General features: G+C 66.0%; 54 protein-coding genes and 1 tRNA gene (1 of these 55 running past the window's edge). 38 read left to right on the forward strand and 17 right to left on the reverse strand.

All coding sequences use genetic code 11. The annotated features are described in order from the left end of the window. From flhA to B3E91_RS02720, 15 genes are all read left to right on the forward strand, one after another. The coding region (gene flhA / locus B3E91_RS02650) for a flagellar biosynthesis protein FlhA (protein WP_287028248.1) at nt 1–2081 on the forward strand (2081 nt) is incomplete at its 5' end. A 12-nt stretch (nt 2082–2093) separates the two neighbouring features. Continuing rightward, entirely contained in the window at nt 2094–3419 is a 1326-nt protein-coding gene (gene flhF, locus B3E91_RS02655) for a flagellar biosynthesis protein FlhF (protein WP_287028249.1), read from the forward strand. Between the two features lie 53 nt (nt 3420–3472). Continuing rightward, nucleotides 3473–4306: a flagellar synthesis regulator FleN gene (gene fleN / locus B3E91_RS02660; RefSeq protein ID WP_090229545.1), complete on the forward strand. Its 834-nt coding sequence runs from the start codon at nt 3473–3475 to the stop codon at nt 4304–4306. Continuing rightward, on the forward strand, nt 4303–5052 hold the full coding sequence (fliA, locus tag B3E91_RS02665; RefSeq protein ID WP_273229290.1) for an RNA polymerase sigma factor FliA: 750 nt from the start codon (nt 4303–4305) through the stop codon (nt 5050–5052). Before fleN ends, fliA begins: the two co-directional genes overlap by 4 nt. Nucleotides 5053–5131: 79 nt before the next feature. Continuing rightward, nucleotides 5132–5506 (forward strand): chemotaxis response regulator CheY, encoded by a 375-nt coding sequence (locus B3E91_RS02670; RefSeq protein WP_175534363.1) that lies wholly within the window; start codon nt 5132–5134, stop codon nt 5504–5506. A 19-nt stretch (nt 5507–5525) separates the two neighbouring features. Then, on the forward strand, nt 5526–6320 hold the full coding sequence (locus B3E91_RS02675) for a protein phosphatase CheZ (RefSeq protein WP_090229536.1): 795 nt from the start codon (nt 5526–5528) through the stop codon (nt 6318–6320). Between the two features lie 181 nt (nt 6321–6501). Continuing rightward, a complete protein-coding gene (locus B3E91_RS02680; protein ID WP_287028250.1) occupies nt 6502–8751 on the forward strand; it encodes a chemotaxis protein CheA in 2250 nt (749 codons plus the stop codon). Nucleotides 8752–8790: 39 nt separating this feature from the next. Then, entirely contained in the window at nt 8791–9915 is a 1125-nt protein-coding gene (locus tag B3E91_RS02685) for a protein-glutamate methylesterase/protein-glutamine glutaminase (RefSeq protein WP_282338259.1), read from the forward strand. Continuing rightward, nucleotides 9915–10655, forward strand: coding sequence for a flagellar motor protein (locus tag B3E91_RS02690; RefSeq protein ID WP_090229528.1), 741 nt, complete (start codon nt 9915–9917; stop codon nt 10653–10655). The genes B3E91_RS02685 and B3E91_RS02690 overlap by 1 nt, the downstream gene beginning before the upstream one ends. A gap of 3 nt (nt 10656–10658) precedes the next feature. After that, nucleotides 10659–11597: a flagellar motor protein MotD gene (gene motD / locus B3E91_RS02695; RefSeq protein WP_090229526.1), complete on the forward strand. Its 939-nt coding sequence runs from the start codon at nt 10659–10661 to the stop codon at nt 11595–11597. Continuing rightward, a complete protein-coding gene (locus tag B3E91_RS02700; protein WP_090229523.1) occupies nt 11594–12382 on the forward strand; it encodes a ParA family protein in 789 nt (262 codons plus the stop codon). Before motD ends, B3E91_RS02700 begins: the two co-directional genes overlap by 4 nt. A gap of 93 nt (nt 12383–12475) precedes the next feature. Further along, nucleotides 12476–13366, forward strand: a complete 891-nt coding sequence (locus tag B3E91_RS02705) for a CheW domain-containing protein (RefSeq protein ID WP_287028251.1) — start codon at nt 12476–12478, stop codon at nt 13364–13366. Nucleotides 13367–13460: 94 nt separating this feature from the next. Beyond that, nucleotides 13461–13940, forward strand: coding sequence for a chemotaxis protein CheW (locus B3E91_RS02710; protein WP_090229518.1), 480 nt, complete (start codon nt 13461–13463; stop codon nt 13938–13940). Next, the gene (locus B3E91_RS02715; RefSeq protein ID WP_090229515.1) at nt 13940–14341 is read left to right on the forward strand and encodes a DUF2802 domain-containing protein; all 402 of its coding nucleotides are present in this window, start codon (nt 13940–13942) and stop codon (nt 14339–14341) included. Before B3E91_RS02710 ends, B3E91_RS02715 begins: the two co-directional genes overlap by 1 nt. Before the next feature lie 136 nt (nt 14342–14477). Further along, complete coding sequence (locus tag B3E91_RS02720) at nt 14478–14906, forward strand: rhodanese-like domain-containing protein (RefSeq protein ID WP_273229285.1); 429 nt, start codon at nt 14478–14480, stop codon at nt 14904–14906. Here the strand turns inward: B3E91_RS02720 and B3E91_RS02725 are convergent. Then, nucleotides 14896–15222 (reverse strand): EscU/YscU/HrcU family type III secretion system export apparatus switch protein, encoded by a 327-nt coding sequence (locus tag B3E91_RS02725; RefSeq protein ID WP_273229284.1) that lies wholly within the window; start codon nt 15220–15222, stop codon nt 14896–14898. The genes B3E91_RS02720 and B3E91_RS02725 overlap by 11 nt on opposite strands. A 10-nt stretch (nt 15223–15232) precedes the next feature. Continuing rightward, entirely contained in the window at nt 15233–16792 is a 1560-nt protein-coding gene (locus tag B3E91_RS02730; protein ID WP_287028252.1) for a flagellar hook-length control protein FliK, read from the reverse strand. A 210-nt stretch (nt 16793–17002) separates the two neighbouring features. On the opposite strand from B3E91_RS02730, the gene ccmA reads away from it, so the two are divergent. The 11 genes from ccmA to B3E91_RS02785 all read left to right on the forward strand — a co-directional run bounded on the left by ccmA (nt 17003) and on the right by B3E91_RS02785 (nt 24936). Continuing rightward, nucleotides 17003–17638, forward strand: a complete 636-nt coding sequence (gene ccmA / locus B3E91_RS02735; protein ID WP_282338412.1) for a cytochrome c biogenesis heme-transporting ATPase CcmA — start codon at nt 17003–17005, stop codon at nt 17636–17638. Next, on the forward strand, nt 17635–18306 hold the full coding sequence (gene ccmB / locus B3E91_RS02740) for a heme exporter protein CcmB (RefSeq protein WP_273229282.1): 672 nt from the start codon (nt 17635–17637) through the stop codon (nt 18304–18306). Before ccmA ends, ccmB begins: the two co-directional genes overlap by 4 nt. Before the next feature lie 72 nt (nt 18307–18378). Then, a complete protein-coding gene (locus B3E91_RS02745) occupies nt 18379–19134 on the forward strand; it encodes a heme ABC transporter permease (protein WP_287028253.1) in 756 nt (251 codons plus the stop codon). Next, nucleotides 19131–19307, forward strand: a complete 177-nt coding sequence (gene ccmD / locus B3E91_RS02750; protein WP_273229279.1) for a heme exporter protein CcmD — start codon at nt 19131–19133, stop codon at nt 19305–19307. Before B3E91_RS02745 ends, ccmD begins: the two co-directional genes overlap by 4 nt. After that, complete coding sequence (gene ccmE, locus B3E91_RS02755; protein WP_090229497.1) at nt 19304–19756, forward strand: cytochrome c maturation protein CcmE; 453 nt, start codon at nt 19304–19306, stop codon at nt 19754–19756. The genes ccmD and ccmE overlap by 4 nt, the downstream gene beginning before the upstream one ends. 14 nt (nt 19757–19770) lie before the next feature. Continuing rightward, nucleotides 19771–21741, forward strand: a complete 1971-nt coding sequence (locus tag B3E91_RS02760; RefSeq protein WP_287028297.1) for a heme lyase CcmF/NrfE family subunit — start codon at nt 19771–19773, stop codon at nt 21739–21741. After that, a complete protein-coding gene (locus B3E91_RS02765; protein WP_273229278.1) occupies nt 21738–22274 on the forward strand; it encodes a DsbE family thiol:disulfide interchange protein in 537 nt (178 codons plus the stop codon). The genes B3E91_RS02760 and B3E91_RS02765 overlap by 4 nt, the downstream gene beginning before the upstream one ends. Beyond that, nucleotides 22271–22759, forward strand: coding sequence for a cytochrome c-type biogenesis protein (locus B3E91_RS02770; RefSeq protein ID WP_273229277.1), 489 nt, complete (start codon nt 22271–22273; stop codon nt 22757–22759). Before B3E91_RS02765 ends, B3E91_RS02770 begins: the two co-directional genes overlap by 4 nt. Next, nucleotides 22756–23958: a c-type cytochrome biogenesis protein CcmI gene (gene ccmI / locus B3E91_RS02775; protein WP_287028255.1), complete on the forward strand. Its 1203-nt coding sequence runs from the start codon at nt 22756–22758 to the stop codon at nt 23956–23958. The genes B3E91_RS02770 and ccmI overlap by 4 nt, the downstream gene beginning before the upstream one ends. 31 nt (nt 23959–23989) lie before the next feature. After that, a complete protein-coding gene (locus tag B3E91_RS02780) occupies nt 23990–24418 on the forward strand; it encodes a hypothetical protein (protein ID WP_273229275.1) in 429 nt (142 codons plus the stop codon). A 95-nt stretch (nt 24419–24513) separates the two neighbouring features. Next, on the forward strand, nt 24514–24936 hold the full coding sequence (locus tag B3E91_RS02785) for a hypothetical protein (protein WP_287028256.1): 423 nt from the start codon (nt 24514–24516) through the stop codon (nt 24934–24936). 9 nt (nt 24937–24945) lie between these two features. Here the strand turns inward: B3E91_RS02785 and B3E91_RS02790 are convergent, their stop codons facing one another. Further along, a complete protein-coding gene (locus B3E91_RS02790; RefSeq protein ID WP_287028257.1) occupies nt 24946–25815 on the reverse strand; it encodes an ion transporter in 870 nt (289 codons plus the stop codon). Nucleotides 25816–25854: 39 nt separating this feature from the next. After that, nucleotides 25855–26496 (reverse strand): TetR/AcrR family transcriptional regulator, encoded by a 642-nt coding sequence (locus tag B3E91_RS02795; protein ID WP_287028258.1) that lies wholly within the window; start codon nt 26494–26496, stop codon nt 25855–25857. A gap of 201 nt (nt 26497–26697) precedes the next feature. Between B3E91_RS02795 and moaA the strand changes: the two genes are divergently transcribed. Next, on the forward strand, nt 26698–27693 hold the full coding sequence (gene moaA / locus B3E91_RS02800; RefSeq protein ID WP_287028259.1) for a GTP 3',8-cyclase MoaA: 996 nt from the start codon (nt 26698–26700) through the stop codon (nt 27691–27693). 69 nt (nt 27694–27762) lie between these two features. Here moaA and B3E91_RS02805 read toward each other — a convergent pair whose 3' ends face one another. Continuing rightward, entirely contained in the window at nt 27763–27990 is a 228-nt protein-coding gene (locus tag B3E91_RS02805) for a hypothetical protein (protein ID WP_090229479.1), read from the reverse strand. 656 nt (nt 27991–28646) lie between these two features. Next, nucleotides 28647–29096 (reverse strand): PA2169 family four-helix-bundle protein, encoded by a 450-nt coding sequence (locus tag B3E91_RS02810; protein WP_273229269.1) that lies wholly within the window; start codon nt 29094–29096, stop codon nt 28647–28649. 345 nt (nt 29097–29441) lie between these two features. On the opposite strand from B3E91_RS02810, the gene B3E91_RS02815 reads away from it, so the two are divergent. Further along, nucleotides 29442–29807, forward strand: coding sequence for a histone-like nucleoid-structuring protein, MvaT/MvaU family (locus tag B3E91_RS02815; RefSeq protein ID WP_282338281.1), 366 nt, complete (start codon nt 29442–29444; stop codon nt 29805–29807). Between the two features lie 65 nt (nt 29808–29872). Here B3E91_RS02815 and B3E91_RS02820 read toward each other — a convergent pair whose 3' ends face one another. The 4 genes from B3E91_RS02820 to mobA form a co-directional block, all read right to left on the reverse strand. After that, nucleotides 29873–30634: an ABC transporter permease gene (locus B3E91_RS02820; RefSeq protein ID WP_090229473.1), complete on the reverse strand. Its 762-nt coding sequence runs from the start codon at nt 30632–30634 to the stop codon at nt 29873–29875. Further along, a complete protein-coding gene (locus B3E91_RS02825; protein ID WP_273229266.1) occupies nt 30631–31557 on the reverse strand; it encodes an ABC transporter ATP-binding protein in 927 nt (308 codons plus the stop codon). Before B3E91_RS02825 ends, B3E91_RS02820 begins: the two co-directional genes overlap by 4 nt. Nucleotides 31558–31726: 169 nt before the next feature. Next, nucleotides 31727–31803: transfer RNA gene (locus tag B3E91_RS02830), tRNA-Pro, on the reverse strand. A gap of 79 nt (nt 31804–31882) precedes the next feature. Further along, entirely contained in the window at nt 31883–32488 is a 606-nt protein-coding gene (gene mobA / locus B3E91_RS02835; RefSeq protein WP_287028262.1) for a molybdenum cofactor guanylyltransferase MobA, read from the reverse strand. 67 nt (nt 32489–32555) lie between these two features. Between mobA and moaB the strand changes: the two genes are divergently transcribed. Continuing rightward, nucleotides 32556–33095 carry a molybdenum cofactor biosynthesis protein B gene (gene moaB / locus B3E91_RS02840; protein WP_273229264.1) on the forward strand — a complete coding sequence of 180 codons (540 nt, stop codon included), beginning with the start codon at nt 32556–32558 and terminating at the stop codon, nt 33093–33095. Further along, on the forward strand, nt 33092–34306 hold the full coding sequence (glp, locus tag B3E91_RS02845; protein ID WP_287028263.1) for a gephyrin-like molybdotransferase Glp: 1215 nt from the start codon (nt 33092–33094) through the stop codon (nt 34304–34306). The genes moaB and glp overlap by 4 nt, the downstream gene beginning before the upstream one ends. Here the strand turns inward: glp and B3E91_RS02850 are convergent. After that, the gene (locus B3E91_RS02850; RefSeq protein ID WP_287028264.1) at nt 34303–35352 is read right to left on the reverse strand and encodes an AraC family transcriptional regulator; all 1050 of its coding nucleotides are present in this window, start codon (nt 35350–35352) and stop codon (nt 34303–34305) included. The genes glp and B3E91_RS02850 overlap by 4 nt on opposite strands. Before the next feature lie 130 nt (nt 35353–35482). On the opposite strand from B3E91_RS02850, the gene B3E91_RS02855 reads away from it, so the two are divergent. From B3E91_RS02855 to yegS, 4 genes are all read left to right on the forward strand, one after another. Then, nucleotides 35483–37078, forward strand: a complete 1596-nt coding sequence (locus B3E91_RS02855; RefSeq protein WP_287028265.1) for an FAD-binding oxidoreductase — start codon at nt 35483–35485, stop codon at nt 37076–37078. Beyond that, entirely contained in the window at nt 37075–38679 is a 1605-nt protein-coding gene (locus B3E91_RS02860; protein ID WP_287028266.1) for a glycerol-3-phosphate dehydrogenase/oxidase, read from the forward strand. The genes B3E91_RS02855 and B3E91_RS02860 overlap by 4 nt, the downstream gene beginning before the upstream one ends. Continuing rightward, entirely contained in the window at nt 38676–40235 is a 1560-nt protein-coding gene (locus B3E91_RS02865) for an FGGY-family carbohydrate kinase (RefSeq protein ID WP_287028267.1), read from the forward strand. The genes B3E91_RS02860 and B3E91_RS02865 overlap by 4 nt, the downstream gene beginning before the upstream one ends. 213 nt (nt 40236–40448) lie before the next feature. Beyond that, complete coding sequence (yegS, locus tag B3E91_RS02870; protein WP_287028268.1) at nt 40449–41384, forward strand: lipid kinase YegS; 936 nt, start codon at nt 40449–40451, stop codon at nt 41382–41384. Here yegS and B3E91_RS02875 read toward each other — a convergent pair whose 3' ends face one another. The 6 genes from B3E91_RS02875 to B3E91_RS02900 all read right to left on the reverse strand — a co-directional run bounded on the left by B3E91_RS02875 (nt 41385) and on the right by B3E91_RS02900 (nt 50209). Then, complete coding sequence (locus B3E91_RS02875; RefSeq protein WP_287028269.1) at nt 41385–42029, reverse strand: response regulator; 645 nt, start codon at nt 42027–42029, stop codon at nt 41385–41387. 289 nt (nt 42030–42318) lie between these two features. Further along, nucleotides 42319–43443 carry a glycine cleavage system aminomethyltransferase GcvT gene (gene gcvT, locus B3E91_RS02880; RefSeq protein ID WP_287028270.1) on the reverse strand — a complete coding sequence of 375 codons (1125 nt, stop codon included), beginning with the start codon at nt 43441–43443 and terminating at the stop codon, nt 42319–42321. A gap of 193 nt (nt 43444–43636) precedes the next feature. Further along, a complete protein-coding gene (locus tag B3E91_RS02885; RefSeq protein ID WP_287028271.1) occupies nt 43637–45013 on the reverse strand; it encodes an L-serine ammonia-lyase in 1377 nt (458 codons plus the stop codon). A 133-nt stretch (nt 45014–45146) separates the two neighbouring features. Then, on the reverse strand, nt 45147–47993 hold the full coding sequence (gene gcvP / locus B3E91_RS02890) for an aminomethyl-transferring glycine dehydrogenase (protein ID WP_287028272.1): 2847 nt from the start codon (nt 47991–47993) through the stop codon (nt 45147–45149). Nucleotides 47994–47996: 3 nt separating this feature from the next. Further along, complete coding sequence (gene gcvH, locus B3E91_RS02895) at nt 47997–48380, reverse strand: glycine cleavage system protein GcvH (RefSeq protein ID WP_090229438.1); 384 nt, start codon at nt 48378–48380, stop codon at nt 47997–47999. Nucleotides 48381–48673: 293 nt separating this feature from the next. Further along, complete coding sequence (locus tag B3E91_RS02900) at nt 48674–50209, reverse strand: sigma-54-dependent transcriptional regulator (RefSeq protein WP_287028273.1); 1536 nt, start codon at nt 50207–50209, stop codon at nt 48674–48676. 210 nt (nt 50210–50419) lie between these two features. Between B3E91_RS02900 and B3E91_RS02905 the strand changes: the two genes are divergently transcribed. From B3E91_RS02905 to ligA, 4 genes are all read left to right on the forward strand, one after another. Then, on the forward strand, nt 50420–51079 hold the full coding sequence (locus B3E91_RS02905) for a GntR family transcriptional regulator (RefSeq protein WP_090229433.1): 660 nt from the start codon (nt 50420–50422) through the stop codon (nt 51077–51079). Nucleotides 51080–51105: 26 nt separating this feature from the next. After that, the gene (gene smc, locus B3E91_RS02910; RefSeq protein ID WP_287028274.1) at nt 51106–54594 is read left to right on the forward strand and encodes a chromosome segregation protein SMC; all 3489 of its coding nucleotides are present in this window, start codon (nt 51106–51108) and stop codon (nt 54592–54594) included. A gap of 154 nt (nt 54595–54748) precedes the next feature. After that, on the forward strand, nt 54749–55555 hold the full coding sequence (zipA, locus tag B3E91_RS02915; RefSeq protein WP_287028275.1) for a cell division protein ZipA: 807 nt from the start codon (nt 54749–54751) through the stop codon (nt 55553–55555). Nucleotides 55556–55643: 88 nt separating this feature from the next. Next, a protein-coding gene (ligA, locus tag B3E91_RS02920; protein ID WP_287028276.1) for an NAD-dependent DNA ligase LigA crosses the window boundary here: on the forward strand, nt 55644–55937 show its 5' portion. The gene runs 2085 nt beyond the window's last position; 294 of the gene's 2379 nt are visible here — the first part of the coding sequence; it begins with the start codon at nt 55644–55646; its stop codon lies off the right edge, out of view.

Raw genomic sequence — 55937 nt, forward strand, 5'->3', positions numbered from 1 at the left:
TCGGCGCCGGCCGTGGCAACCTTGGGGTGCCGCTGCTGGTACTGGTGATGCTCGGCATGATGATCCTGCCGGTGCCTGCCTTCCTCCTGGATGTGTTCTTCACCTTCAACATCGCCCTGTCGATCGTCGTTCTGCTGGTCAGCGTGTACGCGTTGCGACCGCTGGATTTCGCGGTTTTCCCGACCATCCTGCTGGTCTCTACGCTGCTGCGTCTGGCGTTGAACGTGGCCTCCAGCCGCGTCGTGCTGCTTCACGGCCAGGAAGGTCACCACGCCGCGGGCAAGGTGATCCAGGCCTTCGGCGACGTGGTCGTCGGCGGCAACTACGTGGTCGGCGTGGTCGTGTTCGCGATCCTGATGATCATCAACTTCGTGGTGGTCACCAAGGGTGCCGGGCGTATTTCCGAGGTGAGCGCGCGCTTCACCCTCGACGCCATGCCGGGCAAACAGATGGCCATCGACGCCGACCTCAACGCCGGCATCATCGACCAGGCGCAAGCCAAGCTGCGCCGCCAGGAAGTGGGTCAGGAAGCCGACTTCTACGGTTCGATGGACGGTGCCAGCAAATTCGTCCGCGGTGACGCCGTCGCCGGCCTGCTGATCCTCTTCATCAACCTCATCGGCGGCATGGGCATCGGCATTCTCCAGCACGACCTGTCGTTCGGCGATGCCGGCCGCATCTACGCACTGCTGACCATCGGTGACGGCCTGGTCGCGCAGATTCCGTCGCTGCTGCTGTCGACCGCCGCCGCGATCATGGTGACCCGCGTGTCCAGTTCCGAGGACATGGGCCAGCAGGTCAACCGGCAGATGTTCACCTCGCCCAAGGCACTGGCCGTATCGGCGCTGATCATGGTCTCCATGGGCTTGGTTCCCGGCATGCCGCACGTACCCTTCATCGGCCTGGGCCTGATCGCCGCGGGTGGCGCCTACATGATCTGGAACAAGGCTAACAAGGCCAAGGAAGCCGAGGTCCAGGAAACCGCCCGCCAGCAGGAGCTGATCCCCGCCCAGCGCGCGCAGGAAACCAAGGAGCTCGGCTGGGACGACGTCACCCCGGTGGACATGGTCGGCCTGGAGGTGGGCTATCGGCTGATCCCGCTGGTCGACCGCAACCAGGGTGGACAGCTGCTGGCGCGGATCAAGGGGGTACGCAAGAAGCTCTCCCAGGAGATGGGCTTCCTCATGCCGTCGGTGCACATCCGCGACAATCTCGACCTGCTGCCCAACGCCTATCGTTTGACGCTGATGGGCGTCAGCGTCGCCGAGGCGGAGATCTATCCCGATCGCGAACTGGCGATCAACCCCGGCCAGGTATTCGGTAGCCTCAACGGCATCGCCGCCAAAGATCCGGCGTTCGGCCTGGAGGCGGTCTGGATCGACCCCAGCCAGCGCGACCAGGCGCAATCGCTTGGCTACACCGTGGTCGACGCCAGCACCGTGGTCGCCACGCACCTCAACCAGGTGCTGAACAAGCACGCCCACGAGCTGCTCGGTCACGAAGAAGTCCAGCAACTGCTGCAACTGCTCGCGAAGAGCTCGCCGAAGCTGGCCGAAGAGCTGGTGCCGGGGATGATTTCGCTGTCCACGCTGCTCAAGGTGCTGCAGGCGCTGCTCAACGAACAGGTTCCGGTACGCGACATCCGCACCATCGCCGAAGCCATCGCGAACGTCGCTGCGAAGAGTCAAGATCCCGCCGCCATGGTTGCAGCGGTACGCGTCGCGCTGGCCCGCTCAATCGTGCAAACCGTTGTGGGACTAGAGCCGGAGATGCCTGTCATCACGCTCGACCCAAGGTTGGAACAGATATTGCTCAATAGTCTTCACAAGGCCGGTCAGGGCTCCGAGGATGGCATCCTCCTCGAACCTGGCATGGCCGAGAAGCTGCAGCGTTCCCTGGTGGAAGCGGCGCAGCGTCAGGAGATGATGGGCAAGCCGGCGATCCTGCTGGTGGCCGGTCCGATCCGGGCGATGCTCTCGCGGTTTGCTCGACTGGCCGTGCCGAACATGCACGTACTGGCCTACCAGGAAATCCCGGACAACAAGCAGGTCACCATCGTCGCCACCGTGGGACAAAACTGAGGTTAACAGGCCATGCAAGTGAAACGCTTCTTCGCCGCCGACATGCGTCAAGCCATGAAGCTGGTTCGTGATGAGCTCGGGGCGGATGCCGCGATCATCGCCAACCGCCGGGTTGCCGGCGGCGTGGAGCTGACTGCCGCGCTCGACTACCAGATGCCGTCCGAGCCGGTTCGCCAGCCGAACGCTGAGCTTGAGGCCGAGCTGCGCAAGACCCAGGCGAAGATCGCGTCGGCCCACGCCGAACTGGCCGTGCGCGCCGCTGGCGAAGTGGTCAAGGACCGCCAGCTGTTCGCCAACGAACCGCTGGTTGCCCCCGAGCTGCCGACCTCCAAGGTCACCGCGCGTCCGCAGGCTCCGGCACAGCCGACCGCCATGGCCACGGCTCCGGCCGGCGATTCGCGTGCGCTGGATGCCATGCGCCACGAACTCAACGGCCTGCGTGAACTGATCGAAGTGCAGCTCGGCTCGTTCGCCTGGACCCAGATGCAGAGTCAGCGTCCGCAGCAGGCCAACCTCTGGCGCCGTCTGCAACGCCTCGGCCTGCCGGCGGAAATCGCCCGCGCGCTGCTGGACAAGGTCGGCCAGGTGCAGGAGCCGCGTCAGGCCTGGCGCATGGTTCTCGCCTACCTGGCCCACGCGATCAAGACCCCGGCCCAGGAGCCGCTGGAAGAGGGCGGCGTGATCGCTCTGGTCGGCCCGGCCGGCATGGGCAAGACCACCACCCTGGCGAAGATGGCGGCGCGCTACGTGCTCAAGTACGGCGCCCAGCACGTCGCGCTGGTGAGCATGGACAGCTACCGCATCGGTGCCCAGGAGCAGCTCAAGACCCTCGGCCGCATCCTCAACGTCTCGGTGACCCAGGTCGACCCGGGCAGCTCGCTGACCCAGGCCGTGGCCCCTTTGGCGAAGAAGCGTGTGATCCTGATCGACACCGCGGGCCTGCCGAACAACGACCCGGCCCTGCGCATGCAGCTCGAAGCGCTCGCCAGCCGTGGCCTGAAATCGAAGAATTACCTGGTCATGGCGGCCACCAGCCAGAGCCAGGTGCTCAAGGCCGCGTATCATAGCTACAAGCGCTGCGGCCTGGTCGGGTGCATGCTGACCAAGCTGGACGAGGCGGCCAGCCTGGGCGAAGTGCTCGGGCTGGCTATCAGCCAGCGTCTGCCGGTAGCCTATCTGGCCGATGGCCCGCGAATCCCGGATGATCTGCACGTTCCGCGCAGCCATCAGCTGGTGAGCCGCGCCGTCGCCCTGCAAGCCCCGGAAGAACCCAGTGAAGATGCAATGGCCGACATGTTCGCCGGCCTCTACAACAACTCGGCGCGTCGCGTCGGCTAATTGACCGTCGAGAGACAGTTGCCTGCCTCAGTCGCAGACAAGGTGTGAGAGAAATGGCTAGTTTGCATCCAGTTCAAGTGATCGCGGTGACCGGTGGGAAGGGCGGCGTTGGCAAGACCAACGTGTCCGTCAACCTGTCGCTGGCCCTGGCCGACCTCGGTCGGCGGGTGATGCTGCTCGACGCCGACCTGGGTCTGGCCAACGTCGACGTGCTCCTCGGCCTGTCGCCGAAGCGCACCCTGGCCGATGTCATCGACGGTCACTGCGACCTGCGTGACGTGCTGCTGCAAGGCCCGGGCGGCGTGCGCATCGTTCCGGCCGCTTCCGGCACCCAGAGCATGGTGCAGCTGACGCCGATGCAGCACGCCGGTCTGATCCAGGCATTCAGCGACATCAGCGACAACATCGACGTGCTGGTCATCGACACCGCGGCCGGGATCGGCGACGGCGTGGTCAGCTTCGTCCGCGCCGCTCAGGAAGTGCTGGTGGTGGTCTGCGACGAACCCACCTCGATCACCGACGCCTACGCGCTGATCAAACTGCTCAACCGCGACTACGGCATGAACCGTTTCCGGGTGCTGGCGAATATGGCGCACAGCCCCCAGGAAGGTCGCAATCTGTTTGCTAAGCTCACCAAGGTCACCGACCGCTTCCTCGACGTCGCCCTGCAGTACGTGGGTGCCGTGCCTTACGACGAGTCGGTGCGCAAAGCCGTACAGAAGCAGCGCGCCGTCTATGAAGCTTTTCCGCGCTCCAAGTGTGCGCTGGCGTTCAAGGCGATCGCGCAGAAAGTCGACACCTGGCCGTTGCCGGCCAACCCGCGCGGTCACCTCGAGTTTTTCGTCGAGCGTCTGGTTAAACCGACTACCGCAGACTCACCCGTATGACAGCCGCCAGTGGACTTCGTATGTACAGCAAATCGCAGGCGAAGGACTCGCAAACTCAGCTCATCGAGCGTTATGCACCGTTGGTCAAGCGGATCGCCTACCACCTGTTGGCCCGACTTCCGGCCAGCGTGCAGGTGGAGGATCTGATGCAGGCCGGAATGATCGGCCTGCTCGAAGCTGCCAAGAAGTACGACTCGGGCAAGGGCGCCAGCTTCGAGACCTACGCCGGAATCCGTATCCGTGGAGCGATGCTCGACGAGGTGCGCAAGGGCGACTGGGCTCCGCGTTCCGTGCATCGCAACAGCCGCATGGTCAGCGACGCCATCCGCGCCGTCGAGGCGAGAACGGGCAGAGACGCTAAAGATCAAGAGGTTGCGGCCGAACTTAAATTGAGTCTTGAAGAGTACTACGGCATCCTGAGCGACACTCAGGGCAGCCGCCTGTTCAGCTTCGACGACCTCCTGCAGGAAGGCGAGCACGGTTCGGGCCTGCACGAGGACGGTAGCTTCACCCATTACGAACCCGCCCGCGATCTGGAGGATGACCGCTTCCAGGGGGCCTTGGCCGACGCCATCGCCAATCTTCCGGAACGCGAGCGGCTGGTTCTTTCGCTGTACTACGACGAAGAACTGAATCTGAAGGAAATCGGCGAGGTGCTGGGGGTCAGCGAGTCGCGCGTCAGCCAGTTGCACAGCCAGTGTGCCGCGCGTTTGCGGGCACGTCTGGGCGAATGGCGCGCGCACTGAGGCAGCCGGTTTCACGCTTGCGAGGCGCGCGCTGCGAGGCGGCGTTTGGGATTGTACGGAGGTCGACTTGGACAAGAACATGAAAATCCTCATCGTGGACGACTTCTCCACGATGAGACGGATCATCAAGAACCTCCTGCGTGACCTGGGGTTCACCAATACCGCGGAGGCCGACGACGGCACCACGGCATTACCGATGCTGCACAGCGGCAGCTTCGACTTCCTGGTCACCGACTGGAACATGCCCAACATGTCCGGGATCGATCTGCTGCGTGCGGTGCGCGCCGATGATCGACTCAAGCACCTCCCCGTGCTCATGGTGACTGCTGAAGCCAAGCGCGATCAGATCATCGAGGCGGCCCAGGCCGGCGTGAACGGGTATGTGGTCAAACCCTTCACGGCCCAGGTACTGAAAGAGAAGATCGAAAAGATCTTCGAGCGGGTCAACGGCTGATGTTCGCCTCGAGGGCGCTATGGATCACGACAACATCTCTATGGGCGATGACTTCGAGTCGACCCTGAAGTCCCACGCCCGTCAGCTGACCGAAAGCCTCGAAAAAGGCAACTTCGCTGATGTGGTGCAAATCATCCATCAACTGAATCAGGTCCGCGATCGCGGTCTGTATCAGGAAGTCGGCAAGCTCACCCGCGAGCTGCACAATGCCATCGTCAACTTCCAGCTCGATCCCCGTGTTCCGCACGCGCAGGAAGTCTCGCAGATCTCCGATGCCACCGAGCGTCTCTCCTACGTGGTGACGATGACCGAGCGTGCGGCCAACCGCACGATGGATCTGGTGGAAGAGTGCGCGCCGGTGGTCAACGGCATGGCCGACGAGGCCCAGAGCCTGAGCGTCGAATGGCAGCGCTTCATGCGCCGCGAAATCGGTGCGGACGCCTTTCGCGACCTGGCCAAGCGTGTCGAGCTGTTCCTCGCGCGCAGCGAGCGGGACGGCGCCAAGCTCTCCGGCCACCTGAACGACATTCTTCTGGCGCAGGATTACCAGGACCTCACCGGTCAGGTGATCAAGCGTGTCACCACCCTGGTCACCGAAGTCGAGAGCAATCTGCTCAAGCTGATGCTCATGGCCAGCCAGGTCGATCGTTTCGCCGGCATCAAGCACGACCACGAAGGGCTGCGTGCCGAGCAAGAAAAACAACAAAAAGAGTCCTCCCGGGGTGAAGGTCCGCAGATTCATGCCGATAAGCGTGATGACGTCGTATCCGGTCAGGACGATGTCGACGATCTGCTATCCAGTCTTGGATTCTAGGACCCGTCGACGTTTTGGTTACGGCCACGACCTAGGCGTTTTCGCAGGGCAAGGAAGGAGGAGAGAAGTTGGTTGCTCCAGATGAACGACGAGTGACGCCGGCCTGCGAAAAACGCGCCCCGTCCCTGCGGCTCAACGCGGTTCGCGACGAAACGTCAACAGATCCTATGGGAAGGTGGAAATGAGCTTCGACGCCGATGAAGAGATTCTCCAGGACTTCCTGGTAGAGGCCGGCGAGATTCTCGAGCAGCTGTCGGAACAGTTGGTGGAGCTGGAAAGCCGCCCTGACGACATGAACCTGCTCAATGCGATCTTTCGCGGTTTTCACACCGTCAAGGGCGGCGCGGGTTTCCTGCAGCTGAACGAGCTGGTGGAGTGCTGCCATATCGCCGAGAACGTCTTCGACATCCTGCGCAAGGGCGAACGCCGCGTGGATGCCGAGCTGATGGATGTGGTGCTGCAGGCGCTCGATGCGGTGAACGCGATGTTCGCCGAAGTGCGCGAGCGAACCGCGCCGACGCCGGCGCCGCGCGAACTCCTCGCCGCGCTTTCTCGTCTGGCCGCCCCGGCTTCTGCCGCAGCGCCGGCCGAGGCGCCTCCTGAGGAGACCGCTGCCGAAGTCGAGCCCGTGGTTCAGGCCGAGGCGCCGGCTGCAGAGCCTTCGGGCGACATCACCGACAGCGAGTTCGAGCAGCTGCTCAGCGCGATCGGCGAACCCGCCCAGGCTCCGGTCGCCAGCGCCAGCGCCAGCGCCAGCGCCAGCGATGAAATCACCGACGACGAGTTCGAAGCCCTGCTCGACCAGCTACACGGCGACAAGCCGGTTTCCGCCGTTGCGCCCGCCGCACCGAGCGCGCCCGTAGCAGCCGCATCCGCTGCCGCCCCGTCGGGCGACGACATCAGCGACGATGAATTCGAAGCCCTGCTGGATCAGTTGCACGGCAAGGGCAAGTTCGTGCCTCCCGTCGATGCCGCACCCGCTGCGCCTGCGCCAGAGGCCGCGCCCGCCGGCGCGAGCGACAACATCAGCGACGACGAATTCGAAGCGCTTCTCGACCAGTTGCACGGCAAGGGCAAGTTCGTTCCGCCCGTGGAGGCCGCCCCCGTAGCGGCTGCGCCGGCGAAGCCCGCGCCGCCGCCCGCGGCGGCCCCTGCCGCCAAACCGGTTGAAAAGCCCGCCGAGAAGCCCGCGCCCAAGCCCGCCGCGGCGCCAGCTCCCGCTCCGGCCGCGGCGCACCCGGACAAGGCCGGTCCGGTCAGTGAGGCGGAAACCACCGTGCGCGTGGACACCGCGCGGCTCGACGAAATCATGAACATGGTCGGCGAACTTGTGCTGGTGCGTAACCGCCTGGTGCGCCTGGGTCTCAACAGCGGCGACGAAGCCATGTCCAAGGCCGTCTCCAACCTGGATGTAGTCACCGCCGACCTGCAGACCTCGGTGATGAAGACGCGCATGCAGCCGATCAAGAAGGTCTTCGGACGCTTCCCCCGGCTGGTTCGCGATCTCGCCCGCAACCTGAAGAAAGAGATCAACCTGGAACTGGTCGGTGAAGAGACCGACCTCGACAAGAACCTGGTCGAGGCGCTGGCCGATCCGCTGGTCCACCTGGTGCGCAACGCCGTCGACCACGGCATCGAGACCCCGGAAGAGCGCGAGGCTGCCGGCAAGCCGCGCACCGGCCGAGTGGTGTTGTCGGCTGAACAGGAAGGCGACCACATCCTGCTGATGATCACCGACGACGGCAAAGGCATGGACGCCAACGTCCTGCGCGCCAAGGCCGTCGAGAAAGGCCTGCTGGACAAGGACGTTTCCGAGCGGCTCACCGAGCTCGAGTGCTACAACCTGATCTTCGCCCCCGGTTTCTCGACCAAGACCGAGATTTCCGACGTTTCCGGTCGCGGTGTCGGCATGGACGTGGTGAAGACCAAGATTTCCCAGCTCAACGGCACGGTCAACGTCTTCTCCACCAAGGGCCAGGGTTCGAAGATCGTCATCAAGGTGCCGTTGACGCTGGCGATCATGCCGACGCTGATGGTCATGCTGGCGAACCAGGCCTTCGCCTTCCCGCTGGTCAACGTCAACGAAATCTTCCATCTCGACCTGTCGCGCACCAACGTGGTCGACGGTCAGGAAGTGGTGATCGTCCGCGACAAGGCGCTGCCGCTGTTCTACCTCAAGCGCTGGCTGGTGCCGCGCGCCGCCCAGGACGAGCAGGTCGAGGGGCACGTGGTAATCCTGTCGGTGGGTACTCAGCGGATCGGCTTCGTCGTCGATCAGTTGGTCGGCCAGGAAGAAGTAGTGATCAAGCCACTGGGCAAGATGCTTCAGGGAACGCCCGGCATGGCCGGTGCGACCATCACGGGTGACGGACGTATCGCCTTGATCCTCGACGTGCCGAGCATGCTCAAGCGTTACGCGCGGCGCATCTGATTTCGGGGCGGGTCACGGCCCGTTCCATGAGGAGTTGTTATGGCTGTAAAAGTCCTGGTGGTGGACGATTCCGGTTTCTTCCGCAGGAGGGTGACGGAAATCCTCTCGGCGGACCCGAACATTCAGGTGGTCGGCACTGCGACGAACGGCCGTGAGGCGATCGACCAGGCGCTGGCGCTGAAGCCGGACGTGATCACCATGGATTACGAGATGCCGATGATGGATGGCATCACGGCGGTGCGGACGATCATGCAGCGCTGCCCGACGCCCGTTCTGATGTTCTCCTCGCTGACCCACGAAGGCGCACGGGTTACGCTGGATGCGCTTGACGCCGGTGCCGTGGATTACCTGCCGAAGAACTTCGAGGACATCTCGCGCAACCCCGAGAAGATCCGCCAGATGCTCTGCGAGAAGATCCACACCATCTCGCGCAGCAACCGTCGGCTGGGCAGTTTCGCCCAGGCGCCGGTGCATTCCCACGCACCCGGCTCCACGACGTCCGCGCATCCTCATCCCGCACCGGCGCCTGCTCGTCCGTCCGCTGCGCCAGCGCACTCTGCGCCCGCCGCGCCGAGCGCGAGCAGCCCGACGCCCAAGCGGCGCTCCTACAAGCTGGTGGCCATCGGTACCTCCACCGGCGGGCCGGTCGCGCTGCAGCGGGTCCTGACCCAGCTTCCCGCCAACTTCCCCGCGCCGATCGTGCTCATTCAGCACATGCCGGCGGCCTTCACCAAGGCCTTCGCCGAGCGTCTCGACAAGCTCTGCCGGATATCCGTCAAGGAAGCGGCGGATGGCGACCTGCTGCGCCCCGGCCTGGCGCTGCTGGCACCGGGCGGCAAGCAGATGATGGTCGACGGCCGTGGCGCGGTGAAAATCCTGCCGGGCGACGAGCGCCTCAACTACAAGCCGTGCGTCGACATCACCTTCGGTTCGGCCGCGCGCTCGTACAACGACAAGGTGCTGGCCGTGGTCCTGACCGGCATGGGCGCCGACGGTCGCGAAGGCGCGCGAATGCTCAAGCAGGCCGGCAGCCAGGTGTGGGCGCAGGACGAAGCCAGCTGCGTGATCTACGGCATGCCGATGGCGATCGTCAAAGCCAACCTGGCCGACGCCGTCTATGGCCTCGACGACATCGGCAGGCATCTGGCCGAGGCCGTCATCTGATGGATGCACTGAGTCTCATCGGGATCGTCCTGGCGCTGGTGGCCATCGTCGGTGGCAACTACATCGAGGGCGGGCACATCGGTGCGCTGCTCAACGGCCCGGCCGCGCTGATCGTCGTGGGCGGCACGCTGGGCGCTTCCTTCCTGCAGACCCCGATGAGCGTGCTCAAGCGGGCGCTGGTGGTGTCGCGCTGGATCATTTTCCCGCCCAGCATCGACCTGTTCGGCGGCGTCGATCGCGTGGTCGGCTGGAGCATGACGGCGCGCAAGGAGGGGCTGCTGGGACTCGAGCCGATCGCCGATGCCGAGCCCGATCCCTACGCGCGCAAAGGCTTGCAGCTATTGGTTGACGGCGCCGAGCCGGAGGCGATCCGCGGTATTCTCGAGGTCGACATGCTGACCCAGGAAGACCGCGACATCCAGGCGGCGAAAGTCTTCGAGAGCGCCGGTGGCTATGCGCCCACCATCGGCATCATCGGCGCGGTGATGGGCCTGATCCACGTCATGGGCAATCTGGCGGACCCCGCGCAACTCGGCAGCGGAATCGCCGTGGCGTTCGTCGCCACCATCTATGGGGTGAGCTTCGCCAACCTGCTGCTGCTGCCGATAAGCAACAAGCTGCGCTCGGTTGCGATGCGCCAGTCGCGCTACCGCGAGCTGATCCTCGAGGGCATCCTTTCCATCGCCGAAGGCGAAAACCCGCGCTCCATCGAACTGAAGCTGCAAGGCTTCATGGATTGACCCATGGCCCGCCGCCGTCGCCCCGAAGAACACGCGAATCATGAGCGTTGGCTGGTTTCCTATGCCGACTTCATCACGCTGCTGTTCGCTTTTTTCGTGGTGATGTACTCGATCTCCTCGATCAACGAGGGCAAGTACAAGGTGCTCTCGGACAGCATGGTCGGCGCGTTCAATCAGCCGGACCGCTCCATCAAGGCGATTCCCATCGGCGACGAACGCCCGCGCACCACCGAGCCCGATCGCTCGCTGACCGACGATATCGAAGGCAGCGACTCATCGTCGGAGCGCGGGCCTGCCGATCCCCTGGAAACCATCGCCAACGACGTTCGCGACGCCTTTGGCGACCTGATGAAGACCGAGCAGCTGACCGTGCGGGGCAACGAGTTGTGGGTCGAGATCACCCTCAATTCGAGCCTGCTGTTTCCGAGCGGCGATGCAATCCCCAACGACGCCGCCTTCTCCATCATCGAGAAGGTGGCGAAGATCCTGGCGCCCTACGAAAACCCTGTGCATGTCGAAGGTTTCACCGACAACCTGCCGATTCGCACCGCGCAGTTCCCCACCAACTGGGAGCTGTCGGCGGCGCGTGCCGCCAGCATCGTGAGGATGATGGCGATGGAGGGCGTTGCGCCCGGGCGGATGGCGGCGGTGGGGTACGGCGAGTTCCAGCCGGTCGCGGACAACGCCACCGCGGATGGCCGTGCGCGCAATCGCCGGGTGGTGCTGGTGGTGTCGCGCAACCTGGATGTGCGCCGTAGCGTCAGTGGTTCCGGCAGTGGCAAGGCGCAACCGGATGCGGCCCTCAAGCGGGCTGGCACGCAACCTGCTAATACTCAGGACGCGCGGGCTTCCATCGGTGAAGCCGTCAATCCTTCGTCGCCGCCACCGGGCGGCGCCAATCTCGGCGCGGTGCAAGCCGCGCCGGGAGGAAATCAGCCATGAGAGTTTGGGCAGTAGCCAATCAGAAAGGAGGGGTCGGCAAGACCACCTCATCCATCGCCCTGGCGGGCCTGCTGGCCGACGCCGGCAAGCGCGTGGTCGTCGTCGACCTCGATCCGCACGGCTCCATGACCAGCTACTTCGGGCATGATCCGGACACGCTGGATCGCAGCAATTTCGACCTGTTCTTGCATCAGGGCACGGTCCCGCAGGGACTGCCGCGCGAACTGCTGCTGGAGACCAGCCACGAGCGCATTTCCCTGCTGCCCTCGAGCACCGCACTGGCGACACTGGAGCGGCAATCGCCGAGCAAGGGCGGTTTGGGTCTGGTGATCGCCAAATCATTGGCGCAGCTTTTTCAGGATTTCGACCACGCGATCATCGACAGCCCGCCGTTGCTCGGTGTGTTGATGGTCAATGCCCTGGCCGCGAGCCAGCAGTTGATCATTCCGGTGCAGACCGAATTCCTCGCCGTCAAAGGCCTGGAGCGGATGGTGAATACGCTGGCGATGATCAACCGTTCGCGCAAGCAGGCGTTGCCTTACACCATCGTGCCGACGTTGTTCGACCGCAGGACGCAGGCGTCCATGTCGACGCTGCGCACGCTGCGCCATGCCTATCCCGAGCAGTTGTGGCATGCCTACATTCCGGTCGATACGCGCCTGCGCGATGCCAGTCGCGCGGGGCTTACGCCGTCGCAGTTCGACCCCAAGAGTCGTGGCGTCATCGCTTATCGCGCCTTGCTCAAGCATCTGCTCGAGCATCAGGCGGCGGCGCAGGTCGCCTGACATGCCTGGGTTTCTTCATCGTCACGGCTCAAGTAGGCGGGCAGGGCGGCCGATAGGCTTTACTGACTATTCCTATTCCTCCGGATTCTTTTCATGAGTCGTTCGGCTGCCACTTCAACACGCTCCCAACTGGCTCTCCAGTCCTACCTGGATGGTCTGTTGCAGGAAGCCACGCTCGAGTTGGAGCCCGAGACGGCGCCGGAAAGCAGCGTCGCCATCGACGAGTTCCAGGCCGCCGTGCTCGAGGAGCAGGTCCGCGATGCGCGCCAGCCGGCGCCCGCCGTGGCTCCGGCCCGTGCACCTTCGCCGATTGCACGCCTGGACTTCGCCGAGCCCCGGCCGTTGGTACTGCCGACCGTCGAGCTGCTCCCGCCGGCGGCGGTCGTCGAGGCGCCGCCGGTAATCGAGGCGCCGGTGATCGAACCGGTGATCGTGGTCGAGCCGGTGGTCGATCTGCAGCTTGAGCAGCGTGCCGAGCGTGTACCGGCGCCGCTGAATTTCGACGAGCGTCCCGATTGGGCCGAGGAGCCCTTCGAGTGCCTGCTGTTCGACGTTGCCGGGCTGACCCTGGCAGTGCCGCTGGTGTGCCTGGGCTCGATCTACCCGCTCGTGGACCAGGAGTTGACGCCGCTGTTCGGGCAACCGGAATGGTTCCTCGGCATCCTGCCTTCGCAGGCCGGCAACCTGAAGGTGCTGGACACCGCGCGTTGGGTGATGCCCGACCGTTATCGCGACGATTTTCGCCGGGGCCTGCAGTATGTGATTTCGGTGCAGGGGTACGAGTGGGGCCTGGCGGTGCATCAGGTGAGTCGCTCGATACGCCTGGACCCGAGCGAGATAAAATGGCGCAGCCAGCGCGTCCAGCGTCCCTGGCTAGCCGGCACGGTGATCGAGCACATGTGCGCCTTGCTGGACGTATCGGCCCTTGCCGAACTCATCGCCAGCGGTGCGGTGAAGCGCATGAACAACGGGCAGTTGCATTGAATCCACGGCTCGCGCAGATTGGCGCGAGCGACAACGACAACGGCGGGAAGCAACCCGCGCATACCGCGCCTGCGGTGATTGAAGAGGCTGGGATATGAAGAAGACATCTGCGCAAGGCTCCGAAGATCCCATTCTGCAGTGGGTGACCTTCCGCCTGGATAACGAGACCTACGGCATCAACGTGATGCAGGTGCAGGAAGTGCTGCGCTATACCGAGATCGCTCCGGTCCCGGGCGCGCCCAGCTACGTGCTCGGGATCATCAACCTGCGTGGCAACGTGGTCACCGTGATCGACACGCGCCAGCGTTTCGGCCTGGATTCGGCTTCCATCACCGACAACAGCCGCATCGTCATCATCGAAGCGGACAAGCAGGTCGTGGGCATCCTCGTCGACAGCGTCGCCGAAGTGGTCTACCTGCGTCAGTCGGAAATCGAGACCGCGCCCAACGTCGGTAACGACGAGTCGGCCAAGTTCATCCAGGGCGTCTGCAACAAGAACGGCGAACTGCTGATCCTGGTCGAGCTGGACAAGATGATGTCCGAGGAAGAGTGGTCGGAACTCGAGAGCATCTGATGCTGGAAGCCGCGCTGGTCTTTCTCGCCCTGGTCTGCGTCGGGCTGGGCTATGTCTGCTGGTGGCTGGCCCAGGGCCAGCGCCAACAGGCGCGGCAGCAGGCCGAGCGCGATAATGCGCGCGACCAGCGCATCAAGGAGCTGAGCAAGCGTCTGGATGCCTACCTCACCGGCAGCATCCGCATGGGCGAGGAGCTGCACGAGCTGCGCCGCACCGTCGCCCCGTTGCCCGACAAACTCACCCAGATTGAACAACGCGACCCCTCCAGCCTTTCCTTCACCCAGGCGGCGCGGCTGGTCGGGCTGGGCGCAAGCGTCGATGACCTGACCCAGTCCTGCGGGCTGTCGAAAGCCGAAGCGGAACTGGTCGCCAAGCTCCATCAGTCGCAACGCAAGGGCTGAGCCACACCGTTCGTCTCCCTCCCCGGAACCCATCCGCCCGCTTTCCCTCCTACCTTTACGCGGCTCATGCTCACGGCGTTCATTTGCGCGCGTTTCTTTCGCTGAGGGTTCTTCCCCGAGGACCTCGGAGGCCGCCATGTTGCGCATATTCCTGCTGATGCTGCTGACGACCGGTTACGTGCAGGCGCAAGAGGCGCCTGAGCGTATCGCCGGCGCTATGACCGTGAACGTGGAACAGGCCAAGCGTCTTTTCGACCTGGGCGCGGTGTTCATCGACGTGCGTCCGGTCAGCGAGTGGAGCTGGGGGCATGTGCATGGCGCCGTGCACCTCGACCTCTCCGAGCGTTTCGCCGGTCTTGCACGCCCCGAATGGCCGCGCGAGGTCCCGCTGGTGATCTACTGCGACAGCGATGTCTGCCCGCGCGGCGCAGTGGCCTCGGCGCTGGCGGTCAAGTGGGGATACAAGCAGGTGTTCTACTTCCGCGAAGGCTACTTCGCCTGGATGCTGCAGGACTATCCGCAGGGCAAGGGCCTGGCGGGCGAGGTCGTAGCGTTCAGTCCCTGAGGGGGCCTTCCAGGCGCAGCGGCGGATCGCTGAACTCGCGCTCCCGGCGTTCGCCAAAGCCTTGCGGCGCCTTGCCCTTAAGGTACCAGGCGAACGCGATGATCTCGGCGATGGTGCGGTACAGCGCCTCGGGGATCGCATCGCCCAGTTCCAGCCGCGCCAGTATCCGCACCAGATCGGCGTTCTCGTAGATCGGCACCTCGCACTCGCGGGCGATGGCGAGGATCGCTTCGGCGAGTTCGTCATCGCCCTTGGCGCTCAGCGTGGGGGCGCTCTGACCGTCATATTTCAGCGCGATCGCCTGGCGTCCGCTCATCTCGATGTCCTCATGCGGTGTCGTCCACCCAGCGTTGTTCGAGCGTGGTCCGTGGTCCCCGGGGCGGCTGGCCCTGGCGGCTGGCCAGCTCGCTGACCTGCAGGCCCGCCTCGACGAGACGCTCGCGCAAATGCCCCAGTTCGTGGTCGATCAATTCCGCCGTGCGCGTCTGTTCCGCCCACAGCTGGCTGGAGAGCGCGCCGCGAATCAGCTGCGCCTGTACCTGCAGAGGGCCTAGCGGAGCCAGGTCGAAGGCCAGTTCGACTTTCCAGACCTTCTCCCCGTCCTCCTGGCGGCCTTTCGGCGGCGGCAGTTCTTCTTTCTGCAGCTTGATCTGCAGCGGCACCAGGTCCTGCTGGTTGCGCATCGGCAACTCGAGCTGCCAGGTCGTCAGGTGCGTGCCGTCCGGCAGCACCTGGGATTGCGCGAGGCTCGACAACTGGTGCGTCTGCAAACGTGACACGGCGGCGGCGGCTAGCTTGAGCAGGCTTTCCAGGTCGTCCTCGTCGTCCAGCGATTGCAGCAGGCCGGAGGGCAGCGGGAAGCCCATCGCCTGCTGGCGCGCGCCGGCCTGCCCCAATGCACCCAGCGCATTGCGGACGAAGGCGGGCAGTGCCTGCGCCATCATCGCGCCGCTGTTGGGTCCCAATTGCGGGCTGTCCGGGGTCAGCCCCGGCGCCAGTTGCGCGATCAGGCGCAGCAGGTTGGCTTTCAGGTCGAGGGGCAGGGCGCTGCCCTGGCCCTGCAGCAGTTTCGCTTCGAGGAACAGACCGCTGGCGTCGAGCGCCTTGGCCAGCGCTTTCGGATCGGTCAGCTCCTGGATGTCCGGCATGCTCGCCAGCAGCTTGTCGACGCTGGCATTCAGCGCTTCCGGCAGATCCGGCTGGCTGCTAAGGTTGAACAGTGCCCGCGCCAGGTTGTCCAGCGAACCCTGGCGGCCGGCCTGGGTGGTCAGTTGCTGGCCCAGTTCGAGCTGGTCGAGGCGGCCGCTCAGCGGCAGGAAGTTCAGCTCCTGGCTGCCTTTGACTTCGGCGGTGAGCAGGCTGCCCAGACCCAGGTGCAGATTGGTTTCGATAACCAGCTTGCTTCCGGCCTGCGCGGTGTTGAGCAGGGTGACGATGACCTTGAACGCCTGGGGTTCGCCAGCCTTCTGCGGCAGTGGCTGGCTCGCGGTAACCTTGCCCTGCAACAACGTGCCCGGTGGCAGCTCGTCGAGGTCGAGCATGATCATCGGCTGCCCGGCGCCGCCTTTGGCAGCATTCTGCAAGGCGGAGATCAGGCTCGTGTCGGAAAGGGCGGTGACGCCGAAGGTGCTTCCCAGTTCCAGCGGACGGCTGGTGGCGGTGGCGAGGATGGTTTGCCGGCCGCTATCCAGGGTCAGACGCAGCAGCGCCTGGAAGCTCTCGCTGGTCTGCTTGACCGCGAGCACTTCGGCGTCGGCGCTTTCGCCCGGCAGCAGCAGGCCTTCGAGGGGTTGCAGCAACTTGAGGGCCACTTCGCCGGCTGTGGCGTTTGGATGCACGGCGGGCGCAACAGTCGATACGGCAGCCGGTCCGCTGATCTCGGTCATGAACGGGTTACAACCTGTCGAAAAAGCCAGCTTTGGAGGTCAGGCCTCGCATGTATAATGCCGCCCCGTCCAGACCAGCGTGTGCGGCGTCCCGCCGGTAGCACGTCGAGTTCGGAACATCCCTGGCCAGAACGACAGCGATCCGTCGCGACGGGTCTGCAGTATAGCGGCAAGGATCTCGCCTTCTTGAACGTCCATGGTAGCGATGTGGTGACCAGCCCTTTCCTTGAAGCCGTATCCCTGGCCTGCGAGCGCGACTGGCGGATGCTCTTCGAGCGCCTCGACCTGCAACTGCATGCCGGCCAGATGCTGCAGATCTCCGGGCCCAATGGCAGCGGCAAGACCAGCCTGCTGCGCCTGCTCTGCGGTCTGATGCAGCCCACCTCCGGTGAAGTCCGCCTGGCAGGCCAGCCACTCGATGCGCAACGCGGCGAGCTGGCGCGCAACCTGCTCTGGATCGGTCACGCCGCCGGCATCAAGGGCCTGCTCAGCGCCGAGGAAAACCTCGCCTGGCTGAGCGCGCTGCACCATCCCGCTTCCCGCGCGTCGATCTGGGCCGCCCTTGCCGAAGTGGGACTCAAGGGTTTCGAGGATGTTCCCTGCCACACGCTTTCTGCCGGCCAGCAGCGCCGCGTCGCGCTGGCCCGGCTGTATCTCGCGCCGCCGCCACTGTGGATTCTCGACGAACCCTTCACCGCGCTGGACAAGCACGGCGTCGCTCAACTGGAGGCGCATCTGGCGCGGCACTGCGAGCAGGGCGGCCTCGTCGTGCTGACCACGCACCACACTCTGGGGCTGCGGCCAAGCGGTTATCGCGACCTTGACCTGGGGCAGCGCGTCGCATGAGCAACGTCTTTACCCTGCTCGTGGTCCGGGAAGCCCGCCTTTTGTGTCGGCGCCCGGCGGAATTGGCCAACCCCCTGGTGTTCTTCGCCATCGTCATCGCACTCTTTCCCCTCGCTGTCGGTCCGGAAACGCAGCTCCTGCAGACACTGTCGCCCGGCCTGGTCTGGGTCGCCGCGCTGCTCGCCGTGCTGCTCTCCCTGGATGGCCTGTTCCGAAGCGACTTCGAGGACGGTTCGCTGGAGCAATGGGTGGTCTCGCCGCATTCGCTGTCGCTCCTGGTGTTGGCCAAAGTCCTCGCGCATTGGGCGTTTTCCGGTCTGGCGCTGGTACTGTTGGCGCCGCTGCTGGCGCTGATGCTCGGCTTGCCCGGCCGCTGCCTGCCGGTGCTGCTGGTCTCGCTGCTGCTGGGCACGCCGGTGCTGAGCCTGCTCGGCGCGGTGGGCGCGGCGCTGACCGTCGGCCTCAAGCGCGGTGGCCTGCTGCTGGCGTTGCTGATTCTGCCGCTGTACATCCCGGTGCTGATTCTTGGCAGCGGCGTGCTGCAGGCGGCCCTGCAAGGATTGCCGACCACCGGCTACCTGCTATGGATGGCCAGCCTGACCGCTCTGGCGGTTACCCTGACACCCTTTGCGATAGCCGCGGGCCTGACCATCAGCGTCGGCGAATAAGAAAAGAACAACCCGATTGGCGGGGCGCGAGTCGACGCTCGATTGCCACCCCGAAGACCGATGAGTGCTGCGATGAACTGGACTTGGTTTCACAAACTGGGCTCGCCCAAGTGGTTCTACGAGATCAGCGGCCGCTGGCTGCCCTGGCTGGCCTGCGCCGCGGCGTTGCTGTTGGTCGTGGGCACCGTGTGGGCGCTGGCGTTCGCGCCGCAGGATTACCAGCAGGGCAACAGTTTCCGCATCATCTATATCCATGTACCGGCGGCGCTGCTGGCGCAGTCCTGCTACATCATGCTGGCCGTGGCCGGCGCGGTCGGACTGATCTGGAAGATGAAACTGGCCGACGTCGCGGTGCAGCAGGCCGCGCCGATCGGCGCATGGATGACCTTCATCGCGCTGTTCACCGGTGCCGTCTGGGGCAAGCCGACCTGGGGCGCCTGGTGGGTCTGGGACGCGCGGCTGACCTCGATGCTGATCCTGCTGTTCCTCTATTTCGGCATCATCGCCCTCGGCCAGGCGATCAGTAACCGCGACAGCGCGGCCAAGGCGTGCGCGGTGCTGGCGATCGTCGGCGTGGTCAACATCCCGATCATCAAGTACTCGGTGGAGTGGTGGAACACCCTGCACCAGCCCGCCACCTTCAAGCTCACCGAGAAACCGGCGATGCCGGCAGAAATGTGGGTGCCACTGCTGATCATGGTGATCGGCTTCTACTGTTTCTTCGCCTGTGTGCTGCTGATGCGCATGCGTCTGGAAGTGTTGCGCCGCGAAGCCCGCAGCAGCTGGGCCAAGGCGGAGGTTCGGGCTCGGGTGGAGGGCGCGCGATGAGTTTTTCCTCGTTCGGAGAGTTTCTCGCCATGGGCCATCACGGCCTTTACGTCTGGTCGGCCTACGGCGTGTGCCTCGGCGTGCTGCTGCTCAACCTCGGCCTGCCGATCCTGGCGCGCCGGCGTTACCTGCAAGATGAGGCGCGCCGTATGCGCCGGGAGGAATCCAAGTGAAACCGTTGCGCAAGAAGCGTCTTTACATCGTCCTCGCCATCCTGGCCGGGGTCGGTATCGCCGTGGCGCTGGCGCTCTCCGCCTTGCAGGAGAACATCAACCTGTTCTACACGCCGACGCAGATCGCCAACGGCGAGGCGCCGAAGGATACCCGCATCCGTGCCGGCGGCATGGTCGAGAAGGGCTCGCTGCAGCGTTCCGGCGACTCGCTTGACGTGCAGTTCGTCGTCACCGACTTCGCCCGCAACGTGACCATCCGCTACCGCGGCATCCTCCCGGACCTGTTCCGCGAAGGGCAGGGCATCGTCGCCCTCGGCAAGCTGGACGCCGATGGCGTGCTGGTCGCCGATGAGGTGCTGGCCAAGCACGACGAGAAGTACATGCCGCCGGAAGTCACCAAGGCGCTGAAGGAAAGCGGGCAGATGTCGTCCGCAGAGGGAGCCAAGTGATGAGCGCTGCGTTGATCGTTCCCGAACTGGGCCACCTGGCGCTGATCCTGGCGCTGTGCATGGCGATCGTACAGTCGAGCCTGCCGCTGATCGGCGCCTGGCGCGGCGATCGTCAGTGGATGCGCCTGGCGCAGCCGGCCGCCTGGGGCCAGTTCGCCTTCCTGGCGTTCTCCTTCGGCTGCCTGACCTGGGCGTTCATGAACGACGACTTCTCCGTCGCCTATGTCGCCAGCAACTCCAACAGCGCGCTGCCCTGGTATTACAAGTTCAGCGCCGTGTGGGGCGCCCACGAGGGCTCCCTACTGCTCTGGGCGCTGATCCTCGGCGGCTGGACCTTCGCCGTTTCGGTCTTCTCCCGGCAGCTGCCGGAGGACATGCTGGCCCGTGTGCTGGGCGTCATGGGGATCATCAGCATCGGCTTCCTGCTGTTCCTGATCGTGACCTCCAACCCGTTCGACCGTCTGCTGCCGCAATCCCCGGCGGACGGCCGCGACCTCAACCCGCTGTTGCAGGACATCGGCCTGATCGTGCATCCGCCGATGCTCTACATGGGCTACGTCGGCTTCTCGGTGGCCTTCGCCTTCGCCATCGCGGCGTTGCTCGGCGGGCGCCTCGACGCCGCCTGGGCCCGCTGGTCGCGGCCGTGGACGATCGTCGCCTGGGCCTTCCTCGGCATCGGCATCGTGCTCGGCTCCTGGTGGGCCTACTACGAACTCGGCTGGGGCGGCTGGTGGTTCTGGGACCCGGTGGAGAACGCCTCCTTCATGCCGTGGCTGGTCGGTACCGCGCTGATCCACTCTCTGGCGGTGACCGAGAAGCGCGGCGTGTTCAAGAGCTGGACGGTGCTGCTGGCGATCGCGGCATTCTCGCTGTCGCTGCTCGGCACCTTCCTGGTCCGCTCCGGCGTGTTGACCTCGGTGCACGCCTTCGCGGCCGATCCCGAACGCGGGGTGTTCATCCTGATGTTCCTGCTGGCGGTGGTGGGCGGCTCGCTGACGCTGTTCGCCATTCGCGCGCCGGTGGTCAAGAGCCAGGTCGGCTTCGCCCTCTGGTCGCGGGAAACCCTGCTGCTGGCGAACAACCTGATCCTCATCGTGGCCGCGTCGATGATCCTGCTGGGCACGCTCTATCCGCTGCTGCTGGATGCCATCAGCGGCGCCAAGCTGTCGGTCGGGCCGCCGTACTTCAACGCGCTGTTCCTGCCGCTCATGGCGCTGGTGATGTTCACCCTGGCGATCGGCGTGCTGGTGCGCTGGAAGGACACGCCGGTGAACTGGCTGGTCGGCATGCTCACTCCGGTACTGATCGGCAGCGCCGTGATCGGCGCGCTGGCGGCGTTTCTCCTCGGCGATTTCCACTGGGCGGTCCTGGCGACCTGCATGCTGTCGGCCTGGGTGGTGCTCGCCGGTGTTCGCGACCTGTTCGACAAGACCCGTCACAAGGGCCTCGTCGCCGGCGTGCGCAGCCTCACCCGGAGTTACTGGGGCATGCAGCTCGCGCATTTCGGCATCGCCTTCTGCGCCCTTGGCGTCGTGCTCTCCAGCCAGTACAACGCCGAGCGTGACCTGCGCATGGCGCCGGGCGAGTCCGTCGAACTGGGGGGCTATCGGTTCGTCTTCGAGGGCGCCAAGCACTTCCAGGGCCCCAACTTCACCTCCGACCGGGCCAGTATCCGGGTGCTCGACGGCGACCGCGAAATCGCGCTCCTGCATCCGGAAAAGCGCCTCTACAGCGTGCAGAACTCGATGATGACCGAGGCGGGCATCGATGGCGGCTTCACCCGCGACCTGTACGTCGCGCTGGGTGAACCGCTGGAGAACGGCGCCTGGGCGGTGCGTGTGCACGTCAAGCCGTTCATCCGCTGGATCTGGCTCGGCGGCCTGATGACCGCCCTGGGCGGCGTACTCGCGGCGCTGGACAAGCGTTACCGGGTCAAGGTGCGTGCCCGCGTGCGTGGCGCGCTGGCCGAAGGAGTTCCCGCATGAGGCGCGCATTGCTGCTGATTCCGCTGGCGATCTTCCTGGTGGTTGCCGTGTTCCTCTACCGCGGTCTGTTCCTGAACCCCACCGAGCTGCCTTCGGCGCTGATCGACAAGCCGTTCCCGGCGTTCTCGCTGCCCTCGGTGGATGGCCAGAGCACGCTGACCGAGGCCGTGTTCAAGGGCAAGCCGTCGCTGGTCAACGTCTGGGCAACCTGGTGCCCGACTTGCCGCGAAGAGCACGCCATGCTGAACAAGCTGGCGGAGCAGGGCGTGACCATCCACGGCATCAACTACAAGGACGACACCGCGGCCGCACAGCGCTGGCTGGCGCAGTACGGCAACCCCTACGGCCTCGACGTCAGCGATGTCGAGGGCAGCCTGGGCCTTGACCTGGGCGTCTACGGCGCGCCGGAAACCTTCCTCGTCGACCGCAACGGGATAATCCGGCACAAGTACGTCGGCGAGATCAACGAGCGTGTCTGGCGCGAGCAACTGGCGCCGCTGTGGGCGCAGCTCAGCGAGGAGGGCGGGCAATGAAGCGCGCATCCTTCATCGGGCTGGTCGGCCTGCTGCTGGCCGGCTTCGTCCATGCCGCGATCGATACCTACGAGTTCGCCGACGAATCGCAACGCGAGCGTTTCGGCCTGCTGACCAAGGAACTGCGCTGCCCGAAATGCCAGAACCAGGACATCGCCGACTCGAACTCGCCGATCGCCGCCGACTTGCGCAAGCAGATCCATGAGCAGTTGCAGCAAGGCAAGAGCGACGCCGATATCGTCGACTACATGGTCGCCCGATACGGCGACTTCGTCCGCTACAAGCCGCCGCTGGAAGGGCGCACTGCCTTGCTCTGGTTCGGCCCCGCGGCCCTGCTGCTCGGCGGGCTGCTGACGATCACGGTGATCGTGGTTCGCCGCCGGCGCGTCGATGCACGCCCGCAGGATGCATTGCTGTCCGCCGACGAGCGGGCGCGCCTTTCCGCCCTCATGACCAAAGACCCGCTGGATAAGAACGCCCCATGACCGATTTCTGGCTCGCCGCCGGCCTGCTGTTGCTGGTAGCCCTGGCTTTTCTGCTGATTCCCGCGATCCGTGGCCGCCGCGCCCAGACCGAAGAGGACCGCACCGCGCTCAACGTCGCGCTCTACGAGGAGCGCCAGGCCGAACTGGTCGCCCAGCACGCGGCCGGCATCCTCACCGACGATCAGCTGGAAGCCGGCCGCGCCGAAGCCGGGCGCGAGCTGCTCGCCGATGCCGAGGGCAGCGAGCACGCGCGCAGCGCCCGCCTGGGCCGTACGGTGCCGCTGGTGATGGCGGTGCTGATGCCGCTGCTCGGTGGCGCGCTGTACCTGCACTGGGGCGCCAGCGACAAGGTCGAGCTGGCCCGCGAGTTTTCCCAGCAGCCGCGCAGCCTCGCCGAGATGACCTCCCGCCTCGAACAGGCGGTCAAGGCGCAGCCGGACTCCGCCGAGGGTTGGTACTTCCTTGGCCGTAGCTACATGGCGCAGAGCCGCCCGGACGATGCGGTCAGGGCGTTCAGTCGCACCGTCGAACTGGCCGGCCGCCAGCCCGAGCTGCTCGGGCAATGGGCGCAGGCGCTGTATTTCGCCGGTGGCAAACAATGGAGCGCGTCGATCCAGGACCTCACCGACGAAGCGCTGAAAGGCGATCCGAACGAAGTCACCAGTCTGGGTCTGCTGGGCATCTCGGCCTTCGAGGGCAAGCGCTTCCAGGACGCCGTCAGCTATTGGGAGCGCCTGGTCAACGTGCTTCCCCCCGAAGACCCCTCGCGTGCGGCGTTGCAGGGCGGCATCCAGCGTGCCCGCGAACAGCTCGCCGAACATCCGCAGGAAGCGGCTCCCGCCGTGGCCGAAACGGGCGTGGCGCTGAAAGTCCGCGTGCAGCTGTCGGAGGCGCTGAAGGCCAAGGTCGAGCCGGGCGACGTCGTGTTCGTCTTCGCCCGCGCGGTATCCGGCCCGCCCATGCCACTGGCGGCCAAGCGCCTGACGGTGGCCGACCTGCCCAGCGAAGTAACTTTGCGCGATTCGGATGCAATGATGCCGCAACTGCAATTGTCCAACTTCCCGAAGGTCGAACTGGTGGCGCGGGTTTCCCGCGCCGGCAATGCCACCGCCGGGGAGTGGATCGGTCGCAGCAAGGCGCTCGATACCTCCACCAGGGACGTGCAGCAGTTGACCGTCGACAGCCCCGATAGCCCCTGAACCTGCCGGAATAGCCGGCCGTGGAGTGACGATGAACGAGTTTCCACCAGGCCGGCAAAGCCGCCTGCTTCGCCTGGCCGGTGTGCTGGGCATGGCCCTCCTGCTGGGCGCCTGTGCCGGGCGCAACGCCCCCTCTGACGACCAGCCGCTGCCGCGTCTGCCGCAGGAACAACTGCCCTCCGACACCACCCAGGCGCCTGCGCCGCCGCCCGCACCGAAGGTTCCCGCGCCTCCGGCGGTGATGAAGACCCATCCGCGCTATGCGCCACCGCCCCAGGGCGACGCCTTCTGGGACCCGCGCCTGGGTGTCTACGTGGTCGACAACAAGGAGTTGTACTACCGCGAACGGCTCTATTACCGCTGGGATCAGGGCTGGTACTGCGCCGGGCGCATCGACGGCCCCTGGGAAAGCGTCGACGGCCCCAGCGTCCCGCCGGGCCTGCGCAGCCGGCATCCCTGATCCGGCGTCGATCGCTCGGGACTTTTAGCGAGCTTCGGACAGTCCCATGTTCACGCCGTGCGGATGTGCGCGCGGCGTGACGAGGAGGACTCCGCATGAACCTTCGCTCTCTCGGCCTGGGATTGCTGCTGCCCCTGGCCGGCTGCTCGATGATCGACCGGCAAAGCTGCGTCGCCCAGAGTTATCCGGCTGCCGTCGAACTCCCCGCCGAGGCCGGCCCGCCGCCGCGTTTCGGCCAGGGCCGCTGGGACCCGCAATTGAAGGTGTTCGTCATGAACGATGACCGCGATCTCTATTACCGAGGTCAGATCTATTACCGCTTCGCCGACACCTGGCACTGGAGCGATCGCCCGAGCGGGCCCTGGGTCGAGGTCGACCGGGCGGGCGTTCCAGAGCTGTTGGCTGCGCGCTATCCGCAGGCGAACAGGCCGCGGGTGCTGACGACCGGCTTTGCCGATTCGGCGGACCGGGAAGCGGCCCAGGCCATGACGCCGGTATCCGATCCGACCACGCCCTGACTCCGCCGATCAGCTCTCCCGTTCCGGCTTCGCGCTGAACAGCGGGCTGCCGCAACGACTGCAGAACGCCGCGTTGGCTTCGTGCGTCGCCTTGCTGCAGGTCGGGCAGGGTTGCTGCAGGGTGTCGCCGCGCATGGCGTTGGCCAGCTCCGCGGTGAATATCCCGGTGGGCACCGCGATGATCGAGTAGCCGGTGATCATCACCAGCGCCGCGAGCGCCTGGCCCAGCGGCGTCCTGGGAACGATATCGCCAAAACCGACAGTGGTCAGGGTGACGATCGCCCAGTAGATGCTCATCGGAATGCTGGTGAAGCCGTGCTCGGGTCCTTCTACCACGTACATCAGGGTGCCGAAGACGGTCACCAGGGTGCTCACACTGAGCAGGAACACCACGATCTTCTGCCGGCTGCCGCGCAGCGCCACCAGCAGGAAGTTGGCCTGGCTAAGGTAGGGCGTCAGCTTCAGCACCCGGAAGACTCGCAGCATCCGCACCACCCGGACGATCATCAGGTAGTGGGCGTCCGGGTAGATCAGCGTGAGAAACGCCGGGAGCACCGCCAGCAGGTCGATCAGCCCGTAGAAACTGAGCATGTAGCGCAGCGGTTTCGGATGTACGGCGGCGCGTACCAGATACTCCACGGCGAAGATCAGCGTGAAACCCCATTCCAGTGTCAGCAGGAGCGTGCCGAAGCGTTGATGCAACGGCTGGATGCTGTCGACCATCACCACCACTAGGCTGGCGAGGATGATCCCCAGCAGCCAGCTGTCGAAGCGCTTGCCGGCGGGGGTGTCGCTGAAGAAGATGATCCGATTGAGGCGCTCGCGCCGGCTGCCGTTTTCCATGGGGTTCTCGATGCTGCGAGCCTTGGGCTCATCCATCAGATGGACCGCTGAAGTCGTCGCGGGTGCGCTTGCGGTTCAGGCGCGCTTGATCTGGTTCGCCGGGGCGTCTCGCTCGTCCACCTCGCAGCCTTTGAGTACCAGGCGAATGATGGTGTCCGCCGCGGCATCGTAGTCGCTGTCGTCGAGGGTGGATTTGCCGGTGACCACGGAAATCTGCCAGTCGAAGTCGGCATAGGTCTGGGTCGCGGCCCAGATGCTGAACAGCAGGTGATGAGGATCGACCGGCGCCATCAGGCCTTCGTCGATCCAGCCCTGCAGGCAGTTGATGTTGTGTCGCGCCTGGTTGTTCAGTTGCTCGATCTGTTCGGCGGTGAGGTGCGGCGCGCCGTGCATGATCTCGCTGGCGAACACCTTCGAGGCGTGCGGCAGTTCGCGGGAAATACGGATCTTCGAGCGGATGTAGTTGCGCAGCACTTCGGCCGGGCGGCCGGGCTGGTTGAACGGCGACGAGGCGTGCAGCAGCGGCTCGACGATGCTTTCCAGGACCTCCAGGTAGAGGTTTTCCTTGGACTTGAAGTAATAGTAGACGTTGGGCTTGGGCAGGCCGGCTTTCGCCGCGATGTCGCTGGTCTTGGCGGCAGCGAAGCCCTTGTCGGCGAACTCCTCGCTGGCCGCGCGCAGGATCAGTCCTTTGTTGCGTTCGCGGATACTGCTCATGGCGCTCTCGGTCCAGGGCCGCCGCAGCAGATGGCGGCAAACCGGTCGGCGCATGCTAGCACCGGCCTCCTGAACCCCTCAAGGCGGGGGCAGTCGGATTGAAGAGGGCGCGCCGGCTGCAGGTTAGTGGTGTACCCGCACCGTCATTTCTGGTTTCATCGGCGGCCAAGCCGAAGACTCCTGCCGTATCAGGTATCCGCCATGTCGGACGAACAACTGGTCGACCCGTTCGGGCGCCGCATCACCTACCTTCGCCTGTCGGTCACCGACCGCTGCGATTTTCGCTGCACCTACTGCATGAGCGAGGACATGGTCTTCGCCCCGCGGGCGCAGATACTCACGCTCGAAGAACTCTATGCGGTGGCCGATGCCTTCATCGGCCTCGGCGTCAAACGCATCCGCATCACCGGCGGCGAACCGCTGGTGCGCAAGGGTGTTGTCGGGTTGCTGGAAAAGCTCGGTGCGCGCAGCGAACTGGAAGACCTCTCCATCACCACCAACGGTTCCCAGTTGCCGCACCTGGCCGGGAAGCTGCGAGCCGCGGGCGTCAAACGGCTGAACATCAGTCTCGACTCGCTGCGCCGTGAGCGCTTCGCCGAGTTCACCCGACGCGACAGCCTCGACCAGGTGCTGGCGGGCATCGACGCCGCGCGCGCTGCCGGTTTTTCGCGGATCAAGCTGAACAGCGTGGTGCAGAAGGACCGCAACGATGACGAGGTGCTCGACCTGGTGGAATTCGCCATGGCCCGCGACCTAGACATCAGCTTCATCGAAGAGATGCCGCTGGGCAGCGTTTCCAGCCACAGCCGCGAGATCACCTTCTGCTCCAGCGACGAGGTGCGCGCACGCATCGAGCAGCGCCACGCGCTGGTGCGCTCCAGTCATGCCACGGGCGGGCCCTCGCGTTATTGGCAGGTGGCGGGCAGCGCCACGCGGGTCGGCTTCATCTCTCCGCATAGCAACAACTTCTGCGGCGACTGCAACCGGGTGCGGGTCACCGCCGAAGGCAAGCTGGTGCTCTGTCTCGGCCACGAGGGCGCACTGGACCTCAAGGCCTTGATGCGTCGGCATCCCGGGGACGCACAACGCTTGCGGCATGCGCTGGTCGAGGCCCTGCATCTGAAGCCGGAGCGGCATTTCTTCCGCAACGACGAGCAGGTCCAGGTGGTCCGCTTCATGAGCGTCACGGGCGGCTGATCACGGTATTGGCGGCATAAAAAAAGGCGGTGGATTTCTCCACCGCCTTTTTTGTGTGCGTCGTCCGCGTCAGGCAGTCATTGCCTTGCGGGTGCGCTCGATCACATTCTGCAAACGCTCATTGCCCATGTACTGATCGGGATAGAGGCGTTCGGTGTGGCAGGCAATGCCGTGCTCGTTGACCAGCGTGAAGCTGAAGTTGCCTTTGCGGCTGAGGGCCATGATCTGGCAGCTCAGCGGGGCGAAGGCTGCGGTGAGTGCGCTCATGGCGTTTTGTGCGTGATGATGAATCGACATGGTTCTTATATGTTCCTGAACGAATACGGCTTGGGCCGTTGACTAGAAGCTCCGCAGTCGCCGCCCAAATGGGGTGGCCGAATGATCCTTATCGGAGCTGAAGGGGCGAGAGAAAGTTCCGCCCGATGCAGGGGTTTGGCTGACGTGTATCGGCAGGTTCGAATTGACCATGAGCCGTAACGAGCCAAACGAGACTTCTTGCGAAGACGTGGCTACCAGACATCGGGGTGGGGAAGGGCTGCGGCTGCCTGTGAGTGCAGCGGGCGGTCTTACCGAGGGTCCTCTCCCGCAAGGAAAGGAGGCGCGCAGTGTAACAGCCGGCGCGATGCCTGTCCTGATGGGGTGATCATCGGTAGCGAGTTCGATGGATCGGCTCGTTAACGACGAAAGGGATTTGGATCGATGCTGCATCGCTACTTTCCGTGCGGTAAAGAAAAAGCCCGCCGGAGCGGGCTTTGACGGGGCGCTGTTCCTTCAGCTGAGATTCACCTTAGAACAGGCCCTGTGAAAATTTCGTGAAGGGTTTTTAACATTTCGGATAACCATTCAAATCGAGCCGATGACGCGTGGCGAAGGTGTTATAGCGATAAAAAAAGACCAAAAAAATAACGCCAACGAGTGGCGTTATTTTCGTAGCGCTAGTTGCCGGCCGGGAATCAGCTGGCGCGGGCGATATCGCGCAGGGCTTTCACCTGGTCGTGATTGCGCTGAACGCCTTCGAACTGTTTCTCGACGATCGAGCGGATATTCGCCGGCAGATCCTTGGAGAGCGCGTTCTTGTAGCTCTTCATCGCGACGTCTTCACCGCGCTCGCACTCATTCAGGATGGACTCTTCGTCCTTGCCGGTGATGATCGACTTCAGGTCGACCCAGCGGCGGTGAAGGTCCGCGCTGACGCTGGTGCTTGTTTCCGGGTCGCCGCCGAGGGAACGGACCACTTGCTGCAGCTCGGTGGCCGCGCTGGCGCAGGCTTGCGAGCGGCTGACGAACAGCGCCTTCAGCTCGGCGTTCTTGATGTCCTCGGCGCAGGTGCGGAAGCCTTCTTCGCCGTCTTTGCTGGTTTCGATGAGGTCGTTGAGTACGGAGATGACTTCTTTATTGTCCATGCTGGATTTCCTCTTCGTTCATGGATTTACATAATTCGCATGGATTAGGAGGGACGTTTTTTTTGCAAAGTTCAGGGAAGGTTACGAACGGTAGGCATGCGTTTTTTCGGCAGCCGTCGCGGAACTTTTTTTGAAGGCCACGGCAACTCGAACGGTACACAGCGACCCTGCAATGCTGCGAAACGCTAAAGGGCAAAGGGAAGTTGAGATGAGCTCGGGCTGTTTATAACGAGCGCGATAAGTGCGCAGGAGCATTCGTTAGTTCCGCGGTGATCGTAATTCACTTGAAAAAAAACAACCGGTGGATTAAAACACTCACCACAACTAATCCGGGGACTAATGAACATGTCAAAACTTGCCGAATTTCGCGCGCTCGAACAGAAACTGGCCGAGCAACTGGCGCAGATGGAATCCATGAAGTCCGATGCCGGATTGAAGAAGGAAATGGAGTTCGAGGAAAAGCTCAAGGCCCTGATGGCTCACTATGACAAAGGCCTGCGCGATATCGTCGAGCTGCTCGACGTGGGCGCCAGCAGCAACTCGCGCAGTGCGCCCAAGGCGGCTGCACGCCAGCGCAAGGAGCGCGTGCTGAAGGTTTACAAGAATCCGAAAACCGGCGAACTGGTGGAAACCAAGGGTGGCAACCACAAGGTCCTGAAAGCCTGGAAAGAACAGCACGGCGCACAAACCGTGGAAAGCTGGCTGCAATAAGTCGCCGTTAATAAAAAGCCCCGGCTTGTCATGCAAGCCGGGGCTTTTTTATTGCCTGCAGTTAGCTAGCTCTTCAGCCGGTAGCCGGTCTTGAACATCCAGAAGACGATGGCCAGGCAACCGCCGAGAAACAGCAGCGTCATTCCCAGGCTGACCGCGACGTTCACATCCGATACGCCGTAGAAGCACCAGCGGAAGGCGCTGATCAGGTAGACCACCGGGTTGAACAGGGTGATCTTCTGCCACACCGGAGGCAGCATGCTGATGGAATAGAAGCTGCCACCGAGGAACGTCAGCGGCGTGACGATCAGGGCCGGAACGATCTGCAACTTCTCCCAGCCGTCGGCCCAGATGCCGACGATGAAGCCGAACAGGCTGAAGGTCACCGCGGTGAGCACCAGGAACAGCAGCATCCACAAGGGATGCTCGATCTCGAAGGTCACGAACAGCCGCGCGGTGAGCATGATGATCAGGCCGAGGATCACCGACTTGGTGGCCGCCGCACCCACGTAGCCGACGACGATCTCGAACGAGGAAATCGGCGCCGACAGCACTTCGTAGATGGTCCCCGAGTACTTGGGCATATAGATGCCGAAGGCCGCGTTGGAAATGCTCTCGGTGAGCAGTGCCAGCATCACCAGGCCGGGCACGATGAAGGCCGCATAGTCGATGCCGTGGATCTGCACCATGCTCGAGCCGATCGCCGAGCCGAACACCACGAAGTACAGCGAGGTGGAAATCACCGGTGTGGCGATGCTCTGCATCAGCGTGCGCCAGGTGCGTGCCAGCTCGAACAGATAGATCGCGCGGATCGCATAGAAATTCATGCCCGGCCCCTTACCAGATTGACGAAGATGTCTTCCAGCGAACTCTGGCTGGATTGCAGGTCCTTGAAGTCGATGCCGTGCTCGCCCAGATGACGCAGCAGTTCGGCGATGCCGGTGTGCTGGCGTTGCGCATCGAAGGTGTAGACCAGTTCGTTGCCATCGGCGGACAGCTCCAGCGCGTAAGCGTCCAGCGCGGGCGGGATGCTTTCCAGCGGGCGCTGCAGGATCAGCCGGAGCTGTTTCTTGCCGAGCTTGTCCATCAGCACGGCCTTGTCCTCCACCAGGATGATCTCGCCCTTGCTGATCACGCCGATGCGGTCGGCCATTTCCTCGGCCTCCTCGATGTAGTGCGTGGTGAGGATGATGGTCACGCCACGTTCGCGCAGGCTGCGGACCATCTCCCACATGTCGCGGCGCAGCTCGACGTCCACGCCGGCGGTGGGTTCGTCGAGGAAGAGGATGTCCGGTTCGTGGGACAGCGCCTTGGCGATCATCACCCGGCGCTTCATCCCGCCGGACAGTTCGAAGATGCGCGCCTCGCGCTTCTCCCACAGTGACAGGTCGCGCAGCAGTTTCTCCAGGTACGCCGGGTTCGGCCCCTTGCCGAACAGCCCGCGGCTGAACTTCACGGTCGCCCAGACGCTTTCGAACGCGTCGTTGAACAGCTCCTGTGGTACCAGGCCGATCTTCGCCCGCGCCAGGCGGTAGTCGTCGAGGATGTCGTGGCCGTCGACGCTGACCTTGCCGCCGCCGGGATTGACGATGCCGCAGACGATGCTGATCAGGGTGGTCTTGCCGGCCCCGTTGGGGCCGAGGAGGGCGAAGATTTCACCCTTCTGGATGTCGAGATCGATGCCTTTCAGGGCGTGGTGGCCGGAGGCATAGGACTTGGTCAGTTGCTGGATCGAGATCGCCGGTTGCACGGGGACTCCTTGAGAGAGGGCGGATGCGCGATTGTAGGCGCAAACGGCTGCCGGAGCCGACCTGGCGGAACGTCCGGGGCAGGATGCCCGGCGAGCGGAAACGAAAAAGCCCGCGCGAGGCGGGCTTTTTTGTGGTTTCAGGCGGGACGATGTGCCTGAAACCTTGTTTTGGTCGGAGCGACTGGATTCGAACCAGCGACCTTCTCGTCCCGAACGAGACGCGCTACCAAGCTGCGCTACGCTCCGAGAATGGCGCGCATTGTACCGAAAAAGTTTTGCCGCACAAGGGGTTAGAGCGGGCTTTTTTTGCGCCGGAGGGTGCCGTTCAATCGGCGCGCGGCCGATCCCCGTCTTCGGCGGCGGATGCCAGGAGTTCCGGGCTGTTGAGGTTGGCCAGGCGCGGGTCGTCGATGGCGCACTCGACCGCGACGGGCGAGCGCTGGCGGAAAATCCGCTGCGGGCTGCGTTCGCCGGCGAGCCAGGCCTGTTCGACGACCTCTTTCAGCCGGGTCGGCAGCACGGCGAACAGCGGCTCCCAATAGCCGCCCCGATGCAGCATCACCGGGTGTTCGCCGGCCTGCGCCAGCAGCGCATCGAGCAGTTCGCGATCCAGCAGCGGCGCGTCGCAGGGCAGCACCAGCAGGTGATCGTGGCGGGCGGCCTGCAGACCGGCACGGATGCCGGCCAGCGGGCCGGGGAAGTCGGGGCTGTCGTCGCTCACCAGTCGGTCGGCGTAACGGCCATAGCGCTCGGCGTTGCGATTGCAGGAGATGATCAGGTCGTCGGTCAGCGGTCGTACCAACGCGTGCAGCCAGGCGATCAGCGGCCGACCGCGCCAGTCGATCAGGCCCTTGTCGCGGCCGCCCATGCGTTGTCCCCGGCCGCCGGAAAGCAGCAGTACGGAGCAGGGAACCGGCGGCATTGACGGCATCGGGGACCTCCAAAACGGGGCTGTGATATAACACCGGCCCTTCTTCCCCGACAACTGGAAAACTGCCATGAGCCACAAGGCTGACGCGGTGTTCGTACCGCTGAATATCGCCGTTCTGACCGTCAGCGATACCCGTTCGCTGGAAACCGACACCTCCGGCCAGCTGTTCGTCGACCGCCTCACCAGCGCTGGCCATGCCCTGGCCGAACGCGTGCTGCTCAAGGACGACATCTACAAGATCCGCGCCCAGGTCGCTGCCTGGATCGCCGATGACCGCGTGCAGGTGGTGCTGATCACCGGCGGCACCGGTTTCACCGAGCGCGACAGCACGCCCGAGGCGGTCGGTTGCCTGCTGGACAAGCAGGTGGATGGCTTCGGCGAGGTCTTCCGGCAGATTTCCGTGGCGGATATCGGCACCTCCACCATGCAGTCGCGCGCCCTGGCCGGACTCTCCAACGGCACGCTCGTCTGCTGCCTGCCGGGTTCGACCAACGCCTGCCGCACCGCCTGGGACGGCATCCTGGCCGAACAGCTGGACGCGCGTTTCCGGCCCTGCAATTTCGTTCCGCACCTCAAGCAGGCCGAACCCTGCGAGAGCCGCGGATGAGTGGCTGCGACCATCCCGGCCTGTTGCCGCTGGAGGACGCCCTGGCGCGTCTGCTGGCGATGGCCGAGGCCTGCCCGATAAACGAGGTAGAGCAGGTCGGACTCGCCGAGGCCGACGGTCGCGTGCTGGCCGAGGCGCTGGTTTCCGGCCTCGACCTGCCGCCGTGGGATAACAGCGCAATGGACGGCTACGCCCTGGCCCTGGCCGACTGGACCGGCGAACCGCTGGTCGTAAGCCAGCGGATTCTCGCCGGCACCGCTCCGGCAGCGCTGCAGCCGGGCACCTGCGCGCGCATCTTCACCGGCGCGCCGGTGCCCGCAGGCGCCGACACGGTGGAAATGCAGGAGAACGCCGAAGTGCTGGACGACGGCCGGGTGCGCTTCGTCCAGCCGCTGCGGGCCCATCGCAACATCCGCCTGCAAGGCCACGAGACCCGCGTCGGCGACAGCGTTCTGCCGGCCGGCACCCGGCTCGGGCCGATCGAACTCGGCCTTGCCGCCTCGCTGGGCGCCGCGCAACTGAGCGTTCGGCGCCGTCCGCGCGTCGCCGTGCTGTCCACCGGCGATGAGCTGGTCGAGCCGGGCCAGCCGCTGGGCGCCGGACAGATCTACAACAGCAACCGCCGCTTGTTGATCGCCTGGTTGCAGCGTTTGGGCTGCGCCGTGGTGGACGCCGGCATCCTCGCCGACGACCTCGAACTGACGCGGCAGACGCTGCGAAACCTCGGCGATGTCGACCTGATCCTGTCCACCGGCGGCGTGTCGGTGGGCGAGGCGGATTTCCTCGGCGAAGTGCTGCGTGAAGAGGGCGAGCTGACCCTGTGGAAACTTGCCCTCAAGCCGGGAAAACCGCTGACCGTCGGGCATTGCCAGGGCGTCCCGGTGATCGGCCTGCCGGGCAATCCGGGGTCGTCGCTGGTGACCTTCGCCCTGCTGGCGCGGCCTTACCTGCTGCGGCGCCTGGGCGTGCTCGAGGTCGGGCCACTGGGCTTCGAGGTGGCGGCCGGTTTCGTCTGGCGCAGGCCGGGCACGCGTCGGGAATTCCTCCGCGCGCGGCTGGAGAACAACCGCGCCCTGTTGCACCCGAACCAGAGTTCCGGGGTGCTGAGCAGCGCCGCCTGGGCCAACGGCCTGGTGGAAGTGCGCGAAGGCCAGACGCTGGAAGAGGGCGATCCGGTCCGTTTCATCCCGCTGAGCGAGTTGCTCGGCTAGTCGAGCGCCGGCAGCCCCGTTTCCTGCGGGGCGCGCTGGCGCTCACGGAATTCCCCCGGCGTGTGTCCGGTCCAGGCCTTGAAGCTGCGGTGGAACGAGCGTGGCTCGCTGAAACCGAGGTAGACGGCGATCTCCTGGATCGGCAGGTCGCTGCTCAGCAGGTAGCGTTCGGCCAGCTCCCGGCGCAGTTCGTCGAGCACCTGTTGATAGCTGGTGCCGGCTTCCTGCAACCGACGTTGCAGGGTGCGAAGGCTCAGGTGGAATTTCTCCGCGACGCGTTCCTTGCTCGGCATCCCGTCCCGCAGCGACTGGCGCAGCACGTTCTTCACCCGTAGCGGCAAAGGTTCGTCCACATCCAGTTCGGCCATGAGGGCGAGCGCGTGCGCCTCCAGGGTGCGCAGCAGGTTGGCGTCCGCCTGGCGCAGCGGAACGCCCAGGTATTCGCCGGGGAACAGCAGCGCGCTGCAGGGCTGCTCGAAGCGCGCCGGGCAGCCGAAGACCGCCTGGTAATCCACCTGCGTGGTGCCGGCCGGCTGGGCGTGCTCGAACCAGACTTCGCTCGGCGAGCGTTGCAGGTCGGCGATCCAGCGCGCATAGAGCAGCCATGACGCCAGCACGTTCTCCACCATGTGCCGCCGCACCTCGCCGTGCCGGTGCCGGCAGTTCCAGATCAGCCGTACCTGCCCGCCGTCGCTTTCGATGCGGCTGGTGCCCATGTCGCCGACCAGTTTTTCGTAAGGCACGATGCGCGCCATGGCTTCGCCCAGGGTCGCGCAGTTCATGGTGATGTAGCCCAGGACGCTCCACGAGCCGGGCTGCACGAAGCGCGCGGCATGCAGGCCGAACAGCGGGTCGGCGGAGCGTTCGGCCAGTTCGGCGAGGAGGGTTTCGTGGACCTCGCTGGGGAAGCGCCTGCCGTTGTCGGCCAGTGCCTGGCGGGAAATGCCGGCGGCGGCGAGCGCGGGTGCGCACTCCAGGCCGAGGTGTTCGGCGTAGCGCAGGTATTTCAGCAGGACCGGCACGGAGGTGAAGCCGAGGTTTTGCATGGGTTTCTTGTTCTTCTGATGGCGCGTTTGGCGAGCTCGTCTGTCCCGATCCGACAGTGACGCGGAGCGGCTGCCGGCTAGTATAGGCAGCGAACAACAAGCTCCGGAATACCGGACGAGGGAGGGCGGAATGCGACGCTGGAATGGCTGGGGCGAAGACACCACCGAGGTCGAATTGCCGGCGCACGGGGCGGAATTTCTCCACGCGCTGATCGGTGCCGGCGAGCCGCTGGCCGATGCGACGCTCGAACAGGTGCTGGCCCGTGTGCCGGCGTCGCGGCTGCCGGCGCATCCGCTGGTCAGCCTGGAGGCAGAGGATCGCCTGCGCCACGCCCGCGGGCAGAGCCTGCCGGACTGGCTGGCGATGCGCTCGGGCGACTTCGGCGTGTTTCCCGATGGCGTGGCCTTTCCCGAAACCGCCGGGCAGATCCGCGAGCTGATGGCCTGGGCGGCGGAGCGGGACCTGGTCTTGATCCCCTACGGCGGCGGCACTTCGGTGGCCGGCCACATCAACCCCCAGCACGGCGAACGGCCGGTGCTGACGCTCTCGCTGGAGCGCATGAACCGCCTGCTGGAGATCGACGCCGCGAGCCTGATCGCCACCTTCGGTCCCGGCGCCAACGGCCCGCAGGTGGAAAGCCAGCTGCGCGCGCAGGGCTACACCCTCGGGCACTTCCCGCAATCCTGGGAGCTGTCGACCCTCGGCGGCTGGGTGGCCGCGCGCTCCAGCGGCCAGCAGTCCCTGCGTTATGGGCGCATCGAGCAGTTGTTCGCCGGCGGTACGCTGGAAACCTTTTCCGGCCCGTTGCAACTGCCGAGTTTTCCGGCGTCGGCGGCCGGTCCCGATCTGCGCGAAATGGTGCTGGGTTCGGAAGGGCGCTTCGGGGTGATCTCCGAGGTCCGGGTACGCATCAGCCGCCTGCCCGATGCGGAAACCTTCTACGCGGTATTCCTGCCCGACTGGCCGCGCGCGCTGGAGGCGATCCGCGGCCTGGCGCAGGCGCGGGTGCCGCTGTCGATGCTGCGTCTGTCCAATGGCATCGAGACCCGCACCCAACTGGCGCTGGCCGGTCATCCGGGGCAGATCGCGCTGCTGGAGAAGTACCTGGCGCTGCGCGGCGCGCGGGGCGACAAATGCATGCTGACCTTCGGGGTCACCGGCAGCCGGGTGCAGAACGCCGCCTCGCTGCGCCAGGCCAGGAAGCTCCTGCGTGGCTTCGGCGGGGTGTTCACCGGCACGCTGCTGGGCCGTAAATGGGCGCAGAACCGCTTCCGTTTCCCCTACCTGCGCCACGGCCTGTGGAGCGCCGGCTACCTGGTGGACACGCTGGAAACCGCCACTGACTGGAGCAACGTCGACACGCTGCTGAACACGCTCGAGGCCAGCCTGCGCGACGGCCTTGCCGATGCGGGCGAGCGGGTCCACGTCTTCACCCACCTGTCCCACGTCTACGGCGAGGGCTGCAGCATCTACACCACCTACGTGTATCGGCCGGGCGGCAGCTACGCGCAGGCGCTGGAGCGCTGGCAACGGCTCAAGCACGCCGCCAGCCGCTGCATCGTCGACAACCGCGGCACCATCAGCCACCAGCATGGCGTCGGTCGCGACCACGCTCCCTACCTGGCGGTGGAGAAGGGCGAGCGGGGCATGGCCGCGCTGCGTGCGCTGGCGGTCCATTTCGACCCGGAAGGCCGCCTGGCCCCCGGCGTGCTGTTGCCGGAATGAGCGCCTGGAACGCCGCCTGGCGTGAGCGCGCGCTGCCCGAGCTGGCGGCCCGCGAGTGGGACCTGATCGTCATCGGCGGCGGCATCAGCGGCGCCGGCATCCTGCGCGAAGCGGCCCGGCGCGGCTGGAAATGCCTGCTGCTGGAACAGCGCGATTTCGCCTGGGGCACGTCGAGTCGTTCGTCGAAGATGGTCCACGGCGGCCTGCGCTACATCGCCAAGGGCCAGTTCGGCCTGACCCGTGATTCGGTGCGCGAACGCCAGCGTCTGCTCGCCGAGGCGCCGGGGCTGGTGGACCCGCTGAGTTTCATCATGGCGCACTACCGCGGCGCCTTTCCCGGGCCGAAGGTCTTCGGCGGGGTGCTCGCGGTGTATGACGCCCTGGCCGGCAAGCGCAACCACCTGTTCCATTCGCTGCAGCAGCTGCGCTACCTGGCGCCGGGGCTGAAGGAGGACGGCCTGCTCGGCGGCACGCGTTTCTTCGATGCGGTGACCGACGATGCGCGGCTGGTGATGCGCGTGCTCGGCGAGGCGCGCGGCGAGGGTGGCGAGGCGCTGAACGGCATCGAAGTCGTCGAGCTGCTGCGCGAGGAGGGCCGGGTGGTCGGCCTGCTCGGCGAGGATCGCGAAAGCGGCCAGCGCCTGCGGTTTCGCGCGCGTGCCGTGGCGCAGGCTACCGGCGCCTGGGCGGGTCGGTTTCGCCAGGACGACGACGTGCGGATTCGCCCGTTGCGCGGCAGCCACCTGCTGCTTCCGGCCTGGCGGCTGCCGGTGGCCCATGCGTTCAGCTTCCTGCACGACCAGGACCGGCGCCCGGTGTTCGTCTTCCCCTGGGAGGGCGCCACGGTGGTCGGCACCACGGATCTCGACCACGCCGAGTCGCTGGATCGCGAGGCGCGGATCAGCGCCGACGAGGCCGACTACCTGCTCGCGGCCTGTGCCCAGCAGTTCCCCGGCGCGCGTATCGCCGCCGCGGACGTGCTGTCGACCTGGGCCGGCGTGCGTCCGGTGGTCTGCGCGGCGGGCTCCACGCTCAAGCCCTCGGACGAGAAGCGCGAACACCTGCTCTGGGTCGAACCCGGTTGCGTGACCCTGGCCGGCGGCAAGCTGACCACCTTCCGCCTGCTGGCGCTGGAAGTGCTGCGGGCCTGCGCCGGTTTCGTCGGCCGTGAGCTGGACGACCGCGGCGCGCCGGTGTTTCGTCCGCAGCCTGCGCAGCCGGTGCCCGCGCTATCGCCGGCCCAGCAGCGGCGCCTGGCCGGCCGGCACGGACGCGAGCTGCCCGGCGTGCTGGCGGTGCTGGAAGAGGTCGGCGCCGAGCGGGTGGGCGCCACCGACACGCTCTGGGCGGAGCTAGCCTGGGCGGCGCAGAACGAGCTGGTGCTGCATCTGGACGACCTGCTGCTGCGCCGCACGCGTCTCGGGCTGCTGCTCGCCAACGGCGCCGAGGCCGAGCTGCCGCGCATCCGCACGCTGTGCCAGGCGCGGCTGGGCTGGAGCGACGAGCGTTGGCAGCGCGAGGCGCACGACTACCTGCGCCTGTGGCAGCACTGCTATCGCCTGCCGCGGAGTGAAGACATGAGCCGAGTGAGCGCATCGTGAACGAACCAAGCTACCTGCTGGCCATCGACAACGGCACCCAGAGTGTCCGCGCATTGCTGTTCGACCTGTCCGGCAACCTGCTCGGCAAGGGCAAGGTCGAGCTGGACCCCTACTATTCGGCGCAGCCGGGCTGGGCCGAGCAGGACCCGGACTACTTCTGGGCGAGCCTGGGCGAGGCCTGCCAGCGGCTGTGGCGCAGCACGAACATCGACCGCCGCCTGATTCGCGGCGTAGCGTTGACCACCCAGCGCGGCACGCTGATCAACGTCGACGCGGCGGGTACGCCGCTGCGTCCGGCGATCCTCTGGCTCGACCAGCGGCGCGCCGAGGTCCGCGAACGCATCAAGGGGCCCTGGGGCTGGCTGTTCAAGGTGGCGCGTGCGCAGGCGACGGTGGACCACGTGCGCGCCCAGGCCGAGGTCAACTGGATCGCACAGAACCAGCCGGATATCTGGGCGAAGACGCACAAGCTGCTGCTGCTTTCGGGCTTCCTCACGCACCGGCTCACCGGGCGCTTCGCCGATTCGGTGGGCTGCACCGTCGGCTACCTGCCGTTCGACTACAAGCGCCTGCGCTGGGCCGGTCCGCGCGACTGGAAGTGGCAGGCGATGCCGGTGCGCCGCGAGCAGCTCGCCGAGCTCTACAAGCCTGGCGAAACGCTCGGCATGATCAGCGCCGAAGCCAGCGCGCACACCGGCATTCCGCAGGGCCTTCCGTTGATCGCGGCGGCTTCGGACAAAGCCTGCGAGGTGATCGGCGCCGGCGGCGTGGTACCGAACATCGCCTGTCTGTCCTACGGCACCACGGCCACCATCAACACCACGCGACGTCGCTACCTGGAGGTGACGCCGCTGATCCCGCCTTACCCGGCGGCGATTCCCGACCACTACAACAGCGAGGTGATGATCTACCGCGGCTACTGGATGGTCAGCTGGTTCAAGCAGCAGTTCGGCCTGGAGGAAACCCAGCGCGCCAAGGCGCTGGACGTGGAGCCGGAGGCACTGTTCGACGAACTGGTGAGAGCGGTCTCGCCGGGTTCGATGGGGCTGATGCTGCAACCCTACTGGACTCCCGGCATCCGCGAGCCGGGCATCGAGGCGAAAGGCGCGATCATCGGTTTCGGCGACGTGCATACGCGGGCGCACATGTATCGGGCGATCCTCGAAGGGCTGGCCTACGCACTGCGCGAAGGCCGCGAGCGCATCGAGAAACGCTCCGGCACGCCGATCACCCGCCTGCGCGTATCCGGCGGCGGTTCGCAGAGCGATGCGGCGATGCAGCTGACCGCCGACATCTTCGGCCTGCCCGCGGAACGCCCGCACCTCTACGAGACCTCCGGCCTGGGAGCGGCCATCGATTGCGCGGTGGGCCTCGGCCTGCATGCGGATTTCCCCAGCGCGATCGCCGCGATGACCCGCGTGGGCCAGGTCTTTCAGCCTGACCCGCAGGCGCAGGCGATCTACCAGCGGTTGTACCGCGAGGTCTACCAGCGCATGTACCGGCGGCTCGAGCCGCTGTACCGCAGCATCAGCGAGATCACCGGCTATCCGGGCTAGAGGGGTTGGCGATGGTTCGCCGGGCGGGCTGGAGCGCCAGCGTTGGCTACCGGATATCCAGGATCAGCAGGCGGCGCTGACCCGCGGCCATCTGGCGGACGAACCGGCCGCCGCGTACGTCATCCGCACAGAAACTTTCCCCGTGCCTGTCGATCCGATCTAGGCGGGCGCCCATTCGGCCGTCGCGCAGTGGATATTCCAGGGGAATCGGTGATGAGCGAGCGCAGGGCGTTCTTGATTCTGCATGGCAAGCAGGCCGCCAACGACGAGGTTCGTGCCGCGGTGATGGCGCGTCGCAAGGAGGGCTGGGAGCTGACGGTGCGGGTGACCTGGGAGCCCGGCGATGCCCAGCGCCTGGTCGACGAAGCGCTGGATGCCGGTTACCCGATCATCATCGCGGGTGGCGGCGACGGCACGGTGCGCGACGTGGCCGAAGCGATGGCGCAGAAGGAGACCGACGCCAGCCTGGTGTTGTTGCCGCTGGGTACGGCGAACGACTTCGCCCGCGCCGCCGGCGTGCCGCTGCCGCCGGACGAAGCGCTCGGCCAACTGGACAACGCGCCGCGTGCGGTGGACATCGGCGACGCCGACGGGCAGCTGTTCCTCAACATGGCCACCGGCGGTTTCGGGTCCAAGGTCACCGCCAACACCTCCGAGGACCTGAAGAAGATCCTCGGCGGGAGTGCCTATCTGCTCACCGGCCTGACCAAGTTTCCCGAGGTGCACTCCGCCTTCGGCCGCTTCACGGGGCCGGATTTCAGCTGGGAGGGCGAGTTTCTCGCGCTCGGCATCGGCAACGGCCGCCAGGCCGGCGGCGGTCACCAGTTGTGCCCGCAGGCGCTGGCGGACGACGGCCTGCTGGACATCTGCATCGTGCCGGCGCCGGCCGATGTGGTCGGTACCCTGACCACCATGCTCACCGGCGGCATTCGCGGGCTGGAGTCGGTGTCGGTCGGCGCGCGGTTGCCGTGGGTCGAGATCGAGGCGCCGGAAGGGCTGGACCTGAATCTGGACGGCGAGCCGATCGAGGTCCGGACCCTGCGCCTGAGCGTCCGGCCGAAGGCGCTGCGCGTGCACCTGCCGGCGAATTCGCCGCTGCTCGGCGGCCAGGCGCAGGCATTGCCACTGACCCACGCCATCGCCGAGTGATCAGTCGTCCGGGCTGATGATGCCTTCGCGCACCGCGTAGAGCACCAGGCCCGGCACGTCGTGTATCTCCAGGCGTTTCATGATCTGCGAGCGGTGCGCCTCGACGGTCTTCACGCTCAGGCCGAGGCCGCTGGCGATGGCGCGGGTCGATGCGCCACGCGAGATCAGCCGTAGGATCTCGATCTGCCGCTGGGTCAGCATCAGGCTCGGCGGAACCGGCGTACGCGCCAGGGCCTGCTCGATGACATGCTGGGCGATCGCCGAACTCAGGTAGCGCTCACCGCGCCCGACCGCGCGCAGCGCGAGGTGCAGTTCGGCCATCGCGGCATCCTTGAGCAGGTAGCCGACGGCGCCTTTCTGCAGGGACTGGAAGACCGTCTCCGGGTCGGTGTGCATCGATAGCATCAGCACCTTGCAACCGGGCGCGTGCTTGGTCAGCAGCTGCAGCGCTTCCAGGCCGCCGACGTCGCGCATCGAAACGTCCAGCAGGATGATGTCCGGCTCCAGTTCGCGGGCCATCTCCACGGCCTGGCCGCCATCCTCGGCCTCGCCGACCACTTCGTAACCTTCCAGGTCGCTGATCATCACCCGCACGCCGGCGCGGATCAGGGCATGGTCGTCGGCCAGCAGCAGCCGGCAAGTCATTGATCCGCTCCGGCGTCACGGACGCAAAGGGGCGCGGCGAAGGCAATAGCGGATGCAAGGGTCATGTCCATCATTCCCGGCTGGGTTGTCGCAAGCGCCACGGATTGTACGGATCACTGCTCTGTGGCGTCGATCTGGTGTTATCTAGTGATTGATAATAGACAGAGTGGTTCAGGCTGGCGGCCGAGTTGCGCCTAACGGGGGGAATTAGTGTCGATTGTCGACAATCTTGGGGGAATATCAGGGATCACAGGCCCGCGACGAGCGTCGCGGACCTGCCGTGCAAGCCTCAGCCGCGGTAGTAGCGTTGCGCTACGAACGGCGTCCTGGCGACGCACATCGGCACGCGTTTGCCGCGCACGATGGCCCACACCGGGGTGTCGATCGCCGCGTGGCTGCTCTGCACATAGCCCATGGCGACCGGCGCGCCCAGGCTCGGGCCGAAGCCGCCGCTGCTGACCTGTCCGATCACCTGGCCCTGCGCGTCGACGATCTCCGCGCCTTCACGTACCGGCACGCGTTCCTGCGGCAGCAGGCCGACGCGCTTGTTCGGCGCGCCGTCGCGCTGCTGGGCGAAGATCCGCTCGGCGCCGGGGAAGCCGCCGGCGCGGGCGCCATCGGCACGCCGTGGCTTGGACATCGCCCACAGCAGGCTGGCCTCGATCGGTGTGGTGGCGGTGCTCATGTCGTGGCCGTAGAGGCATAGGCCGGCTTCCAACCGTAGCGAATCGCGGGCGCCGAGGCCGATGGGTTGTACTTCTTCCTCGGCGAGCAGCGCGCGGGCCAGCGCTTCGGCATTCTCCACCGGCACGGAAATCTCGAAACCGTCCTCGCCGGTGTAGCCGGAGCGGCTGACGAAGCAGTCGACGCCCAGCAGTTGCACGCGGCGGAACTGCATGAAGGTCATGCCCGCGACCTCGGGCGCCAGGCGCGCCAGCACGTCCACCGCCTTCGGCCCCTGCAGGGCGAGCAGGGCGCGCGCGTCGAACAGGCTTTCGATCTCGCAGCGCGCGCCGATGCGTTGCTGCAGGTGCGCCAGGTCCTGCTCCTTGCAGGCGGCGTTGACGACCAGGAACAGCGTGTCGTCGCCGAGGTTGGCGACCATCAGGTCGTCGAGGATGCCGCCGTTGTCATCGGTGAACAGCGCGTAACGCTGCATGCCCTGCGGCAGGTCGAGGATGTCCACCGGCACCAGGCTTTCCAGCGCCGCCGCGGCATCCGCGCCGCGCAGTACGATCTGGCCCATGTGCGAAACATCGAACAGCCCGGCCTTCTCGCGGGTGTGCAGGTGTTCCTTCATCACCCCGAGCGGGTACTGCACCGGCATGTCGTAGCCGGCGAACGGCACCATGCGCGCGCCGAGTTCCAGGTGCAGGGCGTGTAGCGGGGTTTTCGCCAGGGTTTCGCTGGTCATGTCGTGTGTTCCTGAACAAGAGTGGTGGGAGGGGAAAGCCCTCTCCCTGGCCCTCTCCGGCAAGCGGGAGAGGGGATTGATCGGTGTGTTGCTTCGACTGTTCCTTCCCATCCCTTGCCGGCGATCGGTCAGGGGCTGGTCGCGGCTTTTCTCCCTCTCCCGTTCACGGGAGGGGGCCGAGAGAGAGGGCAGGTCAACATTCGATGATGTTCACGGCCAGTCCGCCGCGCGCGGTTTCCTTGTATTTGCTTTTCATGTCGGCGCCGGTCTGGCGCATGGTGCGGATCACCTTGTCCAGCGAGATGAAGTGCTGGCCGTCGCCACGCAGGGCCATGCGCACGGCGTTGATCGCCTTCACCGAGCCCATCGCGTTGCGCTCGATGCAGGGCACCTGGACCAGCCCGCCGACCGGGTCGCAGGTCAGCCCCAGGTTGTGCTCCATGCCGATCTCGGCGGCGTTCTCCACCTGCTGGACACTGCCGCCCATGACTTCGCAGAGCGCGCCGGCGGCCATCGAGCAGGCCACGCCGACCTCGCCCTGGCAGCCGACTTCGGCGCCGGAGATCGAGGCGTTCTCCTTGTAGAGAATGCCGATGGCCGCGGCGGTGAGCAGGAAGCGCACCACGCCGTCTTCGTCCGCGCCGGCGATGAAGCGCATGTAGTAATGCAGCACGGCGGGAACGATGCCGGCGGCGCCGTTGGTGGGCGCGGTGACGACACGCCCGCCGCTGGCGTTTTCCTCGTTCACCGCCAGGGCGTAGAGGTTGACCCAGTCGAGCACGCTCAGCGCATCGCGCAGGTTGGCTTCCGGATTCGCGCACAGCTGCCGGTGCAGCGCGGCGGCGCGGCGCTTGACCTTGAGCCCGCCGGGCATGATGCCCTCGTTGCGGCAGCCGGCGGCGACGCAGTCCTGCATCACCTGCCAGATGCGCAGGAGACCGGCGCGGGTTTCCTGCTCCGGGCGCCAGGCGCTTTCGTTGGCGAGCATCACCTGGCTGATCGACAACCCGGATTCCGCGCAGTGGGCGAGCAGTTCGGCACCGGTGGTGAAGGGGAAGCGCAGCGGCGTGCGGTCTTCGACGATGCGATCGGCGCCGGCGGCTTCCTCGTCGACGACGAAACCGCCGCCCACCGAGTAGTACTCACGCGAGCGCAGCTGCATGCCGGCGGCGTCGAACGCGCGGAACACCAGGCCGTTCGGATGGAACGGCAGCGGCTTGCGGATCATCGCCAGGTGTTCCTTCTCGACGAAGCGGATCGGCTTTTCGCCCAGCAGCTTCAGCTCGCCGGAGGAGCGGATCGCCGCCAGCCGGCGCTCAATGGTGCTGGTGTCCACGCTGTCCGGCTGTTCGCCTTCCAGGCCGAGGAGCACTGCCTTGTCGCTGCCGTGACCCTTGCCGGTGGCGCCGAGCGAACCGTACAGCTCGACCTTGACGCCAGTGGTCGCGTCCAGCAGGCCGTCGCGCCGCAGCCCTTCGGCGAAGCGCACGGCAGCGCGCATCGGCCCGACGGTGTGCGAGCTGGAGGGGCCGATGCCGATCTTGAACAGGTCGAAAACGCTGAGGGACATGAATCACTCTTCGGTTATGGCCGGTGAGGCGCGGGACACCTCGCCAGCCAACCCTCTCCCGCGGAGAGGGTTGGCTGGCGAAAGACCGCCGATTGCGTTCCTCTCCCGTCGGGAGAGGTCCGGGGCAGGGCGATCAGGCCTCCTGGTACGCCTCGATCGACGGGCAGGCGCAGACCAGGTTGCGGTCGCCGAAGACGTTGTCGACGCGACCGACCGGCGGCCAGTACTTGGCCTCCACCAGCGACGCCAGCGGGTACACCGCCTGCTCGCGGCTGTACGGGTGGCTCCACTCGCCGACCAGCTCCGCCGCAGTGTGCGGGGCGTTCTTCAGCGGGTTGTCGTCGCTGTGCAGCGCGCCGCTCTCCACCGCGCGGATTTCCTCGCGGATGGCGATCATGGCGTCGCAGAAGCGGTCGAGCTCCTCGCGCGACTCGCTCTCGGTCGGCTCGATCATCAGCGTGCCGGCGACCGGGAAGGACATGGTCGGGGCGTGGAAGCCAAAGTCGATCAGGCGCTTGGCGACGTCATCGACGCTGACGCCGCTGGTTTCCTTGAGCGGGCGCAGGTCGAGGATGCACTCGTGGGCGACCAGGCCGTTGCTGCCGCTGTAGAGCACCGGGTAATGCTCTTCCAGGCGACGGGCGATGTAGTTGGCGTTGAGGATCGCCATCTGCGAGGCGCGGGTCAGGCCTTCGCCGCCCATCATGCGGATGTACATCCAGGTGATCGGCAGAATGCTGGCGCTGCCGAACGGCGCGGCGCTGACCGCACCTTCCTTGCGCTGCATCTGGCCGTGGCCGGGCATGAACGGCGCCAGGTGTGCCTTGACGCCGATCGGGCCGACGCCCGGGCCGCCGCCGCCGTGGGGGATGCAGAAGGTCTTGTGCAGGTTCAGGTGGGACACGTCGCCGCCGAACTTGCCCGGTGCGCAGAGGCCGACCATGGCGTTCATGTTGGCGCCGTCGATGTACACCTGGCCGCCGTTGTCGTGCACCACCGCGCAGATCTCGCGGATCGCTTCCTCGAACACGCCGTGGGTCGACGGGTAGGTGATCATCAGCGCGGCGAGGCGCGCGCGGTGTTCCTCGGCCTTCTTGCGCAGGTCATCGACGTCGACGTTGCCACGCGTGTCGCAGGCGACCACGACCACGCGCATGCCGACCATGCTGGCGGTGGCGGGGTTGGTGCCGTGGGCCGAGGCGGGGATCAGGCAGATGTCGCGCTGCACGTCGCCACGGCTGTGGTGGTAGGCGCGGATCGCCAGCAGGCCGGCGTATTCGCCCTGGGAGCCGGCGTTCGGCTGCAGCGAGATGGCGTCGTAGCCGGTGGCGGCGCAGAGCATGCGCTCCAGGTCGTCGGTCAACTGGGTGTAGCCCTGGCTCTGCTCGACCGGTGCGAACGGGTGCAGGCTGCCGAATTCGGCCCAGGTGATCGGGATCATTTCGCTGGCGGCGTTGAGCTTCATGGTGCAGGAGCCCAGCGGGATCATCGTGCGGTCCAGCGCCAGGTCCTTGTCGGCGAGCTTGCGCAGGTAGCGCATCAGCTCGGTTTCCGAGTGGTAGCGGTTGAACACGGCGTGCTGCAGGAAGCCCGACTGGCGCAGCAGCGCGGCCGGCAGGCGGCTTTCGGCGGAGGCGAGGGCGGCGAAGTCCGGCCGCGCGCCGTCGGCGAAGATCGCCCAGAGCGCTTCCACGTCGGCCGGCGTGGTGGTTTCGTTGAGCGACAGGCCCAGGCGTCCGGCGTCGATCTCGCGCAGGTTGATCCGCGCCTCGCGCGCCTTGGCGTGCAGCGCGGCGGTCTTCTCGCCCGTGGCCAGCGTCAGGGTATCGAAGAAGCTCTCCTGCTCGACGGCGTAGCCCATCTCGGACAGGCCGGCGGCGAGGATCGCGGTCAGGCCGTGCACGCGCTGGGCGATCTGCGTCAGCCCCTGCGGGCCGTGATAGACGGCGTACATGCTGGCGATGTTGGCCAGCAGCACCTGCGCGGTGCAGATGTTGCTGGTGGCCTTCTCGCGGCGGATGTGCTGCTCGCGGGTCTGCATCGCCAGGCGCAGTGCCGGCTTGCCGAAGCGGTCCACGGAGACGCCCACCAGGCGCCCCGGCATGTCGCGCTTGAAGGCGTCGCGGGTGGCGAAGTAGGCGGCGTGCGGGCCGCCGAAGCCGAGCGGTACGCCGAAGCGCTGGGCGGTGCCGAGGGCGACGTCGGCGCCGAACTCGCCGGGTGGGGTGAGCAGGGTCAGCGCCAGCAGGTCGGCGGCGACCGCCACCAGCGCATTGGCGGCGTGGAAACGCTCGACCAGCTCGCGGTAGTCGAAGATGTCGCCGTCGGCGCCGGGGTACTGCAGCAGCGCGCCGAAGTAGGCGCTGGCGTCGTCGATCTCGCGCTCGTCGCCGACCACCACCTCGATGCCCAGTGGCTCGGCACGGGTGCGCAGCACGTCGAGGGTCTGCGGCAGGCAGTGCCGGGAGGCGAAGAAGGCGTTGCTCGCCTTGTTCTTCGCCAGGCGCTTGCAGAAGGTCATCGCCTCGGCGGCAGCGGTGGCTTCGTCGAGCAGCGAGGCGTTGGCGATCGGCAGGCCGGTGAGGTCGATGATCAGCGTCTGGAAGTTCAGCAGCGCTTCCAGGCGACCCTGGGAAATCTCCGGCTGATACGGGGTGTAGGCGGTGTACCAGGCCGGGTTTTCCAGCAGGTTGCGCAGGATTGGCGCCGGCGTGTGGGTGCCGTAGTAACCCTGGCCGATGTAATGGGTGAACAGCTGGTTCTTCGCGGCGATAGCCTTGATCTCGGCCAGGGCCGCGGCTTCGCTCTGGCCGGCCGGCAGGTCGAGCACGCTGGTGCCCTTGATGCTTTCCGGGATCACGCTGGCGGACAGCGCTTCCAGCGAGTCGTAGCCCAGGCTCTGCAGCATGGCGGCGGTATCGGCCTCGCGCGGGCCGATGTGGCGGGCGATGAATTCGTTCTGCGTGCTCAGTTCGGTCATGGATCAGGCCTCGGCGTTGGCTTTCAGCAGGCGGTCGTAGGCAGCTTGGTCGAGCAGGCCGGCCACCGCATCCACATCGGACGGGCGGAAGCGGAAGAACCAGCCGCCCTCCAGCGGTTGCTCGTTGACCCGTTCCGGGCTGGCTTCCAGCTCCGGGTTGATCTCCACGACTTCACCCGCCAGCGGCATGACGATGTTGCTCGCCGCCTTCACCGATTCGAGTACCGCGACTTCGGCGCCGGCCTCGTAGGCCTGCAACTCGGGGAGTTGCACGAAGACCACGTCGCCGAGTGCATCCTGGGCGAACGCGGTGATGCCGACGGTGACCAGGCCATCGCTGTCCAGACGCAGCCATTCGTGATCGACGGTGAAACGCAACTCGCTCATGTGAACTCCTGTTGGCGGCTTCCCGCTGCTGTGGCGGGATAAACGGTGCGCCCAGGCATGGGGCGCGGTTGCGCAGGTCATAGCAAGCCGGGTGCCATGATAAAAATATCGTTATTTATCAGTATCATAGGTATTTCAGGCGGCGGCGTGGCGCACCGTGCTGTAGCGAAATCGCTACGCGGCCAATGGTTTCCGTGGAAATCAGAGCCTAGAGCCTGCGCAGGCTGTGTCGATGGCTCTGTTTGTAGTGATATCGCTACGCTGTTTCGATATCGATACGGGCTCTCAAGCCGTCAGGCCTTGCCCGGAATGCCGTACTTGCGCAGGCGCTGGGCGATGGCTGTGTGCGAGGTCTGCAGCCGCTGCGCCAGTTGCCGGCTGGAAGGGTAGCTGGCGTAGAGCTTTTCCAGCAGCGCGCGCTCGAAGTCGCCGACCGCCTGTTCCAGGCTGCCGACCTCGCCTTCGCCCTGCCGCGCCACCTCGGTCCCGGCGATGTCCAGGTCGTCGATATCCACCAGGTTGCTCTCGCTGATCGCGGCGGCGCGGAAGATCACGTTCTGCAACTGACGCACGTTGCCCGGCCAGCGGTTGGCCAGCAGCGCCGGATAGGTGCCGGGCGCCAGGCGGCAGGGCGGGCGCTGGATCTGGGCGCAGGCCTGGGCCATGAAGTGTCCGGCGAGCAGGAGAATATCCTGGCCGCGGTCGCGCAGCGGCGGCACGTCCAGCTTGAGCACGTTGAGGCGGTAGAAGAGGTCCTCGCGAAAGCTGCCGTCGCCGACCATCTTTTCCAGGTCGCGGTGGGTGGCGCTGAGGATGCGCACGTCCACCTTCACTTCGCGTTCGCCGCCGACCCGGCGGAAACTGCCGTCGCTGAGAAAGCGCAGCAGCTTGGCCTGCAGGTAGGGCGACATCTCGCCAATCTCGTCGAGGAACACGGTGCCTTTATTGGCCAGCTCCAGCAGGCCCGGCTTGCCACCGCGGGCGGCACCGGTGAAAGCGCCAGGGGCGTAGCCGAAGAGCTCGCTCTCGGCGAGGTTTTCCGGCAGCGCGGCGCAGTTCAGCGCGAGGAAGGGCGCATTGCGCCGGCTGCTGGCGGCGTGGCAGGCGCGGGCCACCAGCTCCTTGCCGGTGCCGGTTTCGCCGTGGATCAGCAGCGGCGCGTCGAGCACCGCGACCCGTTGCGCGCGGGCTTTGAGCGTGCGCAACGGTGGCGAGTCGCCGAGCAAGGCATCGAAGCCCTCGGCGTGGTCGTGGTGCAGCGCCGCCAGGCGTTCGCCGATGCGGCTCGGCGAGTACAGAGTGAGCAGGCCGCCGGCGAGATGGCGCTGGTCGGTTTCGACGGCCTCGGTGATCGGCATCGCGTCGAGCAGCAGCGCCTGGCCGTTGAGGGTGACTTCGCGCAGCGGGAGGCGGAAGTGCTCGTCCAGCAGCGCCTGTTGCAGTTGCGCGTCGGCGAACAGCTCGCCCAGCGTCTCGCCTTCGAGCTGGCGCCCGCACACCGTGATCAGCGCCGGGTTCGCCAGCAGCACCCGGCAATTGGCGTCCACCGCCAGCACCGGATCAGCCATGGCGGCGAGCAGCGCGTCGAGCTGCAGGCGGCGGTGCTGGCCGGGCAGGATGTCGACCACGTTCACCGCCTGCACGCCGCTGACGTTGAACAGCGCGCCGCGCAGTTCGTCGAGCACCTGGGCGCTCAGGGTTGGCGCATCGATGTAGACGTTCGGCGGCACCATCTCGACGGCGTCGAGGTTGAGGTTGCGCCCGCCGAGGAGGGCCAGCACCTCCTGGGTGATGCCGACGCGATCGATGAAGGTGACGTGGATGCGCATGGAAATCCGGGTTCGTGAACGAACGCGAATTATGCCCGCTACGTCGCCCCGGTGCGACGCCATGTAGTCCATCGGGAGCGGCTTGGTGAGGGGTGGCCTTATGCTACAATCCGCGCCCGGCCGGCTCCCAGACGCCGGTCTGCAGGCGATGCCTGCCTCCCCGAGTCACCTTGTACCCCGTCGCTCGGCATTCTGTTTCGAAGGAAAATCATGACGTTCACAGCCCCGGACAGCGTGTCCGAGCAGATAGCGCGGCATATCGCCGAGCGGATCATCCATGGCCAACTCAAGGAGCGCGAGCGTATCCAGGAGATCAAGGTGGTCAAGGCGCTCAATGTCAGCCGTGGCTCGGTGCGCGAGGCGCTGCTGATTCTCGAGCGTCGGCACATGGTGGACATCCTGCCGCGACGCGGTGCCCAGGTCTGCGAGCTGACCCCGCATCACGTGAAGTCCCTGTATGCGCTGGTGACCGAGCTGTACATCCTGCTCAGCGACGCCGTTGCCGATCGCTGGCGGCGCCCGGAAGAGCTGCAGCCCTTCGTCGAGGTGCAGCAGCGCCTGATGCGGGGCATGCAGCACGAGGATGCCGATGTATTCATCGAGGCCAGCATGGAAGCCGTAGCCGCCACCTTCCCGTTCGCCGACAACCCCTACCTGCAAAGCGTGGTCGAGAACCTGCAGCCGGCGATCGCGCGCACCTATCACCTGGCGATCAATGGGCATCCGGAAGAGATGAAGGAAATGATGAACGCCTACGGCCACCTGTTTCAGGCGGTGATCGATCGCAATCCGCCGCGTATTCGTGAGGTAGTCGCCCGCTATTGCCAGCATAATTGCCAGATGGTGCTGGCTGCTCTGGCCAAGCGCTGAACGAATCCCCGGGGGCGAGGCGGCACATGCGGTTGAAAAGCATCAAGCTGGCGGGCTTCAAATCCTTCGTCGACCCGACCACCGTGAGCTTTCCCAGCAACATGGCCGCCGTGGTCGGGCCTAACGGGTGTGGCAAGTCGAACATCATCGACGCCGTGCGCTGGGTGATGGGCGAGAGTTCGGCGAAGAATCTGCGCGGCGAGTCGATGACCGACGTCATCTTCAACGGCTCCAACACCCGCAAGCCGGTGACTCAGGCCAGCATCGAGCTGATCTTCGACAACTCCGACGGCAGCCTGACCGGCGAATACGCCGCCTTCGCGGAAATCTCCATCCGCCGCCGGGTCACCCGCGACGCGCAGAACACCTACTTCCTCAACGGCGTGAAATGCCGTCGCCGCGACATCACCGACATCTTCCTCGGCACCGGCCTGGGCCCGCGCAGCTACTCGATCATCGAGCAGGGGATGATCTCCAAGCTGATCGAGGCCAAGCCCGAGGACCTGCGCAACTTCATCGAGGAAGCCGCCGGCATCTCCAAGTACAAGGAGCGCCGCCGCGAGACCGAGAGCCGCATCCGCCGCACCCACGAGAACCTCGCGCGCCTGACCGACCTGCGCGAAGAGCTGGAGCGCCAGCTCGAACGCCTGCACCGGCAGGCGCAGTCGGCGGAGAAATACCAGGAATACAAGGCCGAGGAGCGTCAGCTCAGGGCCCAGCTCGCCGGCCTGCGCTGGCGTGCGCTGAACGAACAGGTCGGCCAGCGCGAAGCGGTGATCGGCGATCAGGAGGTCGGCTTCGAGGCGCTGGTCGCCGAACAGCGCAACGCCGATGCCAGCATCGAGCGTCTGCGCGACGGTCACCACGAGCTGTCCGAGCGCTTCAATCAAGTCCAGGGCCGCTTCTATTCCGTGGGCGGAGACATCGCCCGCGTCGAGCAGAGCATCCAGCACGGCCAGCAGCGCCTGCGCCAGTTGCAGGACGACCTGCGCGAAGCCGAGCGCGCGCGCCTGGAAACCGAATCCCACCTGGGCCACGACCGCACGCTGCTGGCGACCCTCGGTGAAGAGCTGGCGGTCCTCGAACCCGAGCAGGAAATGGCCAGCGCCGCGGCCGAAGAGTCGGCGGCGATGCTCGAAGACGCCGAGGCCGGCATGCACGGCTGGCAGGAACAGTGGGACAGCTTCAACCAGCGCAGCGCCGAGCCGCGCCGTGCCGCCGAAGTGCTGCAGGCGCGCCTCCTGCAGCTGGAGCAGAGCCTGGAGCGGCTGGCCGAACGCCGCCGTCGTCTGGATGACGAGCGCGCCTTGCTTGCCGCCGACCCGGACGATACGGCGATCCTCGAACTGAGCGAGCAACTGGCCGTCAGCGACATGCACCTCGAGGAGCTCCAGGCCGCCGAGCAGGCGCTGGCCGAACGGCTCGAGCAACTGCGCGGCGAGCTGCAGCAAGCGACGCGCGAGCAGCAGCAGGCGCAGGGCGACCTGCAACGCCTCGACGGTCGCATCGCATCGCTGGAAGCGCTGCAGCAGGCGGCGCTGGACCCGGGCAAGGGAACCGGCGAATGGCTGCGCGAGCAGCACCTGGATCGCCATCCGCGCCTGGCCGAGGGGCTGCGCGTCGAGCCGGGCTGGGAGCTGGCGGTGGAAACCGTGCTCGGCGCCGACCTGCAGGCGGTGTTGCTGGACGACTTCGCCGGGCTCGACCTGCAGGGCTTCCAGCAGGGCGACCTGCGCCTGCTCGATCCGGGCAAACCCTCCGCACGCCATCCGGGCAGCCTGCTGGACAAGGTCGAGGCGCCGGTCGATCTGGCGCCCTGGCTGGCCCGGGTACGGCCGGTGGAAAGCCTCGATGCGGCGCTCGCCGGCCGCGCTGCGCTGGGCGAGGGCGAAAGCCTGATCAGCCGCGGCGGCTACTGGGTCGGCCGGCACTTTTTACGAGTGCGCCGTGCCAGCGAGGCGGAAAGCGGCCTGCTCGCCCGCGGCCAGGAGCTGGAGCGCCTGCAGGCCGATCGCGGCGAACGCGAAGCGAGCTTGGAGCAACTCGACGAGCGCCTGCAGCAACGGCGCGATGAGCAGCGCAGCCAGGAGGACGCGCGCGAGCGCCAGCGGCGCCTGCTGCAGGACGAAGCGCGCCAGCAGGGCGAACTCAAGGCGCAGCTGTCTGCGCGCCAGGCCAGGCTCGAACAGCTGACCCTGCGTCGCCGGCGCCTCGAAGAAGAACTCGGCGAGCTGGATGAGCAGCGCGCGCTGGAGCACGAGCAACTCGGCGAAGCGCGCCTGCAGTTGCAGGACGCCCTGGACGCGATGGCCACGGACAGCGAGCAGCGCGAGCAGCTGCTGGCGCAGCGCGACGCCTTGCGCGAGCGCCTCGACCGCGTCCGCCAGGAAGCCCGGCAGCACAAGGACAACAGCCATCAGCTGGCGGTGCGCGCCGGTTCGCTGAAGGCCCAGCACGATTCCACCCGGCAGGCGCTGGAGCGTCTGGAGCAGCAGTTCGAGCGCGTCATCGAACGCCGCGAGCAGCTCAGCCTCAATCTGGAGGAGGGCGAGGCGCCGCTGGAGGAACTGCGCATCAAGCTCGAGGAACTGCTCGAACGGCGCATGGGCGTGGAGGAAGAACTCAAGCAGGCGCGCCTGGCGCTGGAAGATGCCGATCGCGAGCTGCGCGACGCCGAGAAGCGCCGCACTCAGGCCGAACAGCAGGCGCAACTGCTGCGCGGCCAGCTGGAACAGCAGCGCATGGAATGGCAGGCGCTGACGGTGCGTCGCAAGGCCCTGCAGGAGCAGCTGCTCGAGGACGGCTACGACCTCCACGGCGTGCTCGGCAGCCTGCCCGCCGAGGCCAGCGAAAAGGGCTGGGAGGAGGAACTGGAGCGGCTCGCCGCGCGTATCCAGCGCCTCGGGCCGATCAACCTGGCGGCGATCGACGAATACCAGCAGCAGTCCGAGCGCAAGCGCTACCTGGATGCGCAGAACGCCGACCTCGTCGAAGCGCTGGATACCCTGGAAAACGTCATCCGCAAGATCGACAAGGAAACCCGCAACCGCTTCAAGGAAACCTTCGACCAGATCAACGGCGGGTTGCAGGCGCTGTTCCCGAAAGTCTTCGGCGGCGGCCAGGCCTATCTGGAACTAACCGGCGAAGATTTACTCGATACCGGGGTGGCGATCATGGCGCGCCCGCCGGGCAAGAAGAACAGCACGATTCACCTGCTGTCCGGCGGCGAAAAGGCACTCACGGCGTTGGCGCTGGTGTTCGCGATCTTCCAGCTCAATCCCGCGCCGTTCTGCATGCTCGACGAAGTGGACGCGCCGCTGGACGACGCCAACGTCGGCCGCTATGCCAGGCTGGTCAAGGAGATGTCGGAAACCGTGCAGTTCATCTACATCACCCACAACAAGATCGCCATGGAGATGGCCGATCAATTGATGGGGGTGACGATGCACGAGCCCGGTTGTTCGCGACTGGTGGCGGTGGACGTCGAAGAGGCGGTTGCGTTGGTCGAAGCCTGAGCGAAGCACTGCACTTTAACCGTTCGTCGTGCTAGCTTAGGGACCCATTTCAGTATGCGCGGAAAACACCTGTAAGAACATACAGTTGCCGCGTTTCAAGGGGCAGGATGCCCTTCTTCATTTTTCATATTCAAGGTAGGGGTCATAGGATTTCATGGAGCTGCGCTATTGGCTGATCGTTGTCGGTATCATCGTAATCGTCGGCATCCTGTTCGATGGCTGGCGGCGCATGCGCGGCGGTAAAGGCAAACTCAAGTTCAAGCTCGACCGTAGTTTCTCCAACCTCCCCGATGACGAAGGCGCCCCCGAACTGCTCGGCCCGCCGCGGGTGATCGAGCGCAACGCGCACAGCGAACCGCAGCTGGACGAAGCCGATCTTCCCTCCATGAGCGCGCGTGAAGGCAAGCGTCGCGGCGAGCCGCGCCAGGGCGACCTGGAGCTGGGCAGCGAAGAGCCGGTGCCGACCCTGCTCAGCCCCGTCGACGAAGACCTCGCTGCCAGCAAAGGCGAACCCCGCGACCTGCCACCGGTCGAGGAAGTGCTGGTGATCAACGTGATTTCCCGCGACGCGCTCGGCTTCAAGGGCCCGGCGCTGTTGCAGAACATCCTCGAAAGCGGGCTGCGCTTCGGCGAGATGGACATCTTCCATCGTCACGAAAGCATGGCCGGCAACGGCGAAGTGCTGTTCTCCATGGCCAATGCGGTCAAGCCGGGCACCTTCGATCTGGACGACATCGACCTGTTCAGCACGCCGGCGGTGAGCTTCTTCCTCGGCCTGCCAGGCCCGCGCCATCCCAAGCAGGCCTTCGACGTGATGGTCGCCGCCGCGCGCAAACTGTCCCAGGAGCTCAACGGCGAGCTGAAGGACGACCAGCGCAGCGTGCTGACCGCGCAGACCATCGAGCACTACCGCCAGCGCATCGTCGAGTTCGAGCGCCGCGGGCTGACGATGAGACGCTGATTCGTTTCCTGGCCAGGGACCTCGCGCCCCTCGCCGCCAGTCAAAGAGAGCAGCCCTGGCTGCTCTTTTGCTTTTTCGAGACCCGAGAATGACCGACGCCGCCCTACCTGCCCAGCAGGCCGCCGAACGCATCGCCGCCCTGCGCAGCGAGATCGATGCGCATAACTACCGCTATTACGTCCTCGACGAGCCGAGCGTGCCGGACGCCGAGTACGACCGCCTGTTCAAGGAACTTCGCGCCCTGGAGGCCGAGCATCCCGAACTGGTTACCGCCGAGTCGCCGACCCAGCGTGTCGGGGGCGAAGCGCTGGCGGCGTTCGGCCAGGTGCGCCACGAAGTGCCGATGCTCAGCCTGGGCAACGCCTTCGAGGAGCAGGACCTG

Source organism: Pseudomonas sp. UBA6310 (assembly GCF_002438225.1).
Taxonomy (GTDB): Bacteria; Pseudomonadota; Gammaproteobacteria; order Pseudomonadales; family Pseudomonadaceae; genus Pseudomonas_O; species Pseudomonas_O kuykendallii.

Bases quoted from the DNA above. Each gene is read 5' to 3' on its own strand.
- B3E91_RS02885 (WP_287028271.1), bottom strand. From the start codon at position 45,013: ATGTCCCTCAGCGTTTTCGACCTGTTCAAGATCGGCATCGGCCCCTCC.
- B3E91_RS02675 (WP_090229536.1), top strand. From the start codon at position 5,526: ATGGATCACGACAACATCTCTATGGGCGATGACTTCGAGTCGACCCTG.
- B3E91_RS02855 (WP_287028265.1), top strand. From the start codon at position 35,483: ATGCGACGCTGGAATGGCTGGGGCGAAGACACCACCGAGGTCGAATTG.
- B3E91_RS02770 (WP_273229277.1), top strand. From the start codon at position 22,271: ATGAAGCGCGCATCCTTCATCGGGCTGGTCGGCCTGCTGCTGGCCGGC.
- moaA (WP_287028259.1), top strand. From the start codon at position 26,698: ATGTCGGACGAACAACTGGTCGACCCGTTCGGGCGCCGCATCACCTAC.
- B3E91_RS02685 (WP_282338259.1), top strand. From the start codon at position 8,791: ATGGCTGTAAAAGTCCTGGTGGTGGACGATTCCGGTTTCTTCCGCAGG.
- B3E91_RS02700 (WP_090229523.1), top strand. From the start codon at position 11,594: ATGAGAGTTTGGGCAGTAGCCAATCAGAAAGGAGGGGTCGGCAAGACC.
- B3E91_RS02875 (WP_287028269.1), bottom strand. From the start codon at position 42,029: ATGACTTGCCGGCTGCTGCTGGCCGACGACCATGCCCTGATCCGCGCC.
- ccmI (WP_287028255.1), top strand. From the start codon at position 22,756: ATGACCGATTTCTGGCTCGCCGCCGGCCTGCTGTTGCTGGTAGCCCTG.
- B3E91_RS02790 (WP_287028257.1), bottom strand. From the start codon at position 25,815: ATGGATGAGCCCAAGGCTCGCAGCATCGAGAACCCCATGGAAAACGGC.
- yegS (WP_287028268.1), top strand. From the start codon at position 40,449: ATGAGCGAGCGCAGGGCGTTCTTGATTCTGCATGGCAAGCAGGCCGCC.
- flhF (WP_287028249.1), top strand. From the start codon at position 2,094: ATGCAAGTGAAACGCTTCTTCGCCGCCGACATGCGTCAAGCCATGAAG.
- B3E91_RS02795 (WP_287028258.1), bottom strand. From the start codon at position 26,496: ATGAGCAGTATCCGCGAACGCAACAAAGGACTGATCCTGCGCGCGGCC.
- B3E91_RS02720 (WP_273229285.1), top strand. From the start codon at position 14,478: ATGTTGCGCATATTCCTGCTGATGCTGCTGACGACCGGTTACGTGCAG.
- ccmD (WP_273229279.1), top strand. From the start codon at position 19,131: ATGAGTTTTTCCTCGTTCGGAGAGTTTCTCGCCATGGGCCATCACGGC.
- mobA (WP_287028262.1), bottom strand. From the start codon at position 32,488: ATGCCGTCAATGCCGCCGGTTCCCTGCTCCGTACTGCTGCTTTCCGGC.
- B3E91_RS02860 (WP_287028266.1), top strand. From the start codon at position 37,075: ATGAGCGCCTGGAACGCCGCCTGGCGTGAGCGCGCGCTGCCCGAGCTG.
- fliA (WP_273229290.1), top strand. From the start codon at position 4,303: ATGACAGCCGCCAGTGGACTTCGTATGTACAGCAAATCGCAGGCGAAG.
- B3E91_RS02785 (WP_287028256.1), top strand. From the start codon at position 24,514: ATGAACCTTCGCTCTCTCGGCCTGGGATTGCTGCTGCCCCTGGCCGGC.
- B3E91_RS02710 (WP_090229518.1), top strand. From the start codon at position 13,461: ATGAAGAAGACATCTGCGCAAGGCTCCGAAGATCCCATTCTGCAGTGG.
- B3E91_RS02815 (WP_282338281.1), top strand. From the start codon at position 29,442: ATGTCAAAACTTGCCGAATTTCGCGCGCTCGAACAGAAACTGGCCGAG.
- gcvT (WP_287028270.1), bottom strand. From the start codon at position 43,443: ATGACCAGCGAAACCCTGGCGAAAACCCCGCTACACGCCCTGCACCTG.
- moaB (WP_273229264.1), top strand. From the start codon at position 32,556: ATGAGCCACAAGGCTGACGCGGTGTTCGTACCGCTGAATATCGCCGTT.
- B3E91_RS02810 (WP_273229269.1), bottom strand. From the start codon at position 29,096: ATGGACAATAAAGAAGTCATCTCCGTACTCAACGACCTCATCGAAACC.
- B3E91_RS02725 (WP_273229284.1), bottom strand. From the start codon at position 15,222: ATGAGCGGACGCCAGGCGATCGCGCTGAAATATGACGGTCAGAGCGCC.
- B3E91_RS02690 (WP_090229528.1), top strand. From the start codon at position 9,915: ATGGATGCACTGAGTCTCATCGGGATCGTCCTGGCGCTGGTGGCCATC.
- B3E91_RS02765 (WP_273229278.1), top strand. From the start codon at position 21,738: ATGAGGCGCGCATTGCTGCTGATTCCGCTGGCGATCTTCCTGGTGGTT.
- smc (WP_287028274.1), top strand. From the start codon at position 51,106: ATGCGGTTGAAAAGCATCAAGCTGGCGGGCTTCAAATCCTTCGTCGAC.
- B3E91_RS02850 (WP_287028264.1), bottom strand. From the start codon at position 35,352: ATGCAAAACCTCGGCTTCACCTCCGTGCCGGTCCTGCTGAAATACCTG.
- B3E91_RS02670 (WP_175534363.1), top strand. From the start codon at position 5,132: ATGAAAATCCTCATCGTGGACGACTTCTCCACGATGAGACGGATCATC.
- B3E91_RS02905 (WP_090229433.1), top strand. From the start codon at position 50,420: ATGACGTTCACAGCCCCGGACAGCGTGTCCGAGCAGATAGCGCGGCAT.
- B3E91_RS02820 (WP_090229473.1), bottom strand. From the start codon at position 30,634: ATGAATTTCTATGCGATCCGCGCGATCTATCTGTTCGAGCTGGCACGC.
- B3E91_RS02900 (WP_287028273.1), bottom strand. From the start codon at position 50,209: ATGCGCATCCACGTCACCTTCATCGATCGCGTCGGCATCACCCAGGAG.
- ccmB (WP_273229282.1), top strand. From the start codon at position 17,635: ATGAGCAACGTCTTTACCCTGCTCGTGGTCCGGGAAGCCCGCCTTTTG.
- glp (WP_287028263.1), top strand. From the start codon at position 33,092: ATGAGTGGCTGCGACCATCCCGGCCTGTTGCCGCTGGAGGACGCCCTG.
- B3E91_RS02780 (WP_273229275.1), top strand. From the start codon at position 23,990: ATGAACGAGTTTCCACCAGGCCGGCAAAGCCGCCTGCTTCGCCTGGCC.
- zipA (WP_287028275.1), top strand. From the start codon at position 54,749: ATGGAGCTGCGCTATTGGCTGATCGTTGTCGGTATCATCGTAATCGTC.
- B3E91_RS02745 (WP_287028253.1), top strand. From the start codon at position 18,379: ATGAACTGGACTTGGTTTCACAAACTGGGCTCGCCCAAGTGGTTCTAC.
- motD (WP_090229526.1), top strand. From the start codon at position 10,659: ATGGCCCGCCGCCGTCGCCCCGAAGAACACGCGAATCATGAGCGTTGG.
- B3E91_RS02705 (WP_287028251.1), top strand. From the start codon at position 12,476: ATGAGTCGTTCGGCTGCCACTTCAACACGCTCCCAACTGGCTCTCCAG.
- gcvP (WP_287028272.1), bottom strand. From the start codon at position 47,993: ATGACCGAACTGAGCACGCAGAACGAATTCATCGCCCGCCACATCGGC.
- gcvH (WP_090229438.1), bottom strand. From the start codon at position 48,380: ATGAGCGAGTTGCGTTTCACCGTCGATCACGAATGGCTGCGTCTGGAC.
- fleN (WP_090229545.1), top strand. From the start codon at position 3,473: ATGGCTAGTTTGCATCCAGTTCAAGTGATCGCGGTGACCGGTGGGAAG.
- B3E91_RS02715 (WP_090229515.1), top strand. From the start codon at position 13,940: ATGCTGGAAGCCGCGCTGGTCTTTCTCGCCCTGGTCTGCGTCGGGCTG.
- B3E91_RS02805 (WP_090229479.1), bottom strand. From the start codon at position 27,990: ATGTCGATTCATCATCACGCACAAAACGCCATGAGCGCACTCACCGCA.
- B3E91_RS02680 (WP_287028250.1), top strand. From the start codon at position 6,502: ATGAGCTTCGACGCCGATGAAGAGATTCTCCAGGACTTCCTGGTAGAG.
- B3E91_RS02730 (WP_287028252.1), bottom strand. From the start codon at position 16,792: ATGACCGAGATCAGCGGACCGGCTGCCGTATCGACTGTTGCGCCCGCC.